60 protein-coding genes and 1 pseudogene are annotated in these 55043 nt (G+C 63.8%); 11 read left to right on the top strand and 50 right to left on the bottom strand.

What is annotated here, in order from left to right; genetic code table 11:
* The first annotated feature begins 145 nt into the window (after nucleotides 1-145).
* The 4 genes from JMY28_RS32015 (at nucleotide 146) to JMY28_RS32000 (ending at nucleotide 5668) form a co-directional block, all read left to right on the top strand.
* The gene (locus JMY28_RS32015; protein ID WP_201699901.1) at nucleotides 146-1903 is read left to right on the top strand and encodes an ABC transporter ATP-binding protein/permease; all 1758 of its coding nucleotides are present in this window, start codon (nucleotides 146-148) and stop codon (nucleotides 1901-1903) included.
* Nucleotides 1900-2667 (top strand): SDR family NAD(P)-dependent oxidoreductase, encoded by a 768-nt coding sequence (locus tag JMY28_RS32010; protein WP_201699900.1) that lies wholly within the window; start codon nucleotides 1900-1902, stop codon nucleotides 2665-2667. Before JMY28_RS32015 ends, JMY28_RS32010 begins: the two co-directional genes overlap by 4 nt.
* 291 nt (nucleotides 2668-2958) lie before the next feature.
* Nucleotides 2959-4254, top strand: a complete 1296-nt coding sequence (locus JMY28_RS32005) for an MFS transporter (RefSeq protein ID WP_201699899.1) — start codon at nucleotides 2959-2961, stop codon at nucleotides 4252-4254.
* A gap of 49 nt (nucleotides 4255-4303) precedes the next feature.
* Nucleotides 4304-5668 (top strand): D-amino acid dehydrogenase, encoded by a 1365-nt coding sequence (locus JMY28_RS32000; protein WP_201699898.1) that lies wholly within the window; start codon nucleotides 4304-4306, stop codon nucleotides 5666-5668.
* A 42-nt stretch (nucleotides 5669-5710) separates the two neighbouring features.
* Here the strand turns inward: JMY28_RS32000 and thpR are convergent, their stop codons facing one another.
* The 4 genes and pseudogenes from thpR to JMY28_RS31980 all read right to left on the bottom strand — a co-directional run.
* Complete coding sequence (gene thpR, locus JMY28_RS31995; RefSeq protein ID WP_201699897.1) at nucleotides 5711-6271, bottom strand: RNA 2',3'-cyclic phosphodiesterase; 561 nt, start codon at nucleotides 6269-6271, stop codon at nucleotides 5711-5713.
* 286 nt (nucleotides 6272-6557) lie between these two features.
* Nucleotides 6558-8024 carry a glutamate synthase subunit beta gene (locus tag JMY28_RS31990; RefSeq protein WP_201699896.1) on the bottom strand — a complete coding sequence of 489 codons (1467 nt, stop codon included), beginning with the start codon at nucleotides 8022-8024 and terminating at the stop codon, nucleotides 6558-6560.
* 106 nt (nucleotides 8025-8130) lie between these two features.
* Nucleotides 8131-12831, bottom strand: a complete 4701-nt coding sequence (locus tag JMY28_RS31985) for a glutamate synthase-related protein (RefSeq protein ID WP_201699895.1) — start codon at nucleotides 12829-12831, stop codon at nucleotides 8131-8133.
* A 645-nt stretch (nucleotides 12832-13476) separates the two neighbouring features.
* Nucleotides 13477-14166, bottom strand: a pseudogene (locus JMY28_RS31980) (transposase); the annotation flags it as partial.
* Nucleotides 14167-14354: 188 nt separating this feature from the next.
* Between JMY28_RS31980 and JMY28_RS31975 the strand changes: the two are divergent.
* Nucleotides 14355-15074 carry an OmpW/AlkL family protein gene (locus tag JMY28_RS31975; RefSeq protein ID WP_201699894.1) on the top strand — a complete coding sequence of 240 codons (720 nt, stop codon included), beginning with the start codon at nucleotides 14355-14357 and terminating at the stop codon, nucleotides 15072-15074.
* Nucleotides 15075-15449: 375 nt separating this feature from the next.
* On the top strand, nucleotides 15450-15827 hold the full coding sequence (locus JMY28_RS39395) for a DUF883 family protein (protein WP_201699893.1): 378 nt from the start codon (nucleotides 15450-15452) through the stop codon (nucleotides 15825-15827).
* A gap of 34 nt (nucleotides 15828-15861) precedes the next feature.
* Here the strand turns inward: JMY28_RS39395 and ugpQ are convergent, their stop codons facing one another.
* The 8 genes from ugpQ to pilM all read right to left on the bottom strand — a co-directional run bounded on the left by ugpQ (nucleotide 15862) and on the right by pilM (nucleotide 23962).
* Complete coding sequence (gene ugpQ / locus JMY28_RS31965; protein WP_201699970.1) at nucleotides 15862-16626, bottom strand: glycerophosphodiester phosphodiesterase; 765 nt, start codon at nucleotides 16624-16626, stop codon at nucleotides 15862-15864.
* A 52-nt stretch (nucleotides 16627-16678) separates the two neighbouring features.
* Complete coding sequence (locus JMY28_RS31960) at nucleotides 16679-17851, bottom strand: deoxyguanosinetriphosphate triphosphohydrolase (RefSeq protein ID WP_236597138.1); 1173 nt, start codon at nucleotides 17849-17851, stop codon at nucleotides 16679-16681.
* Nucleotides 17852-17942: 91 nt separating this feature from the next.
* Nucleotides 17943-19025: a 3-dehydroquinate synthase gene (gene aroB / locus JMY28_RS31955; RefSeq protein ID WP_201699891.1), complete on the bottom strand. Its 1083-nt coding sequence runs from the start codon at nucleotides 19023-19025 to the stop codon at nucleotides 17943-17945.
* Nucleotides 19026-19100: 75 nt separating this feature from the next.
* Entirely contained in the window at nucleotides 19101-19655 is a 555-nt protein-coding gene (gene aroK, locus JMY28_RS31950) for a shikimate kinase AroK (RefSeq protein WP_201699969.1), read from the bottom strand.
* 131 nt (nucleotides 19656-19786) lie between these two features.
* Complete coding sequence (pilQ, locus tag JMY28_RS31945; protein ID WP_201699890.1) at nucleotides 19787-21412, bottom strand: type IV pilus secretin PilQ; 1626 nt, start codon at nucleotides 21410-21412, stop codon at nucleotides 19787-19789.
* Complete coding sequence (locus tag JMY28_RS31940) at nucleotides 21409-22299, bottom strand: hypothetical protein (protein ID WP_201699889.1); 891 nt, start codon at nucleotides 22297-22299, stop codon at nucleotides 21409-21411. The genes pilQ and JMY28_RS31940 overlap by 4 nt, the downstream gene beginning before the upstream one ends.
* Entirely contained in the window at nucleotides 22296-22985 is a 690-nt protein-coding gene (locus JMY28_RS31935) for a PilN domain-containing protein (protein ID WP_201699888.1), read from the bottom strand. Before JMY28_RS31935 ends, JMY28_RS31940 begins: the two co-directional genes overlap by 4 nt.
* Nucleotides 22982-23962 carry a type IV pilus biogenesis protein PilM gene (gene pilM / locus JMY28_RS31930; protein WP_201699887.1) on the bottom strand — a complete coding sequence of 327 codons (981 nt, stop codon included), beginning with the start codon at nucleotides 23960-23962 and terminating at the stop codon, nucleotides 22982-22984. Before pilM ends, JMY28_RS31935 begins: the two co-directional genes overlap by 4 nt.
* Nucleotides 23963-24250: 288 nt before the next feature.
* Here pilM and JMY28_RS31925 point away from each other — a divergent pair, with 288 nt between their 5' ends.
* On the top strand, nucleotides 24251-26695 hold the full coding sequence (locus JMY28_RS31925) for a penicillin-binding protein 1A (protein WP_201699886.1): 2445 nt from the start codon (nucleotides 24251-24253) through the stop codon (nucleotides 26693-26695).
* 86 nt (nucleotides 26696-26781) lie between these two features.
* Here JMY28_RS31925 and cyaY read toward each other — a convergent pair whose 3' ends face one another.
* Complete coding sequence (cyaY, locus tag JMY28_RS31920; RefSeq protein WP_201699885.1) at nucleotides 26782-27099, bottom strand: iron donor protein CyaY; 318 nt, start codon at nucleotides 27097-27099, stop codon at nucleotides 26782-26784.
* A gap of 35 nt (nucleotides 27100-27134) precedes the next feature.
* Here cyaY and lptM point away from each other — a divergent pair, with 35 nt between their 5' ends.
* Both lptM and lysA read left to right on the top strand, forming a co-directional pair.
* Nucleotides 27135-27485 carry an LPS translocon maturation chaperone LptM gene (lptM, locus tag JMY28_RS31915; protein WP_201699884.1) on the top strand — a complete coding sequence of 117 codons (351 nt, stop codon included), beginning with the start codon at nucleotides 27135-27137 and terminating at the stop codon, nucleotides 27483-27485.
* A gap of 9 nt (nucleotides 27486-27494) precedes the next feature.
* Nucleotides 27495-28766: a diaminopimelate decarboxylase gene (gene lysA, locus JMY28_RS31910; protein WP_201699883.1), complete on the top strand. Its 1272-nt coding sequence runs from the start codon at nucleotides 27495-27497 to the stop codon at nucleotides 28764-28766.
* A 77-nt stretch (nucleotides 28767-28843) separates the two neighbouring features.
* Here lysA and msrQ read toward each other — a convergent pair whose 3' ends face one another.
* From msrQ to JMY28_RS31885, 5 genes are all read right to left on the bottom strand, one after another.
* Nucleotides 28844-29575 (bottom strand): protein-methionine-sulfoxide reductase heme-binding subunit MsrQ, encoded by a 732-nt coding sequence (msrQ, locus tag JMY28_RS31905; RefSeq protein WP_201699882.1) that lies wholly within the window; start codon nucleotides 29573-29575, stop codon nucleotides 28844-28846.
* Nucleotides 29576-29587: 12 nt separating this feature from the next.
* The gene (msrP, locus tag JMY28_RS31900; RefSeq protein ID WP_201699881.1) at nucleotides 29588-30589 is read right to left on the bottom strand and encodes a protein-methionine-sulfoxide reductase catalytic subunit MsrP; all 1002 of its coding nucleotides are present in this window, start codon (nucleotides 30587-30589) and stop codon (nucleotides 29588-29590) included.
* A 206-nt stretch (nucleotides 30590-30795) separates the two neighbouring features.
* The gene (gene ccsB / locus JMY28_RS31895; RefSeq protein WP_201699880.1) at nucleotides 30796-32040 is read right to left on the bottom strand and encodes a c-type cytochrome biogenesis protein CcsB; all 1245 of its coding nucleotides are present in this window, start codon (nucleotides 32038-32040) and stop codon (nucleotides 30796-30798) included.
* Nucleotides 32041-32086: 46 nt separating this feature from the next.
* Nucleotides 32087-34324, bottom strand: coding sequence for a cytochrome c biogenesis protein ResB (locus JMY28_RS31890; RefSeq protein WP_201699879.1), 2238 nt, complete (start codon nucleotides 34322-34324; stop codon nucleotides 32087-32089).
* A 152-nt stretch (nucleotides 34325-34476) separates the two neighbouring features.
* Nucleotides 34477-35151, bottom strand: coding sequence for a c-type cytochrome (locus tag JMY28_RS31885; protein ID WP_201699878.1), 675 nt, complete (start codon nucleotides 35149-35151; stop codon nucleotides 34477-34479).
* A 238-nt stretch (nucleotides 35152-35389) separates the two neighbouring features.
* Here JMY28_RS31885 and yihA point away from each other — a divergent pair, with 238 nt between their 5' ends.
* Together yihA and hemB are read left to right on the top strand one after the other, a co-directional pair.
* Nucleotides 35390-36049: a ribosome biogenesis GTP-binding protein YihA/YsxC gene (gene yihA / locus JMY28_RS31880; protein ID WP_201699877.1), complete on the top strand. Its 660-nt coding sequence runs from the start codon at nucleotides 35390-35392 to the stop codon at nucleotides 36047-36049.
* 395 nt (nucleotides 36050-36444) lie between these two features.
* Nucleotides 36445-37443, top strand: a complete 999-nt coding sequence (gene hemB, locus JMY28_RS31875) for a porphobilinogen synthase (protein WP_201699876.1) — start codon at nucleotides 36445-36447, stop codon at nucleotides 37441-37443.
* Nucleotides 37444-37545: 102 nt separating this feature from the next.
* Here hemB and dsbD read toward each other — a convergent pair whose 3' ends face one another.
* The 32 genes from dsbD to JMY28_RS31715 form a co-directional block, all read right to left on the bottom strand.
* Nucleotides 37546-39513 carry a protein-disulfide reductase DsbD gene (dsbD, locus tag JMY28_RS31870; RefSeq protein WP_201699875.1) on the bottom strand — a complete coding sequence of 656 codons (1968 nt, stop codon included), beginning with the start codon at nucleotides 39511-39513 and terminating at the stop codon, nucleotides 37546-37548.
* On the bottom strand, nucleotides 39506-39817 hold the full coding sequence (cutA, locus tag JMY28_RS31865) for a divalent-cation tolerance protein CutA (RefSeq protein WP_201699968.1): 312 nt from the start codon (nucleotides 39815-39817) through the stop codon (nucleotides 39506-39508). The genes dsbD and cutA overlap by 8 nt, the downstream gene beginning before the upstream one ends.
* Before the next feature lie 261 nt (nucleotides 39818-40078).
* The gene (gene rplQ / locus JMY28_RS31860) at nucleotides 40079-40471 is read right to left on the bottom strand and encodes a 50S ribosomal protein L17 (RefSeq protein ID WP_028206528.1); all 393 of its coding nucleotides are present in this window, start codon (nucleotides 40469-40471) and stop codon (nucleotides 40079-40081) included.
* Between the two features lie 139 nt (nucleotides 40472-40610).
* Nucleotides 40611-41588 (bottom strand): DNA-directed RNA polymerase subunit alpha, encoded by a 978-nt coding sequence (locus tag JMY28_RS31855; RefSeq protein WP_027819335.1) that lies wholly within the window; start codon nucleotides 41586-41588, stop codon nucleotides 40611-40613.
* A gap of 124 nt (nucleotides 41589-41712) precedes the next feature.
* Complete coding sequence (gene rpsD, locus JMY28_RS31850) at nucleotides 41713-42336, bottom strand: 30S ribosomal protein S4 (protein WP_201699874.1); 624 nt, start codon at nucleotides 42334-42336, stop codon at nucleotides 41713-41715.
* Between the two features lie 164 nt (nucleotides 42337-42500).
* On the bottom strand, nucleotides 42501-42905 hold the full coding sequence (gene rpsK / locus JMY28_RS31845) for a 30S ribosomal protein S11 (protein WP_006052224.1): 405 nt from the start codon (nucleotides 42903-42905) through the stop codon (nucleotides 42501-42503).
* A gap of 28 nt (nucleotides 42906-42933) precedes the next feature.
* Nucleotides 42934-43299 carry a 30S ribosomal protein S13 gene (rpsM, locus tag JMY28_RS31840; RefSeq protein WP_158951563.1) on the bottom strand — a complete coding sequence of 122 codons (366 nt, stop codon included), beginning with the start codon at nucleotides 43297-43299 and terminating at the stop codon, nucleotides 42934-42936.
* 35 nt (nucleotides 43300-43334) lie between these two features.
* Entirely contained in the window at nucleotides 43335-43451 is a 117-nt protein-coding gene (rpmJ, locus tag JMY28_RS31835) for a 50S ribosomal protein L36 (RefSeq protein WP_027819338.1), read from the bottom strand.
* 21 nt (nucleotides 43452-43472) lie between these two features.
* Nucleotides 43473-43691 carry a translation initiation factor IF-1 gene (infA, locus tag JMY28_RS31830; RefSeq protein WP_004521905.1) on the bottom strand — a complete coding sequence of 73 codons (219 nt, stop codon included), beginning with the start codon at nucleotides 43689-43691 and terminating at the stop codon, nucleotides 43473-43475.
* Nucleotides 43692-43699: 8 nt separating this feature from the next.
* The gene (gene secY / locus JMY28_RS31825; protein ID WP_028206524.1) at nucleotides 43700-45046 is read right to left on the bottom strand and encodes a preprotein translocase subunit SecY; all 1347 of its coding nucleotides are present in this window, start codon (nucleotides 45044-45046) and stop codon (nucleotides 43700-43702) included.
* A 59-nt stretch (nucleotides 45047-45105) separates the two neighbouring features.
* Nucleotides 45106-45540 (bottom strand): 50S ribosomal protein L15, encoded by a 435-nt coding sequence (gene rplO, locus JMY28_RS31820; RefSeq protein ID WP_028206523.1) that lies wholly within the window; start codon nucleotides 45538-45540, stop codon nucleotides 45106-45108.
* Nucleotides 45541-45570: 30 nt separating this feature from the next.
* Nucleotides 45571-45753: a 50S ribosomal protein L30 gene (gene rpmD / locus JMY28_RS31815; protein WP_010106952.1), complete on the bottom strand. Its 183-nt coding sequence runs from the start codon at nucleotides 45751-45753 to the stop codon at nucleotides 45571-45573.
* Between the two features lie 11 nt (nucleotides 45754-45764).
* Nucleotides 45765-46283 (bottom strand): 30S ribosomal protein S5, encoded by a 519-nt coding sequence (gene rpsE / locus JMY28_RS31810; RefSeq protein WP_028206522.1) that lies wholly within the window; start codon nucleotides 46281-46283, stop codon nucleotides 45765-45767.
* Nucleotides 46284-46297: 14 nt separating this feature from the next.
* On the bottom strand, nucleotides 46298-46663 hold the full coding sequence (rplR, locus tag JMY28_RS31805) for a 50S ribosomal protein L18 (RefSeq protein ID WP_027819343.1): 366 nt from the start codon (nucleotides 46661-46663) through the stop codon (nucleotides 46298-46300).
* A gap of 12 nt (nucleotides 46664-46675) precedes the next feature.
* On the bottom strand, nucleotides 46676-47206 hold the full coding sequence (gene rplF, locus JMY28_RS31800; protein WP_201699873.1) for a 50S ribosomal protein L6: 531 nt from the start codon (nucleotides 47204-47206) through the stop codon (nucleotides 46676-46678).
* An 18-nt stretch (nucleotides 47207-47224) separates the two neighbouring features.
* Entirely contained in the window at nucleotides 47225-47620 is a 396-nt protein-coding gene (gene rpsH / locus JMY28_RS31795; protein WP_027819345.1) for a 30S ribosomal protein S8, read from the bottom strand.
* Nucleotides 47621-47634: 14 nt separating this feature from the next.
* Nucleotides 47635-47940 (bottom strand): 30S ribosomal protein S14, encoded by a 306-nt coding sequence (rpsN, locus tag JMY28_RS31790; RefSeq protein WP_028206520.1) that lies wholly within the window; start codon nucleotides 47938-47940, stop codon nucleotides 47635-47637.
* 7 nt (nucleotides 47941-47947) lie between these two features.
* Nucleotides 47948-48487, bottom strand: a complete 540-nt coding sequence (gene rplE, locus JMY28_RS31785) for a 50S ribosomal protein L5 (RefSeq protein WP_028206519.1) — start codon at nucleotides 48485-48487, stop codon at nucleotides 47948-47950.
* 16 nt (nucleotides 48488-48503) lie between these two features.
* Entirely contained in the window at nucleotides 48504-48812 is a 309-nt protein-coding gene (rplX, locus tag JMY28_RS31780; RefSeq protein WP_201699872.1) for a 50S ribosomal protein L24, read from the bottom strand.
* Between the two features lie 9 nt (nucleotides 48813-48821).
* Entirely contained in the window at nucleotides 48822-49190 is a 369-nt protein-coding gene (rplN, locus tag JMY28_RS31775) for a 50S ribosomal protein L14 (protein WP_028206517.1), read from the bottom strand.
* 346 nt (nucleotides 49191-49536) lie between these two features.
* Nucleotides 49537-49809, bottom strand: a complete 273-nt coding sequence (rpsQ, locus tag JMY28_RS31770; protein WP_028206516.1) for a 30S ribosomal protein S17 — start codon at nucleotides 49807-49809, stop codon at nucleotides 49537-49539.
* Nucleotides 49806-50000 carry a 50S ribosomal protein L29 gene (gene rpmC, locus JMY28_RS31765; RefSeq protein ID WP_028206515.1) on the bottom strand — a complete coding sequence of 65 codons (195 nt, stop codon included), beginning with the start codon at nucleotides 49998-50000 and terminating at the stop codon, nucleotides 49806-49808. Before rpmC ends, rpsQ begins: the two co-directional genes overlap by 4 nt.
* Nucleotides 50001-50010: 10 nt before the next feature.
* Nucleotides 50011-50427, bottom strand: coding sequence for a 50S ribosomal protein L16 (gene rplP / locus JMY28_RS31760; RefSeq protein WP_027797288.1), 417 nt, complete (start codon nucleotides 50425-50427; stop codon nucleotides 50011-50013).
* Nucleotides 50428-50429: 2 nt separating this feature from the next.
* Nucleotides 50430-51221: a 30S ribosomal protein S3 gene (gene rpsC, locus JMY28_RS31755; protein ID WP_027797287.1), complete on the bottom strand. Its 792-nt coding sequence runs from the start codon at nucleotides 51219-51221 to the stop codon at nucleotides 50430-50432.
* Nucleotides 51222-51232: 11 nt separating this feature from the next.
* Entirely contained in the window at nucleotides 51233-51562 is a 330-nt protein-coding gene (gene rplV / locus JMY28_RS31750; RefSeq protein ID WP_004199272.1) for a 50S ribosomal protein L22, read from the bottom strand.
* Nucleotides 51563-51574: 12 nt separating this feature from the next.
* On the bottom strand, nucleotides 51575-51850 hold the full coding sequence (gene rpsS, locus JMY28_RS31745; protein ID WP_027797286.1) for a 30S ribosomal protein S19: 276 nt from the start codon (nucleotides 51848-51850) through the stop codon (nucleotides 51575-51577).
* 10 nt (nucleotides 51851-51860) lie between these two features.
* A complete protein-coding gene (gene rplB, locus JMY28_RS31740) occupies nucleotides 51861-52688 on the bottom strand; it encodes a 50S ribosomal protein L2 (RefSeq protein WP_201699871.1) in 828 nt (275 codons plus the stop codon).
* Between the two features lie 2 nt (nucleotides 52689-52690).
* Nucleotides 52691-53005, bottom strand: coding sequence for a 50S ribosomal protein L23 (gene rplW / locus JMY28_RS31735; protein WP_028206513.1), 315 nt, complete (start codon nucleotides 53003-53005; stop codon nucleotides 52691-52693).
* A complete protein-coding gene (gene rplD / locus JMY28_RS31730) occupies nucleotides 53002-53622 on the bottom strand; it encodes a 50S ribosomal protein L4 (RefSeq protein WP_028206512.1) in 621 nt (206 codons plus the stop codon). Before rplD ends, rplW begins: the two co-directional genes overlap by 4 nt.
* A complete protein-coding gene (gene rplC, locus JMY28_RS31725; protein ID WP_201699870.1) occupies nucleotides 53622-54281 on the bottom strand; it encodes a 50S ribosomal protein L3 in 660 nt (219 codons plus the stop codon). The genes rplD and rplC overlap by 1 nt, the downstream gene beginning before the upstream one ends.
* Before the next feature lie 201 nt (nucleotides 54282-54482).
* Nucleotides 54483-54794 (bottom strand): 30S ribosomal protein S10, encoded by a 312-nt coding sequence (gene rpsJ / locus JMY28_RS31720; RefSeq protein WP_017777154.1) that lies wholly within the window; start codon nucleotides 54792-54794, stop codon nucleotides 54483-54485.
* 138 nt (nucleotides 54795-54932) lie between these two features.
* The coding region (locus JMY28_RS31715; protein WP_080366219.1) for an EF-Tu C-terminal domain-related protein at nucleotides 54933-55043 on the bottom strand (111 nt) is incomplete at its 5' end.

Below are 55043 nucleotides of genomic sequence, written 5' to 3'. Positions count from 1 at the left end.
GGCGCGCGCTTTTGTCTCCGCTTTTTGACCATTAAGACTCACTTAAGCGCCCGGCGACAGAATCGCTGAAAAAATCGCTGCACCGCTGCCGCCATGCGGCGCGCAGCGCATGCCCCCAGCGGGCAGCCACATCTTCAGGACGCACATGACCAACCAACCTGCCCGCGCCACGCCCGATCAGAACGAGCATCAGAAGATCACCGCGTGGAGCCTGATCAAGCCCTACTGGGTCTCCGAGGAACGCTGGATCGCCTGGGGGCTGCTCGTCGCGATCATCGTGATGAACCTGCTCGTCGTGTGGATCAACGTGCGGCTCAACGGCTGGAGCGCGGAGTTCTATAACGCGTTGCAGGCGAAGGACGTCAAGCGCTTCCCGCCTCTGTTGATGACCTTCACCGAACTGGCGTTCGGCTTCATCATCCTCGCGGTGTATGGCCGCTATCTGCGCCAGATGCTCGGCTTTCGCTGGCGCCAGTGGCTCACCACCCGCTTCCTGAGCGAATGGCTTGGCAAGGGCGCGTTCTACCGCATCGAGCGCGACCGCCTCGCCGATAACCCCGACCAGCGGATCAGCGACGACCTCCAGTCGTTCGCCACGACCACGCTCTCGCTCACGCTCGACCTGCTCTCCACGGTCGTCACGCTCATCTCGTTCGTCACGATCCTGTGGACGCTCGCGGGCGCGCTCACGATCACGCTGGGCGGCACGCCGCTCGCGATTCCGGGCTACATGGTCTGGGCCGCCGCGCTCTACGCCGTGTTCGGCTCGCTCGTGATCCAGAAGGTCGGCCACCCGCTCGTGTCGATCAACTACCAGCAACAAAAGGTGGAGGCGGACTTCCGCTTCGGCCTCATTCGCCTGCGCGAAAACGCCGAGCAGATCGCCCTCTACGACGGCATGGACACCGAGCGTGGCAACGCGCAAGGCCTCTTCCAGCACATCCGCGAAAACTGGTGGCGCGTGATGAAGTACACGAAGCGCCTCACCTTCGTACTGAGCTTCTACGGCCAGATCGCCATCATCTTCCCGCTCGTGGTGGCCGCGCCGCGCTACTTCGCGGGCGCCTTCACATTCGGCGTGCTGATGCAGATTTCGCAGGCGTTCGGCACCGTGAGCGATTCGTTCTCGTGGTTCATCAACAGTTACTCCACGCTGGTCGAATGGCGCGCTACCGTGAATCGTCTGCGCGAATTCGTGCGGGTGGTGCACTCGCCGCGCCTGAAGGAATCGGTCTCGCCTGCGACCGAGCACGGTGGCATCAACCTGCACTTCATCGACAACAACGAGCTCGCCACCGAGCATCTCAAGCTCTCGCTGCCCAACGGCATGCCGCTCTCCGAAGTGCGCGACATCGCCATCAAGCCGGGTTCGCGCTGGCTTGTGCGCGGCCCCTCGGGCGCGGGCAAGAGCACGCTGATACGCGCACTCGCGGGCCTCTGGCCGTTCGGCGAAGGCTCGATCGACGCGCCTGTCGATGCGCGCATGATGTTCATCCCGCAGCAGAGCTATCTGCCCATCGGCACGCTCAAGGCGGCGCTCACCTACCCCTCGCCCGCCGACGACTATAGCGACGAAGACTGCCGCGAAGCACTGCGCGCCTGCCGCCTCGACGAATATGCGGATCGTCTCGGCGAATCGGCGCACTGGTCGCGCGTGCTCTCGCCGGGCGAGCAGCAACGCCTTGCGGGCGCGCGCGTGCTGCTGCACAAACCCGACTATCTGTTCCTCGACGAAGCGACGAGCGCGCTCGACTCCGACAACGAAAGCCGTCTCTATAAGCTCTTCATGGAGCGCCTGCCGAAGGCTGCGATCGTGAGCGTCGCGCACCGCGAGTCGCTTGAGGCCTATCACCACGAAACGCTCGAGATCGCGCGTATGCCGGAAGAGCGGGTTGCCGCGTGAGCGCAAGTTCGACGCGCGTCGTGCTGATTACGGGTGCGGGCTCGGGTATCGGTGCGGCGCTCGCGCGGCGCATCGCAGCGCCGGGTGTGGCGTTGATGCTGCACGCGCGCGGCGCGGATGAGGCGTCGCGTGCCCGGCTTATGACCGTCATGGCGGACTGTGAGCAACGGGGCGCAATCTGCGCCACAACGTACGGCGATCTCGCAGAGCCCGGCCGCGCTACCGCGCTCGTCGACACCACGCTTGCGCACTTCGGCGCGCTCGACCAACTCGTCGCCAATGCCGGGCATGCGCAACGCCAAACGCTCGCCGCGCTCGACGCCACGTCGCTCGAAGGCGCATTCGCGGCCATGCCCGCCGCGTTCGCTGCACTTGTGCAACGCGCGCAGCCGGCGCTGGAGCGCTCGGCGCGCGCCCGCGTGATCGCGCTGAGTTCGTTCGTCGCGCACCGCTACCGCGCCGGCGCGCCGTTCGCCGCGACCGCAGCAGCCAAGGCCGCGCTCGAGTCGCTGGCGAAAACCGCCGCCGCGGAGCTAGCGCCGCACGGTGTGACCGTCAACTGCGTCGCGCCAGGCTATACGCGCAAGGACAAAGGCCCCACGCCAGAAAACGCTTCGGTGTGGGAGCGTGCGGCGCAGGAAACGCCGCTCGGCCAAGTGGCGAATCCCGCCGATATCGCCGAACTCATCGCGTTCCTGCTTTCAGACGCCGCGCGCCACATCACAGGCCAGGTGATCCACGTCGATGGCGGGCTCACGCTTTAGTGCTGTGCGACCCCGCGCGCGCCATCGTTCGCTTGCTATCGAACTAAACATCGGAACTAAACATCGGAACGAGACGATAGCGGGCGCCCCAAATTGCCCCTCGCCTCAGTACGGTTTCGCACCGTAAAATACGCATCCAGCACACCGGAGACGGGCGGCGTTGCACCGCGCAGCCCGTCAGCGTCGAGCGCACACGCCACCCAGGGCGTTTGCGCCAGCCGGCTCGCTTGCGCAGCACGCGCCGTTCAGCCGGCTCGTTGCGCGTACAACAAATATGGGGGAAGACACGCGATGGGCTACTTTCAATGGTTCACCGAGTTGAACGCGCGCGAGCGGCGCACGCTCTACGCGGGTTTCGGCGGCTACGCCGTCGACGCGTTCGACTTCATGATCTACTCGTTCCTGATCCCGACGCTCATCGCGACCTGGGGCATGACCAAGGGCGAGGCCGGCATGATCGCGACCAGCTCGCTGATCTCCTCGGCAATCGGCGGCTGGCTCGCCGGCATCCTCGCCGACCGCTACGGCCGCGTGCGCGTGCTCCAGTGGACCATCGCCACCTTCGCGGTCTTCACCTGCCTCTCCGGCTTCACGCATTCGTTCTGGCAACTGCTCGCCACGCGCACGCTGCAGGGCATCGGCTTTGGCGGCGAATGGACGGTCGTCACGATGATGATGGCCGAAACGATCCGTTCGCCGCAGCATCGCGCCAAGGCCGTGGGCACGGTGCAGAGCAGCTGGTCGTTCGGCTGGGGCGCGGCCGCCATCCTCTACTGGGCCTTCTTCGCCCTGCTCCCCGAGGAATACGCATGGCGCGCGTGCTTCTGGATCGGCATCGTGCCGGCGCTGTGGATTTTCTATGTGCGCCGCAATGTGAGCGACCCCGACGTGTTCGTCGCCACGCGCCGCGCACGCGAAAGCGGTGCGACGCACAGCCACTTCATGCAGATCTTCGCGCCCGCGCATCTGGCCACCACCCTGCTCGGCAGTGCGCTGTGCACCGGCATGCTCGGCGGCTACTACGCGATCACCACCTGGCTGCCCACCTACCTCAAGACGGTGCGCCACCTCTCGGTGTTCAACACGAGCGGCTATCTGATCGTGCTGATCGTCGGTTCGTTCACGGGCTATATCGTCGGCGCGATCCTCTGCGACAAGATCGGCCGGCGCGCTTCATTCATCCTGTTCGCCATCGGCTCGTTTGCGCTCGGCATGGCCTACACGATGCTGCCCATCACCGACACCGCGATGCTCTTGCTCGGCTTTCCGCTCGGCATCGTCGTGCAAGGCATTTTCGCGGGCGTGGGCGCGTATCTCTCCGAGCTCTACCCGAACGCGATCCGCGGCTCGGGCCAGGGCTTCTGCTACAACCTCGGGCGTGGCCTCGGCTCGTTTTTCCCCATTCTCGTGGGCGTGTTCGCGCAAACCACCTCGCTCGTGAAAGCGATCGGCGCGGTGGCCGGCGCGGGCTATCTGCTCGTGATCGTCGCGGCGCTGTGCCTGCCGGAGACGAAGGGCAAAGTGCTGACCGAGGAAACGCCTGTTGCTGCGGACAAGCGTCCGTCTGCGGAGTCCACTGCACGATGAGCGCGAACATGCTGCAATACCGACCGTCCCTCCCTGTTGTGCGACCGGCATGAAAACGATCGTCCTCGGCGCCGGTGTAATCGGCGTCGCTACTGCGTATTATTTGAGCGAACGAGGCTGCGACGTCACCGTCGTCGAACGGGAACCGGGCGTCGCGCTCGGCACGAGCTTCGCCAACGCCGGTGTCATCGCGCCCGGCTATGTCACGCCGTGGGCTGCGCCGGGCATGCCCGCGAAGCTCATCAAATATCTGCTCAAGCCCACCTCGCCGCTTATCTTCCGGCCCACGCTCGACGCCGCGCAGTGGCGTTGGATCGCGCGCTGGCTGCGCGAATGCGATCTCGCGCGCTTTCGCGTGAACAAGCAGCGCATGCAGCGCATCGCCTACTACAGCCGCGAGTGCCTGCACGCGTTTCGCGCCACGCACGCGTTCGAGTACGGGCGCAGCCAGGGCTATCTCCAACTCTTTCGCAGCGAGTACGACCTTGAACTCGCGCAACCGGCGCTCGGCGTGCTGCGCGATGCAGGCATCGTCTATCGCGAGCTCGATTCCGCCGCCTGCGCGCAGGTCGAGCCGGGGCTCGCCTGGTCGCGCGTGAAACCGGTGGCGGGCGTCTATCTGCCCGAAGACGAGGCCGGCGACTGCGCACGCTTCACGCGCGAGCTGCGCTCCGTGTGCGAAGCGCGCGGCGTGACGTTTCTGTTCGATACCGAGGTGCTCGCGCTCGAAGCCGCGGGCGGCAAGGTGAACGGCGTGCGCGTGCGCGCGGTGCCCGGCCGCCGCAAGGCGAACAACCGCAAGGACCGGCGCGAGCAGCGCCGCGCGCCGGCGGAGGTGCTGCGCCCGGCCGAGCGCAGCGAGCCCGCCGACGACACGCCGTACACGCTCGCGGCCGACGCCGTGGTGGTCGCGCTGGGCGTGGAGAGCGCGGCGCTGGTCGCGCCGCTTGGCGTGCGCGTGCCGCTGTATCCGGTGAAAGGCTATTCGGCCACGCTGCCCGTGGTCGATGAACAAAAGGCCCCGCGCGCCGCGCTCATGGACGAGTCGCTCAAAACGGCGATCACGCGCTTCGGTCCGTACCTGCGCGTGGCGGGCACGGCGGAGCTGGGCGACCACCGCGCGACGCTGCGCGAGCAGGCACTGCAAACGCTCATGAAGGTGCTCGACGACTGGTTCCCGCATGCGGCGACGCCTTCGTCGGCGCAATTCTGGGTGGGGCGCCGGCCCATGGTGCCGGACGGCGCGCCGCTCCTGGGCACGTCGGGCGTCGATGGCCTGTGGCTGAACGTCGGGCATGGCTCAACGGGCTGGGCGATGTCGATGGGCTCGGGCCGCGTGCTCGCCGACCTCGTCACGCAGCGCTTGCCGGAAATCGATCTCGATGGTTTGACGCTCGCGCGGTATCGTCATTAAGGCCACTAAGCGGCGGCAGGCACTCCAACGCGCGGGGGCGCCTCACTCGAGCGCAACGCTTGCCAACGCCTCGTAACGCGCGCCCTGCCTCGCGAGCGTGCTCGAATACAGCACCAGCGACTCGAAACACAACGGCGGCAGCGCTTCGCCTCCACTTGCCGCCGGCGCACCCACGGCGTCGCGCGCGAAGCGCGCGAGCGTCACGTGCGGGCGGAACGCTCGCGCGTCGAGCGGCAATCCCACATCTCCCATTAGCGAGCGCACGCGCCAGTCGAGCGCGGTGAACGCATCCGACATCGCGAGCACGGCCACCATGAGGCGCGGATGCGCGCGACCCGGCCAGCATTCGATATGCGTGACTGGCGCGGGCGGGATGAGCGGCGCGTGCTCCGCGAGCCGCCGCTTGAGCACGTCCCCCTGGTCGAACGACATCGCGCCGATGAACGTCACCGTCAGATGGAGTTGCGCGTAGGGTACGCGCCGTGCGTTGGACGGCACGTCTAGCGCGGCGAGCGCATCGCGCGACGCCGCAGTCGGCGAAAGCGCGATGAAGCAGCGCCGCCATTGCTGCGTGTCACGATCGGTCTCGCGGGCTTCGGACATGATCGGCGGGCCTCGTTCGGTCGGGCAATCGCGTCATGGTAACCCTGTCTGTCAGCCTGAGTGGCACGCACGTAGAAAAGCCGGGTCACCCTCGCGGGTGCCCGGCTTCTGTCGTTGTGTCTCCTGCCGTCTCCCGTGTGTCCCGTCTATTGCGGGACACACCGGATTTAACGCGGCAGCTCCGAGCTGCCCATCAAATACGCATCGACGGAGCGCGCACACTGACGGCCCTCACGTGTCGACCCGAGTTAGCGCTTTAGCGCTTACTCGGGTCCCAGATCCGGCCTTAACGCGGCAGCTCCGAGCTGCCCATCAAATACGCGTCGACGGAACGTGCACACTGACGGCCCTCACGGATCGCCCACACCACGAGCGACTGGCCGCGGCGCATATCGCCGGCGGTGAAGACCTTGTCGACCGACGTGTAGTACGCCTTTTCGCCTTCGGTCGAGGCACGCACGTTGCCGCGCGCGTCCTTCTCGACGCCGAATGCTTCGAGCACCGGCGAAACCGGCTGCGTGAAGCCCATGGCGAGCAGCACGAGATCGGCCTTCATTTCGAATTCCGAACCCGGCACTTCGACCATCTTGCCGTCCTTCCACTCCACGCGCGCGGCGATCAGCTTCTCGATCTTGCCGTTCTTGCCTTCGAGGCGCTTGGTCGCGACCGCCCAGTCGCGCGAGCAGCCTTCGTCGTGCGACGACGACGTGCGCAGCTTGATCGGCCAGTACGGCCACACGAGCGGCTTGTTCTCTTCCTCGGGCGGCTGCGGCAGCAGTTCGAACTGCGTAACGCTCTTCGCGCCGTGGCGGTTCGAGGTGCCCACGCAATCGGAACCCGTATCGCCGCCGCCGATCACGACCACATGCTTGCCCTTGGCGAGCAGCTGGTTCGGCAGCTTGTCGCCGGCGTTGACCTTGTTCTGCTGTGGCAGGAAGTCCATGGCGTAGTAGATGCCTTCGAGTTCGCGGCCCGGCACCGGCAGATCACGCGGCGTTTCCGAACCGCCAGCGATCACCACGGCGTCGAACTGTTCCTTCAGTTCGTCCGGCGAGATGGTTTCTTTCGCCGTGTTGCCGATGTAGGCAGGCAGCTCGCCACGGCCGATGAACACGTTGGTGCGGAACGTCACGCCTTCGGCTTCCATCTGGCGCATGCGGCGGTCGATCAGCCACTTTTCCAGCTTGAAGTCGGGGATGCCGTAGCGCAGCAGGCCGCCGACGCGGTCGTTCTTCTCGAACACCGTCACGTCATGGCCGGCGCGCGCGAGTTGCTGCGCGGCGGCGAGGCCGGCGGGGCCCGAACCGACCACGGCAACCTTCTTGCCCGTCTTGTGCTTCGCGACGTGCGGCGCAACCCAGCCTTCGGACCATGCCTTGTCGATAATCGCGTGCTCGATCGACTTGATACCTACGGGATCGTCGTTGATGCCGAGCGTGCACGCCGCTTCGCAGGGCGCCGGGCAGATGCGGCCCGTGAACTCGGGGAAATTGTTCGTGGAATGCAGGACGTCGATCGCGCTCTTCCAGTCCTGGCGGAACACGAGGTCGTTGAAGTCCGGAATGATGTTGTTGACCGGGCAGCCGTTGTTGCAGAACGGGATGCCGCAGTCCATGCAGCGTGCGCCCTGGATCTTCGCGTCGGCGTCCGAGAGCGCCGCCACGAATTCCTTGTAATGCTTCACACGCGTGAGCGGTGCTTCGTACGCCTCATGCTGGCGCTCGAACTCGAGAAAACCGGTTGCCTTACCCATAGGGTTCTCGTCTATCTCTATCTATTCGGTGAGGGGACCGCGCCCGGCGCCGCGTATCTGTTCGCGCGGCGGGCGCTTCGTCTTCGTTCAGTCGTCGTCTTGCGGATCAGGCGGCCAGTACTTCCTGGCTCGCCTTCTTCGCGCCGAGTTCGCCCAGTGCGCGCTTGTATTCCGTCGGGAACACCTTCACGAACTGGCGGCGCGCCGCATCCCAGTTTTCGAGCAGCGCCTTCGCGCGCGTCGAGCCCGTGAACTGGAAGTGACGCTCGACGAGTCCCTTGAGCAGCGCTTCGTCGGTCTGGCCCATGTGCCACAGTGCGCGATCCACGGTGCGCTCCTGTTCGGCCTGTTGCAGGACCGGGTCGAGCGCGACCATCGACTTGTTGCACTTGCCGGCGAAGGTGCCATCCGGGTCGTACACGTAGGCGATACCGCCCGACATGCCCGCCGCGAAGTTACGACCGGTTTCGCCGAGTACGACCACCGTGCCGCCTGTCATGTATTCGCAGCCATGGTCGCCCGTGCCTTCGACAACGGCCGTCGCGCCTGAGTTACGCACCGCGAAACGCTCGCCCGCCACGCCGCGCAGGAAGGCTTCGCCTTCGAGCGCGCCGTACATCACCGTATTGCCGCAGATGATGTTTTCTTCGGACTTGCCGCGGAAGTCGTTGGTCGGACGGATGATGATGCGCCCGCCCGAGAGGCCCTTGCCGACGTAGTCATTGCCGTCGCCCACGAGGTCCAGCGTGATGCCGCTCGCGAGGAACGCGCCGAAGCTCTGACCCGCCGTCCCCTTCAACTGGATGTGGATCGTGTCTTCCGGCAGACCGTCGTGGCCGTACTTCTTCGCGACGACGCCCGAAAGCATCGCGCCGACCGTGCGGTTCACGTTGCGCACCGGCTGGATGAACGAGACGTGCTCGCCCGTTTCGATCGCGGCCTTTGCCTTCTCGATCAGCGTGTGATCGAGCGCGCGGTCCAGACCGTGGTCCTGCGACTCCACATGCATGCGCGCGACTTCGGCGCCCACTTGCGGCTGGTAGAACACGCGCGAGAAGTCGAGACCCTTCGCCTTCCAGTGCTCCACGCCACGGCGCGTGTCGAGCAGATCCGCGCGACCGACCAGATCGTCGAACTTGCGGATACCCAGTTGCGCCATGATTTCGCGCACTTCTTCAGCGATGAAGAAGAAGAAGTTGACGACGTGCTCGGGCTGGCCCGAGAACTTCGCGCGCAGCACCGGATCTTGCGTCGCGACGCCGACGGGGCAGGTGTTCAGGTGGCACTTGCGCATCATGATGCAGCCCTGAACGACGAGCGGCGCCGTCGCAAAACCGAATTCGTCTGCGCCGAGCAGCGCGCCGATCACCACGTCGCGGCCCGTCTTCATCTGACCGTCGGCTTGCACGCGGATACGGCCGCGCAGCTGGTTCAGCACCAGCGTTTGCTGCGTTTCCGCGAGACCCAGCTCCCACGGCGTGCCAGCGTGCTTGAGCGACGAGAGCGGCGACGCGCCCGTGCCGCCGTCGTGACCGGCGATCACGACGTGGTCGGCCTTGGCCTTCGCCACACCGGCTGCCACCGTACCCACGCCCACTTCCGAGACCAGCTTCACCGAGATCGACGAAACCGGGTTCACGTTCTTCAGATCGTGAATGAGCTGCGCGAGGTCTTCGATCGAGTAGATGTCGTGGTGCGGCGGCGGCGAGATGAGGCCCACGCCCGGCACCGAGTAACGCAGCTTGCCGATGTACTCCGAAACCTTGTGGCCCGGCAGTTGACCGCCTTCGCCCGGCTTCGCGCCCTGCGCCATCTTGATCTGGATCTGATCCGCCGACGACAGGTACTCCGCCGACACGCCGAAGCGGCCCGACGCGACCTGCTTGATCTTCGAGCGCAGCGAGTCGCCATCCTTCAGCGGGATGTCCTTGACGACTTCGTCGCCGATGATCGAACGCATCGTGTCGCCGTTCTTGATCGGAATGCCGCGCAGCTCGTTGCGATAACGCTTCTCGTCTTCGCCGCCTTCGCCCGTGTTCGACTTGCCGCCGATACGGTTCATCGCGACAGCCAGCGTGGCGTGCGCTTCGGTCGAAATCGAGCCGAGCGACATCGCGCCAGTCGCAAAGCGCTTGACGATTTCCTTGGCCGGCTCGACGTCGTCGATCGAGATCGCGCGCGCCGGGTCGAGGCGGAATTCGAACAGACCGCGGAAGGTCATGTGGCGCTTCGTCTGATCGTTGATCAGGTGCGCGTATTCCTTGTAGGTCTGATACGAGTTGCTGCGCGCCGAGTGCTGGAGCTTGGCGATCGCGTCCGGCGTCCACATGTGGTCTTCGCCGCGCACGCGGTACGCGTATTCGCCGCCAGCGTCGAGCATGTTGGCGAGAACCGGGTTGTCGCCGAATGCATCGCGGTGCAGAAGGATCGCTTCTTCCGCCACTTCGAACAGGCCGATGCCGCCCACCTTCGAAGCCGTGCCCTTGAAGTACTTGGCGATGAGGTCGTCAGCCAGACCAACCGCTTCGAAAATCTGCGCGCCCGTGTACGACATGTACGTGGAGATGCCCATCTTCGACATCACCTTGAGCAGGCCCTTGCCCACCGCCTTGGTGAAGTTGTAGACGGCCTTCTCGCCCGACAGATCGCCCTTCAGGCCCTGCGCCATTTGCGCGAGGGTTTCCATCGCGAGGTACGGGTGCACGGCTTCCGCGCCGAAACCGGCGAGCAGCGCGAAGTGGTGCGTTTCACGCGCCGAGCCCGTTTCCACGACGAGACCCGTGCTCGTGCGCAGACCGTGCTGCACGAGGTGCGAGTGGATCGCCGAGGTGGCGAGCAGCGCGGGAATCGCGACGTTATCGCGGTCCGCGCGGCGGTCCGACACGATCAGGATGTTGTAGCCCGACTTGACCGCATCGACGGCTTCCGCGCACAGCGACGCGAGACGCGCTTCGATGCCTTCCTTGCCCCAGGCCACCGGATAGCAGATGTTCAGCTCGTAGCTGCTGAACTTGCCGCCCGTGTACTGCTCGATCGCGCGGATCTTCGCGATGTCCTTGAAGTCGAGCACCGGCTGCGACACTTCGAGACGCATCGGCGGGTTGATGTTGTTGGTGTCGAGCAGGTTCGGCTTCGGGCCGATGAACGACACGAGCGACATCACCATGTTTTCGCGGATCGGGTCGATCGGCGGGTTCGTGACCTGCGCGAACAGCTGCTTGAAGTAGTTGTAGAGCGTCTTGTTCTTGTTGGACATGACCGCCAGCGGCGAGTCGTTGCCCATCGAACCGACGGCCTCTTCACCCGACATCGCCATCGGCGCCATCAGGAACTTGAGGTCTTCCTGCGTGTAGCCGAACGCCTGCTGACGGTCGAGCAGCGCGGCGGCTTCGGCGCGCGCGGTCGCGACATCTTCCGCCTTCGGCTCGATCTCGTCGAGCTTGATGCGCACGGCGTCGATCCAGCTCTTGTACGGCTTGGCGTTGGCCAGATTGTCCTTCAGTTCCTTGTCGTCGATGATGCGGCCGTGTTCCATGTCGATCAGGAACATCTTGCCCGGCTGCAGACGCCACTTCTTGACGATCTTCGATTCCGGAATCGGCAGCGTGCCGGCTTCCGACGCCATGATGACCAGGTCGTCGTCCGTGACGATGTAGCGCGCCGGACGCAGACCGTTACGGTCGAGCGTAGCGCCAATCTGGCGGCCATCGGTGAAGGCGATCGCGGCGGGGCCGTCCCACGGCTCCATCATCGCAGCGTGGTATTCGTAGAACGCCTTGCGGTTCTCGTCCATCAGCGTGTGCTGCTCCCAGGCTTCCGGGATCATCATCATCATCGCGTGGACGAGCGGGTAGCCTGCCATCACCAGCAGTTCGAGGCAGTTGTCGAACGAAGCGGTATCGGACTGGCCCGGATAGATCAGCGGCCAGAGCTTGGGCAGGTCGTCGCCGAGCACGTGCGAGGCGATCGCACCGGTACGGGCGTTCAGCCAGTTCACGTTGCCCTTCACGGTGTTGATTTCACCGTTGTGGGCGATCATGCGGTACGGGTGAGCCAGCTCCCACGCCGGGAACGTGTTCGTGGAGAAGCGCTGGTGCACAAGCGCCAGTGCCGAAACCACGCGCTCATCTTGCAGATCGCGGTAGTACACGCCGACCTGACCCGCCAGCAGCAGACCCTTGTAGACGACCGTGCGCGCCGAGCACGACGGCACGAAGTATTCCTTGCCGTGCTTGAGCTTGAGCGCCTGGATGCGGTGGCTCGCGGTCTTGCGGATGATGTACAGCTTGCGCTCGAGCGCGTCCGTGACCATCACGTCCTTGCCGCGTCCGATGAAGATCTGGCGGATCAGCGGCTCGCTCGCCTTCACCGTGGGCGAAATCGGCATGGCGTGGTCGACCGGCACGTCGCGCCAGCCCAGCACGACCTGGCCTTCGGCGCGCACCGTGCGCTCGAGTTCCTGCTCGCATGCGAGACGCGAGGCGTGTTCCTTCGGCAGGAAGATCATGCCGACACCGTACTCGCCGAACGGCGGCAGCGTCACGCCCTGCTTGGCCATCTCTTCGCGGTAGAACGCGTCCGGAATCTGGATCAGGATGCCCGCGCCGTCGCCCATCAGCGGATCGGCGCCCACGGCGCCCCGGTGGTCGAGGTTTTCGAGAATCTTCAGACCTTGCTGAATGATTTCATGGCTCTTCTTGCCCTTGATATGGGCGACGAAGCCGACGCCACAGGCGTCGTGCTCGTTTTGCGGGTCATAGAGACCTTGCGCGGCGGGCACCGCGGCGCGCTGCTGGTGATCGTTCATGGGGACACCGTCAGAGTGGGGCTGTTGCCAGCCGTTGTGTTCTTTGATTCCCGCCGCTTGCGTGACCGCTGTACGGCGTTGCGCGGGTATTACGTGCTTCCCGCGTTATGCGCCCAGGAGAGCCGAAAGGCGAATATACGCGACGAATCAAGGGGATGCAAATAAAACGTGATGTTCAAGCCCTATTTATCGAGTTGGTGCATTCGCACATTTTTTTAATGGTGCCATATCAAATTGGGGCAAAAGAAAACGGCATCCGAAGATGCCGCTTATCTCGTAAATATTTGATCCGAAAAGCAATCAGTGGGTGCCAGTGCCCGGCTTGCGCTCCTCGTGCTCCGAACTCGAACCCGACGAGCCACCGCCACCGGAGCCCTGCGAACCGCCGGAATGGCCGCTCGAGCCCCCCGTATTTTCGCCCGATGTGGTAGCTGAACCACTCCCGGCATGGCCCCCCCCATGCGTCGAGGTCGAACCCGCTGGATTGTCGCCAGAGTGCGGAGTTGAATAGGGGGCGGATTGACCGGCGCCATGGCCAGCTGACTGACCGCCACCACCACCTGATCCGGCCGCAGGCGTCGAAGCCGCGCTCGCTGTGGCCGCCGCCCCAATTGCGCCCGACGCCGCCGCCGGCGTGCCCGGCGCTTCGCGCACCTTGCGCGGGCGCCCCCGCGGCAGCGGTGAGACGCGCCGGTTCGCTGTACGCGATGCCCAATCGCGGTAAGTGTCGCTACCGAGCACCCAGCCCTTGAGCGTGGCCTGCATGAGCTGAGTCGTTTCGCGTTCGTCGAGCGCTTGCTCGCAGAGTTCGCGATATGCGCGCTGACGCTCGAACGGCGTATTGCCGAGCGCCCAGTACAGCGGATGGTCGGTGATAAGGCTGTCGACGGTCAGGCCGATGTGATGCCGGTAGCTCGACCATCGATAGTCTTCGGGCGCCGTCACGAGATGACTGCGCACCGGCGCGAGTTCGACGACGCGGCTCGCCAGCAGGAAGAAGCGCTCGCCCTCGATGACCGTTGCGCGGTAGCGCCCCTCCCAGAGCGTGCCGCGACGCGCATAGCGCCGGTTGAAATGCGCCACGTAGCGCCGGCCGACCGCCTGCATTGCCTTAGGCAGGCTGGATTCGTCGGAGGGCGTGACGAGCAGTTGCACCGCGCCGGGCATCAAGACCCACGCATGAACCGCCAGATGATGATCGCGCGCCGCGGCCTTCAGGCAGTCGATGAACAGTTCGTAATCCTGGTCATCGACGAACGCGGGCTGCTGATCGAGTCCGCGCAGGATCACATGCTGCGGCTGATCGGGAACATAAAGACGTGCAAGCCGTGCCATGCTCGATTTTCCTGGTTCCGTTGGTGAATACCCGCAGACCCGCCAGGCCCCACCAGCGCTAGTTCTCGCTGGCATGCGGCTTCGGCGGAAAGCTCGCGGCGCTTAGTAAAAAAGCTCTAACGGTCGCGTATGGTTTGTTGCAAACGTTGTGTTCATAATGGGCGGGCCTTTCATGGAGGAGCATTAATATGAAATTAAAACAGGCGCTGGCAGGGGTCGCCGCGCTCGCCAGTTTCTCGGCAGCACACGCACAATCCGCAAACACGTTCTACGTCACCACCGGCTGGTTCCGCTTCATGCCACAGGACACCAGCGACCCGCTCAAGATCCTCAGCGCAGGCGGCACGCCCGTTAACATGGCCGTCCCGAACACGGGCGCCAGTATCGGTTCGGCCGATACCCTGGGTGTCTCCCTCGGCTACTACATTACCGATCACTTCGCCACTGAAGCCGAACTGGGCATTCCGCCGAAGTTCGATATTTCCGGCGGTGGCAGCTTCAGCAGCTTCGGCAAGGTCGGCACGGCGAAACTGTGGAGCCCTGCGCTGTTGTTTAAGTACTACTTCAACAGCCCTGACGCAAAATTCCGTCCTTACCTCGGCGTTGGCGTCACCTACGCCTGGTTCACCGACGCGAAGATCACCAACGGCGCCTTCGAACAGGGCGTGCTTGGGGGTCCGACCAGTGTTTCGACGGATCGTTCCTGGGCCCCCGTGTTTAACCTGGGCTTCAACTACAACTTCACGAAGCACTGGTTCGCCGGTTTCTCGCTGTCGTACATTCCGATCAACGTGACCGCCACGTACACCACGACGCTGAACAACCAGTTCGGCACCCAGCGAGTCGCGGAATCGAAGATTCACCTGAACCCGCTCGTGACGTACCTGAAGGTCGGCTACAACTTCTAACGCGCTCCGGCGCCCCGCACTACCTCGCGCCGGCCCTTCGCCTTGCCCCTGCGGCACCTGGCGAAGGGCGGCGTTTTCCGCCCAGCCGTTCCCTTCCCGCCTTAGCGTCTCCATCGAATTTTCCCCGCCTTTGCATGGGCTTATCCTGATTCTATGCCTCTGCGAAAAAGCGTGCTGTCCCCGTAATCACCTGTTTTGTCACCAGAGAGCGAAGCCCCGCCTGGCGGGCGTTTGCGCCCAACTCGCTGCGCTCGTTCAAGTCTCGGGCACCGGAATTGCGCAATACTTGCACTCCGGTTCTCGCCCTCCCGCGCCCTTTTTTGTGCGCGCCGCGGCGAGCCTTTTACCTGTGACTTTTCAACGACGGAGCCATACATGAGCGCCTTTCCGAACACGCGAGAAGCCCTCGGAGATTCCTGGACGCGCACGGGCCGCCACGCGCGGCGCATCGCGCGCCGCGGCCGCAGTGCCGCCGCCGATATCACCGATGAGTTGCGTGATCTGCTAGCCGAGCTGGAGAACACGCTGGGCGAAGGAACCCAGGCCGATGCCGCCGCGCTGCGTGCCGACATCCGCAAACGTCTCGACGCCGCCCGCGAGCGGCTCGAAGTGGCGCGCGCTGTCGCGCGCGAACATACCGACGCGGCCATTGCCGGCGCGGACGACTACGTGCACCGCAACCCGTGGCAGGCCGTAGCGATCGTCGGCGGCGTGGCGCTGGTGGTGGGCGCGCTGCTCGCGCGCGCCCGCTGAACGAGGGTCCGGGCGTCGGCCGCCCGGCTGAACCTCAGGCGTCGAGCGCGCGCGGCCCGATCAGGTCGATGCGGTCTGTGCAGACCGTATCGACGCCCCAGCTCACGAGCTGGCGCGCGCGGTCGAGGTCGTTCACCGTATAGGCGAGGATGAAGAGCCCCGCCGACTTGATGCGCTCGACGAGCGCCTCGTCCAGATGGCGATGGCTCGCGTGAAGCGACACACAGTCGAGCGCCACGGTCTGCTCGCGCCAGTCTGCGGGCACACGCTCGAACAGCAGGCCGCGCGGCAGGTCCGGCGCGCTCAAGCGTGCCGCCTCGAGAGCCGCATAAGAGAACGACGAGAGCAAAGGCGGCATGCCCGCCTGCGCTTCTTTCCCCGCTTGCATCCATAGACGCGCCGTTTCGGCGCCGACGATGCGACCTGTCTCCACGTCGCGGCCCGCGCAGGGCTTGATTTCGACGTTTGCCGCGAGGCCCAGTTCACGACAACACGCGGCGACTTGCGCGAGCGTTGGCATCGGCTCGCCGGCAAAACGCGCGTCCCGCCAGCTGCCCGCGTCCAGTGCGGCAAGCTCCGCATAGTGCATGGAAGCCGCCGCGCCGTGACCGTTCGACGTGCGGTTGACCGTGTCGTCGTGTAGCAGGAAAGCGACATTGTCGGCAGACAGCTTGGCGTCGAACTCGACAAACTTATGGCCGAGGCTCGCGCCGGTGCGCAGACCCGCCAGCGTGTTCTCGGGCGCGAGCGTGCCGCCCCCTCGGTGCGCGGCAACGCGCGGATACGGCCAGGACTTGATCAAATGGGCTCCCGAAATCGGCAGGGGCAGTGAGTCAGGAGACGTCGCGCGCTCAAACGTCGTCGGCGACGACGAAGAGACGGCGGTACTCCTTCAGGGCATAGCGGTCAGTCATGCCCGCGATGTAATGCGCGATCAGCCGCGGTTGCACGGCAGCGTCCTGCGTCTGGTACGGGGGCGGCAACAGGCGCGAGTCTTCGCTGAATGCATCGAACAAGCCCCTCACCACGCGCCGCGCCTTGTTGGCCATGCGCATCACACGATAGTGGCGGTACAGGTTGCGGTAGAGGAAGCGCTTGAGCGCGGCCGCCTGCGCGGCCACGCGCTCGCTGTGCGCGACGAGCGGAGGTGCCGCGCGCACGTCGTCGAGCGACTGCGGCGCGCATTCGGCAAGATTGCGCCGCGTCTGCCCAATCAGATCGACGATCAGCGTGTTGATGATGCGCCGCACCGTCTCGTGAATCAGCCGGCGGCCCTCGATCTGCGGATATTCGGCGCGCGCGGCGTCGTAGTGCGTCTGCCAGAGTTCGACCTCGGCGAGTTGCTCGATGGTGAGCAGGCCCGAACGCAAGCCGTCGTCGACGTCGTGGTTGTTGTAGGCGATCTCGTCGGCGATGTTGGCGATCTGCGCTTCGATAGATGGCTGCCGGCCGAGCAGAAAACGCTCGCCCAGATCGCCAAGCCGACGCGCATGCTCGCGCGAGCAGTGCTTGAGAATCCCTTCGCGCGTCTCGAAGCACAGGTTCAGCCCGTCGAACGCGCCGTAGTGCTCTTCGAGCTCGTCCACGACCGCGAGGCTTTGCAGATTGTGTTCGAAGCCGCCGTGATCGCGCATGCACTCGTTGAGCGCGTCCTGGCCCGCATGGCCGAACGGCGTATGGCCAAGGTCGTGCGCGAGCGAAATCGCCTCGACCAGATCCTCGTTCACGCGCAGGTTGCGGGCGACCGAGCGTGCGATCTGCGCGACTTCCAGGCTGTGCGTGAGCCGCGTGCGAAAGAGATCGCCCTCGTGGTTCACGAAGACCTGAGTTTTGTATTCGAGGCGGCGAAACGCCGTGGAATGGACAATGCGATCGCGGTCGCGCTGGAATTCGCTGCGCGCGGCAGGTGGCGGCTCGGGATAACGTCGCCCGCGGGAGTGCGAGGCGTGCGCCGCGTAAGGCGCGAGGCCCGCCTCGAACGAGGCGACTAGCGCGGCACTGGCGTCGGCGGTCCGAGAAGGCAGATCACTACCAGGATCACTACGGGGATCACTACGGTTATCGCTGCGGGTGTCGCTCACCGTTCCTCCGCAAGGGGTTATCGCCGGCGGCGCGTCAGCTCTGCGTCGCGGCGGCGAGCGTGGCCTGCACGGCTTCGTCGGGCGCGCGGCCGATCTGGGTCTCGCCAAAGCGCTTGAGCAGGATGAACTTGATCGCCCCGCCCTCGGCCTTCTTGTCGACTTGCATCAGTTCGACGTAGCGGTGGGCGCCGAGCGCGGGCGCGCGTACCGGCAGCTTCGCGGCCTCGACCACGCGCACGAGGCGCGCGCGCGACACTTCGTCCAGCATGCCCATGCGCACCGAGAGATCCGCCGCCATCACCATGCCGCAGCCCACCGCCTCGCCATGCAGCCACTCGCCGTAGCCGAGCCCGGCCTCGATCGCATGGCCGAACGTGTGGCCGAAGTTGAGAATGGCGCGCAGGCCGCCTTCGCGCTCGTCGGCGGCCACGACGGAGGCCTTGATCTCGCACGAGCGCTTGACCGCGTGCGCGAGCGCTTGCGGCTCGCAGCGGTTGAGCGCCTCGACGTTGGCTTCGATCCAGTCGAAGAATTCGGCGTCGGCGATCGCGCCGGTCTTGATGACTTCGGCGATGCCCGCCGCCAGTTCGCGCTCCGGCAGGGTGGCAAGCGCGCCGATATCGGCGATGACGGCTTGCGGCTGGTAGAACGCGCCGATCATGTTCTTGCCGAGCGGATGATTGATGCCCGTTTTGCCGCCCACCGACGAGTCAACCTGCGAAAGCAACGTGGTCGGCACCTGGATGAACGGCACGCCGCGCATGTAGCAGGCGGCCGCGAAGCCCGTCATGTCACCTGTCACGCCGCCGCCCAGCGCGATGAGCGTGGTCTTGCGGTCGGCGCGCGAGGTGAGTAGCGCGTCGAAAATCTCGTTGAGCGTTTCCCAGTTCTTGTGCGCCTCGCCGTCGGGCAGCACCACCGTGTTGACGTCTTTGCCGAGCGGCGCGAGCGCGGCGCGCAGCGTCTCGCCGTACAGCGGGTCGACGACGGTGTTCGTCACGATCGTCACCGACTTGCCGGCGATATGGGGCGCGAAGAGCGCCGTCTGACCGATCAGTCCGGAGCCGATATGGATGGGGTAGGCGCGGTCGCCCAGTTCGACGTTGACGGTAATCATGCTCTGAATCTTGTGGGTTTCCGATGCGTTGCGTGGCCTACGAGATACTGCGCGACTCACTGCGCGCCCTGCGCCCTACTCGCGCGCCGTGGCCCGTGCGATGCCGGCCATGTCGAGCTGCATCAGCACCATGTTGACGAGTCCGTTGACGGAGGGCCGGCCGGTTTCGATCACGAAGTCCGCAACTTCGCGATAAAGCGGGTCGCGCACTTCGTAAAGCGCTTCGAGCCGCGCCTTTGGGTCTTCGGTTTGCAGGAGCGGGCGGTTCTTGTCGCGCCGCGTGCGCAGCCACAGATCGTGCGGATGCGCGCGCAAATACACGACGAAGCCACGCGCCTTGAGCGCCTCGCGATTCTCGGGCCGCAGCACTGCGCCGCCGCCCGTGGCGAGGACGATGTTTTCGCGGCCCGTGAGCTCTTCGATCATCTGGGCCTCGCGGTCGCGAAAGCCAGCTTCGCCTTCGAGCTCGAAGATCACCGGAATGCGCGCGCCCGTGCGCGCCTCGACCTCGTGATCGGAGTCGAAGAACGGACGCTCCAACCGGCGCGCGACCGCCCGGCCCACGGTCGTCTTACCGGCGCCCATGAGCCCTACGAAAAATACATTGGCGTTTGCGTCCCGCACTTGCAGCGTTTCCTACGAAAGGTTGGTGCCGCAGCTTACTGGCAAAGCGGCGGCGTTGTCGAGCCTGCGTCCCCGGCGTTCCGGCCCTGCAAGCGCTTGCCTGCGCAGTTGCGACTGGTTCGCCCGACGAATGAGGGTCAATTCGACTCCACGATACGCGGCGTGATGAACACCACCAGCTCACTGCGCTGATCCCGGTGCGCGCGATGCGAAAAAAGCGCGCCCAGAACCGGTATTTTGCCCAGGAGTGGCACCCGCGTCACATCATCGCGGTCATCCGTCGCGTCAATACCGCCGATCGAGACCGTGCCGCCGTCCTCGATTTCCACGCGTGTCTGCACGTGTTTGGTGTTGATCGCAGGCCCGGCGGCCGTTTGCTCGCCGACACTGTCCTTTGCCACGTCGAGGTCGAGAATCACGTGGCCATCGGGTGTGATCTGCGGCTCGACTTCAAGTTTCAGGCTTGCGCGCCGAAACTGCACACCCGATACGCCCTGCCCGACCTTGGCCTGATATGGCAGCTCCGTGCCCTGCTCGACGACGGCCTTCGTGCGGTCGGCGGTGACAACGCGCGGACTCGACACCACACGCCCGCGCCCTTCGGCTTCAAGAGCACTCAACTGGATGTCGAGCAGACGCGTGGCGTGCGCGGCCAGCAGTGTGAGGCCGAGGCCTGCGGCCTCGAAGCCGGACATCGGGCCTGCCGCGAGGTCGTAGACCGTGCCGTCCGCTCCCGTGGTCAGGCCGCGGGCCGTCGTGCCGTCCACACTCACCGCCGTCACGCCAAGACGCACGCCCAGCTCGCGTGAGAGCCCCTCGTCGCCCTCGACGATGCGCGCTTCGATCAACACCTGGCGCGCCGGCGCATCGAGCCGCCGCACCAACTCGCCGATCTGGTCGAGTCTCGCCGGCAGGTCGGTGACGAACAGGAGGTTCGTGCGCGCGTCCGCCACCGCCGTGCCGCGCTTCGACAGTGCGCGCTGTGTGCCCGAGCCCGTCAGGAACCGGCGCAAATCCTCGGCGCGCGCGTAATGCAACTCGAACGAGCGGCTTGCGAGCGGCTCCAGCTCCGCTGCCCGGGCGTGCGCCTCGTAACGCTGCCGCTCGCGGGCTGCCACCTCCGCGGCGGGCGCGACCCAGATCACGTCGCCGATGCGCGACATCGCAAGGCCGTTTGCCTCCAGCAGCAGGTCGAACGCGGTGCGCCACGACACACGGTCGAGACGCAGCGTCACCTGGCCTCGCACACGTTCGCTCGCGACGATATTGAGCTTCGTGAACTGGGCGAACGCGTGCAGAACGGCGGTGAGCTCGGCGCGCTGGAAATTGAGCGTGATCGGCCGGTCAGGCGGCAATCCGTCGTTTGCCGCCGCGGCGTCGCCAAGGCGCAGCGGCGCGCGCATGGGTACGGGCGGGCCCTCAAGCGGCGCGGCCGCTGGCGCGTCGTTAGCGGGTTCGCGCGAAGGTTGGGCGACAGACGGCGTCACGCCCGGGGCGCCGTCCGCGTTTGTTGGCGAGCCGTCTTCGGACGTGGCTTCGGGCGCAGGAGCATCAGCGCCTCCCGTGAACGGATTGGCGATCCACTGTGTTGCTGCGGGCTCGACCGCCCCGTCGGGTAGCGGCGGCGCTTCGTAGCGCGCGAGCGCCACCGGCGAACGCGCCCATACGGGTTGCGGCAACGGCACCGCGGCCCATGCAGCACACTCGGCAACGCTCACCATCAAGGCGCCGAGGACACGAACGCCCCACTTGAGCGCGCTCATTTCACTGCCTCCGCCCAGCCGAGCGCGCGCGTCGTCCCGCCTGCCGCGACGACGACCCGCGCCGGGCCGATTTCCAGAACGCGAGCGTCGCCGATCGCCTCGCCCGCCCGCGCAGTCACAACGCCTTCGGGTGTTTCCATGAGCGCGACGATGCGCTGCCGATCCTGGAGGATGCCGGCCAGGCGCCAGCCGTCTTCCGCCCTCCCAGCCGCCGCCCCGTGGGCGAAGGGATCGCGAGCCGCCGCTGCGGGTGACGCCGCTTCAGAAGACGCCACCGCCAGCGGCACAGCAGGAAGCGCATCGTACACACGCAACGTCGCCAAGACCGACAACCCAGTTCCCGTGCGCGCGATGGCCAGCTCGGATGGCGTCGTGAGTACCGGCTCGCGCGCCAGCCCTTCGAGCAGTCCGCGCAGTTGCGCGAAGCTGCCTTGTGCCACCAGCTTGATCGACCGGAACGCCTCGGTTTGCGCGCCGCCCGTGGCGCCTGGCTCGAGCGCATGCAGCACGAGGCCCGATTGAGCGGCGAGTTGCGAGATGTGGCGAATGTCGTCGGCGGAATTGCCAGCACTGGGAGCGGCCGAAGGTACCTGCGCTGCGGCTGCGCGCAGCGCAGGTAGGCCCGCCAGGACTTGCCGGGCGTCGCCGTACCGCTTTTGAGCATCTTCCAGCGCGGTGCGCGCTGCATGCATGCCTAGCGGATCCCCGACGATGCAAGCGCCGCTCGCCGTGGCGCAGGCGAGCACTGCAATCGCCAGCGCGACAGCCAGTCGGCGACGCGCGTTCCACGCATGAAGCGGCGACCATCCACGCAACGTGTTGCCCGCGCCCGCCTGAGCCGAAACACGCCCGTGCTCCTGTCCCCCGTGCACAGACATCGTGCTCATGTCGCCTCCTTCGCCGCGGCGCCGCTCGATGCTCGCGCCGCCTCGCGCGCTCGCGGAGCGCCGGCCCGCGCCACGGCGCTCGCGCCTTGCCAGACGAGATGCGCGGCCACGCGAATCGGCTCGCTGTCGGAAGCGGTGTCGCGTGCAGCACCAGCGGGCCTGCCGCGTTTGAGCTCGCGCACGCTCACGGCCTCTACACCGGGCAGCGAGCGTAGCCGGCTGAGCCATGCCGCCGCTGCAGATTCGTCCGCCGCGCTCGCCTGCAAATCGGTCTCATCGGCGGACTGCGCGAGCTGCTGCAAGCCGACGCCAGGCGGCACGTCGCTCGCCAACGCGTCTGCGAGGGCGAAAAAGCGCGTCGTAGCCCGCGCGTACTGCCGGGCGTGTTGATCGCCAACGCGCCGCGCTTCGCTTTCGCGCGCAAGGCGCTGGGCCTCGGCGAGCGGTGCGCGCCACTGCGCCAGCGGCCGTTCGAGCGCCTCGCGCCGAGCCTCGAGCGCGCGGCATTCGACGCGCTGCCAAAGCACGACGCCAAGCGCACACACGCACCCGCCAAGCGCCGCGACGCCCCATTCGAGCAGGCGCCGACGACGCAGCCTGCGGATGGCGCGCTGCCGCCACGGCAGCAGATTGAATCCGCCGATGGCTTGGCGCGGAGACACGCGCACGGCGCGCGCGAGCGTCATTCCGCCACCCCGCGCAACGCGAGTCCGAACGCCACCGCGCAAGCCGGGTCGTGCAACAGCGTTGCCGCGAGCGGCCACTCGATATCGGCTAGCGGTCCGCATTCGAAGGGCAGCACCGGCGCGCCCAGCGCGTCGCCAATGTCGGCCAGCGTGAAGTTCACGCCGCGCAACATGGCAAGCTCGCCCGAGACCTGCACGCAGCCGGCCTGCTCACCGTCGACGAGGTCGCGCAGCGCCTCGACGAGATCGGCGTGTTCGAGCGCGGGAAAGCGCATGTGCCGGATGACCGAGTCGTCGACGAGAAACCAGCCGTGCACGCCTTCCGGGCCGACCCAGATCGCCACCCAAGGTTCGTGCGGCGGCAACTCGTACGCCGCCGCGTGCCGCATGGCGCGTAATGCGGCGTGCGCCTCGTCGTCCACGGCGCACAGCGTGACGCCTGCCATCGCCGCGCATTCGATGCGCGCTTCGAGATGCTGGCGCGCCGTCGCCGCGATCATCACCTGCGCTTCGTGGCTGCGTGGCGTGGACGGCAGCACGCTCCAGTCGACCGCCAGCTCACCGCGCTCCATGCCCGCCACACGTTCCGCCTCCGCCAGCACGAGCGGCTCAAGCGCCGCGTGAATGCCGGACTCGTCCATCGCGCCCGCAGGTGCAAGACGCGCGAGCGGCACGGTCGCGATGAGCGTCGCGCTCGTGGGCATCGCCATGGCACAACACAGCGACGCCGCGGCGCTGGCGCGCGGCAACTCGCCAAACACGCTGCGAAGCGCCGCGACGATGGCCGCCCGGTCGACGATCTCCGCGCCCGCCATCGCGTCGCGCGCGAGCGGCGCGCTCGCCAACGATTCGATGCGCACCGGCCCCGCCCCGACGATGCGCTGGCTCAACACCACCAGCGTGACGCCTCGCGCGCCCAGATCCACGCCCGCGGCAAAGCGGCGCGCGCCCAACAACACCGGATTTCCGAAACCCATCGCATCCCTCCCGTACGTCCGCGCGCCGCAAACCGTTCGCAGCGCTTCGATGGAGAGATTGTGCGAATCGGGGCGACGCACGAATACTCGGCCGAACGGCCAACGGTCGACGTAAGCGCTATCCACGCGCGAGGGGCGCGTCTACAGTGCCAATATCAGCAACAGCGTCGGCAACAGCCTCGACAGAAACAACGGGTTGCGTGGTCGCTTGCGCCGTCGATGTAAGCATCTCGAAAGCCCGCGGGCGAGCGGCGGCTATAATCGCGGGACCGTTTTTCTGGTGTTCGTATGCAAGATCAGCTTCCTTCGTCCGTCCCGCCTTCCACGCCGCCCGAGCCGCCCCGGCGGCGCAAGCGCCCGTGGTGGGCCACGCTGCTGATCGCCTTTTGCGGCCTCATTTTCGCGGGCATCGTGTGCGCGGCGCTGGTGCTCGGCTACGCGCTCGTCGTCGCTACGCCCAACCTGCCGTCGCTCGAGGCGCTCACCGACTATCGTCCGAAGGTGCCGCTGCGCATCTACACGCGCGACCACGTATTGATCGGCGAATTCGGCGAGGAGCGGCGCGATGTCGTCCATTTCCAGGACGTGCCCGATAACCTGAAGAAGGCCATTCTGGCCATCGAAGACGCGCGCTTCTACGATCACGGCGGCGTCGATCTCGCCGGCATCGCGCGCGCGGGCTTCGTCGCGCTCACTAACGGCCACGCGACCCAGGGCGCCAGCACGATCACCATGCAGGTGGCGCGTAACTTCTTCCTTTCGAGCGAAAAGACCTACACGCGCAAGATTTACGAGATGCTGCTCGCCTACAAGATCGAGTCGAAGCTCTCAAAGGATCAGATTCTCGAGGTGTACATGAACCAGATCTATCTGGGACAGCGCGCGTATGGCTTCGCGAGCGCCGCGCGCGTGTACTTCGGAAAGGATCTGAAAGATCTCACGCTCGCCGAATGCGCGATGCTGGCAGGACTGCCCAAGGCGCCGTCGGCCTATAACCCCGTCGTCAATCCGAAGCGGGCGAAGGTACGCCAGGAGTACATCCTCCAGCGCATGCTCGAGCTGCACTACATCACCCAGCAGCAATACGACGAGGCAGCGGAGCAACCGCTCGTCGTCAAGGGCGCGGGCAAGGAATTCAGCGTCCACGCCGAGTACGTCGCGGAAATGGTGCGCCAGATGATGTACGCGCAGTACCACGAGGAGGCGTACACGCGCGGGCTGAACGTCGTCACGACCATCGACTCCGCCGACCAGGACGTCGCCTATCGCGCGCTGCGCAAAGGGCTGATGGACTACGAGCGGCGCCACGGCTATCGCGGGCCCGAGGCATTCATCGACTTGCCCACGGATGCCGACGAGCGCGAACAAGCCATCGACGACGCGCTCGTCGAGCACCCCGACAACGGCGAACTCGTTGCGGCAGTCGTGACGGCGGCAAGCCCGAAGGAAGTGCGGGCCACGTTCATGGACGGCAACACCACAAGCATTACTGGCGACGGGCTGCGCTTCGCGCAGTTCGCGCTGAGCGCGCGAGCCCAGCCGTCGCAGAAAATCCGGCCGGGCGCGATCATCCGCGCGGCGCGCAACAACGCAGGCGACTGGTCGATTACGCAGTTACCGCAAATCGAAGGCGCATTCATCTCGATCGTGCCGCAAGACGGCGCGATCCGCGCGCTCGTAGGCGGCTTCGACTTCAACAAGAACAAGTTCAACCACGTCACCCAGGCGTGGCGCCAACCGGGTTCGAGCTTCAAGCCGTTCATCTACTCGGCGTCGCTCGACAAGGGGCTCGGGCCGGCGACCGTCATCAACGACGCGCCGCTCTTCTTCAGCGCCGCCGAAACGGGCGGTCAGCCGTGGGAACCGAAGAATTACGGCGGCGGTTTCGACGGCCCCATGAGCATGCGCACGGCGCTCATGAAGTCGAAGAACCTCGTATCGATCCGCATCCTCAACCACATCGGCACGAAGTACGCACAGCAGTACATCACGCATTTCGGTTTCGACGCCGACCGGCATCCTGCCTACCTGCCGATGGCGCTCGGCGCGGGTCTCGTCACGCCCTTGCAGATGGCCGCCGGCTACTCGGTGTTCGCCAACGGCGGGTATCGCGTGAATCCGTATCTGATCGCCGAGGTCACCGACCAGCGCGGCATGGTGGTCGCCCAGGCGCAGCCGCTCGTGGCTGAGCAGAACGCGCCGCGCGCGATCGATCCGCGCAACGCGTACATCATGAACAGCCTCCTGCAGAGCGTGGCGCAGCGCGGCACGGGCGCGAAGTCGAACGTCCTCAAGCGCACCGACCTGGGCGGCAAGACCGGCACGACCAATGACTCGCGCGACGCGTGGTTCGCGGGCTTCCAGCACACGCTGGCCGCGATCGCGTGGATCGGCTACGACAACCCGCGAAGCCTCGGCGACAAGGAAACGGGCGGCGGCCTCGCGCTCCCGGTGTGGATCGACTATATGCAGAAGGCGCTCAACGGCGTGCCCGAGTACAAGATGGCGATGCCGGACGGCGTCATCACGCTCGGCGACGAGCTCTACTACGCCGACGCCACGCCGGGACACGGCTTCGTCTCGACGGTGGGCATCAGTCAGGCGGCGCTCGAGGCTTCGGCGAGCGGCGCATCGGGCGCGGGTGGCGCCGACTCCGAGGGTGCCGCGCCCACGCCCGAGCACGTGAACGCGAAGGAAAAGGAAGACATCATGAATCTGTTCCGCGGGCACTGAAGCTCGCGGCAACCGAGGCAATGAAAAACGGGCGCCAGCTTTTCAACTGGCGCCCGTCATTTTTTTACGTGCTCGTGCTTGCGCGTTTACGGCTCGAAACGCACCGGCTCGCCCGCCTGCTCCGTCGCGTAGGCCGTGAGCGCCGAGAAAAATTCGGTGCCTGTGCGCGAGTCGCGCCACTCGCCGTCGATGAAGCGATAGTGGAAACCGCCAGCCTTCGCCGCGATCCAGATCTCGCGCATTGGCGGCTGCAGATTCACGATGATCTTCGTACGATTCTCGAATTCGAGCGTCAGAACGTTGCCGCTGCGTTCGAGTTCGATGTCCGCTTCGGCCTCGTCTACGGCCCGCTCCACGGCCGCCAGCACGGCCTCCGCGCGGCTCAGGTAGTCATTGTCTGGCATGCTAAACTCCACCGGTTATTCATTCAGGGACAATTATGCGTGTCATTTCCTGGACGCGCGCAGCGGCCCCCAGCGCATGGACGCCCCGCGCGATTCTAGCGGCTTTTGCGATCAGCGCCGTCGCGCTCGCAGGTTGCGGCCAGCGCGGCGCGCTCTACATGCCCACCGTGCCGCCGCTTCCGCCCAAGCCCAATTTCGAAACCGCTCAGCCGGAAACCGGCACGGCGACGCCTGCCAGCGCGCCCGAATCTGCTTCGGCACCGGTCGGCACGATTCCGGACACCTCGGGCACGCCGCTCTCGTTGTCCCCGGACCCTGAACTCAGCACCACACCCGCGACCACCGGCAGCCCGCAACCGGCTTCCGACGCCACGCCAACCCAGTAAAACGCTCGCATGACCCAGTCCGCTTTTCACCGCGATAACGGCACGCTCTTCGTAGAAGGCGTCTCGGCCGCCGATCTCGCCGCACAGTACGGCACGCCGCTCTATGTGTACTCGCGCGCGGCGCTCACCGCTGCGTGGCACGCTTACGCCGACGCCTGCGCCGGCCGCCGCGCCAAGGTGCACGTCGCAGTCAAAGCGAACAGCAACCTCGCCGTGCTCAACGTGTTCGCGCGCGAAGGCGCGGGCTTCGACATCGTTTCGGCGGGCGAACTCGCCCGCGTGCTCGCTGCAGGCGGCAAAGCGCAGGACGTGGTCTTCTCGGGCGTCGGCAAGACCGCCGGCGAAATGCGTGAAGCGCTCGAAGCAGGCGTGAAGTGCTTCAACGTCGAATCGATTCCCGAACTCGACCGCCTGAACGACGTGGCGCGCAAGCTCGGCAGGAAAGCGCCGGTTTCGCTGCGCGTGAACCCGGACGTCGACCCGAAAACGCATCCGTACATTTCCACCGGCCTGAAGGCGAACAAGTTTGGCGTGGCATTCGAGGAAGCGCGCGCGACTTACCGCGCCGCCGCAGCCATGGCGCACCTGGACGTGGTCGGCATCGACTGCCACATCGGCTCGCAGATCACCGAGATCGCGCCGTATCTCGACGCCATCGACAAGCTGCTCGAACTCGTCGACCAGATCGAAGCCGACGGCGTGAGCATCCGCCACATCGACGTGGGCGGCGGCCTCGGCATCACCTACGACGACGAAACGCCGCCCGACATCGGCGAATTCGTGCGCACGGTGCTCGACCGGATCGAGGCGTATGGCGAGAAAACGGGCAAGACCCGCGAGGTGTACTTCGAGCCGGGCCGCTCGCTCGTGGGCAATGCGGGCATCCTGCTCACCACAGTCGAATTCCTGAAGCCGGGCTCGGAAAAGAACTTCGCGATCGTCGACGCCGCGATGAACGACCTCGCGCGCCCCGCCATGTATGACGCGTATCACGCGATGGAGCCAGTCGTTGCGCGCCAGTCGGCGCCGCAGACGTACGACGTGGTCGGCCCGGTGTGCGAAAGCGGCGACTGGCTGGGCCGCGCACGCTCGCTCTCGATCGAACCGGGCGACGTGCTCGCGATCCGCTCGGCGGGCGCATACGGCTTCGTGATGAGCTCGAACTACAACACGCGTGCGCGCGCGGCTGAAGTAATGGTCGACGGCACGCGCGTGCATCTCGCGCGCGAGCGCGAAAACGTGGCGCAGTTGTTCGCGAGTGAACGCGTGTTGCCGGACTGAGTTTTTCCTCCGCTCGCCCATGCAAAAAAGCGACGCCACAGCGTCGCTTTTTTGTTGTCTCCGAGCAAGAGTGTCGCCTACGCGGCGCCCGCACCCGCACCCGCGCGCGAGGCGCGCCATCGCGCAAGCAGCCACGCACCCACGCGCCAGCCCAGCAGCGCGAACATGATCGCGCCGTAAAGCTTGGGCAGCACGAGGTCGTGTTTGCCCGCCTTCATCCACCAGAAGTGCAGGATCGCCAGCACGCCGATTGCGTAGATGAGCCGATGCAGCGTCTGCCAGCGGCGCCCGAGCCGGCGCGCCATCGCGCGTGTGGAAGTCACAGCGAGCGGAATCAGCAGCACGAACGCCGCGAAACCCACCGTGATGAACGGCCGCTTGCCGACGTCCTTGAACATCGCGGCGACGTCGAACCACTTGTCGAACCAGATGTAGGTCGTGAAATGCAGCGTCGCGTAGAAAAACGCGAAGAGGCCCAGCATGCGTCGAAAGCGGACCAGCGTATTCCAGCGAGTGAGGCGGCGCAGCGGCGTGACAGCAAGGGTGATGCAGAGGAACACCAGCGTCCAGAGCCCCGTGGAACGCGTGATGAACTCAATCGGATTCGCACCGAGCCCATCCGTGAAGCCGAACAGCACGAGGCGTGCGAGCGGATACAACGCCGCGACGAACACGGCCGCCTTCGCCCAAGGCAGCCAGCGCGGTCCCGCCACGCTCGGCACCCCCGCCTTACGCGCAGGACGCGCCTGAACCGCCCCCGCGCGCGCAGTGGCCTGTGGTGTCGTCGTCGATTCCATCTCTCGCTCCATCAAGCTCGTTGCTCAGAAGTTCTTGCGCAGATCCATGCCCTGATACATCGACGCCACGAGGTCGCCGTAGCCGTTGTACATGAGCGTCTTGCGCTTGGGCTGGAAGAAGCCGTCCTCGCCGATGCGCCGCTCCGTGGCCTGGCTCCAGCGCGGGTGATCAACGTTCGGGTTCACGTTCGAATAAAAGCCGTATTCGCTCGGCGCGTACTTGTTCCAGCTCGTGGGCGGCTCGTTCGCGACGAAGCGGATCTTCACAAGCGACTTCGCGCTCTTGAAGCCGTACTTCCACGGCACGATCACACGGACCGGCGCGCCGTTCTGGTTCGGCAGCACCTGGCCGTAGAGGCCCACCGTGAGCAGCGTGAGCGGATTCATCGCCTCGTCCATGCGCAGGCCTTCGGAATACGGCCAGTCGAGGATCGGCTCGGCGAGACCCGGCATTTGCGAGGGGTCGGCGAGCGTGATGAACTGCACGTAACGCGCGTTGCCCGTGGGCTGCGCGCGGCGGATCAGTTCGGACAGCGAAACGCCGATCCACGGCACGACAATTGACCAGCCCTCCACACAGCGGTGACGGTACACGCGCTCTTCGAGCGGCGCGAGCTTGAGAATCTCGTCGATGTCATAGACCTTCGGGTTCTTTACCTCGCCCTCTACGCTCAGCTTCCACGGACGCGGCCGCAGCGTGTGCGCGTTTTGCGCCGGATCGCCCTTGTCCGTGCCGAACTCATAGAAGTTGTTATAGGTCGTGATGTCCTTGTAGGGCGTGATCTTGTCGAGTGCGACGAACTTCGTGTTCGTTTGCGCGGCGAGCTTTTGCGCCTTGGGGTCGCCGGGCGCGTATTCGGCCAGCGCCTGCGCCGCGCCGAACGGCCCCGCAATGCCGCCGAGCGCGAGCGCGCCCGCCGCCCTCAGTACGCGTCGACGCTGTTCGTACACCTTTTGCGGCGTGATCTCACTCGCGGGGATGTCGCCGCCGTTGAGCAAAATCCTGCTGCTCCGCTTGATCCACATATCGCTGCTCCTGCTTCTTGCGTGGCGTGCGCCGCCAGCACATTGATCGTATCTCGCCCCGTCCTGCCGTGCTGTGTACGAAATGGATGGACTGGATGGCCTCAAGCGGGCAAACGCGCAATTCGCAGAAAACTTCCCGGCGGACGAAAAAAAACCGTCGGAGCGCGAGGCATCCGACGGTTAGTTCGTCTTGCGGGCTGATTCGGTTACAGCTTGCCGTAACTGTGCAGGCCCGAAAGGAACATGTTGACGCCGAGGAACGCGAAGGTCGTGACGAGCAGGCCCGTGAGCGCCCACCAGGCCGCCACGCCGCCACGCAGGCCCTTCATGAGCCGCATATGCAGCCAGGCCGCGTAGTTCAGCCACACGATCAGCGCCCAGGTTTCCTTCGGGTCCCAGCTCCAGTAGCCGCCCCAAGCCTGTGCGGCCCACAGCGCCCCGAGAATGGTCGCGATGGTGAAGAACGCGAAACCCACGGCGATCGACTTGTACATGACGTCGTCGAGCACCTCGAGCGCGGGCAGGCGGTCCGCCAGCACGCCGCGCTCCTTCATGATGTACGCCACGCCCACCATGGCCGAAAGCGCGAAGCTGCCGTAGCCGATGAAGTTCGCCGGCACATGGATCTTCATCCACCAGCTTTGCAGTGCGGGCACCAGCGGCTGGATCTGCTGCGCGTCGCGCGAGATCGAGTACCACATCAGGAAGCCCACAGCTGCGCTGATCACGAGCAGCACGAACGCGCCGAGCGCGCGCGTGTTGTAGTGCTTTTCGTAATACAGATAGAAGAGCGCGGTGATGAGGCTGAACAGCACGAACACTTCGTAGAGGTTCGAGATGGGAATGTGGCCGACGTCCGCGCCGATAAGGTAGGACTCGTACCAGCGCACCATCAGGCCGACGAAGCCCATGAGTACCGCCGCCCACGTGAGCTTCGAGCCGATCGAGCCGCCCGAGGGCGAGCGCGAGAGCAAGCCGATCCAGTAGAACAGCGTGGCGAGCACGAACAGCGCGCTCATCCACAGAATGGCCGACTGGCTGGAGAGGAAATACTTGAGGAAGAAGGCAGCGTCGGCGCGCGCGAGGTCGCCCTGGTAGAGCTGGATCGCGAAAAGCGCGAGCACCGCGATGCCTGCCATGAGCAGCCGCGCCGGCTTCCAGCGCCAGCCCAGCACGACGAGCGCCGGCGTCGTGCCGCAGAGCACCAGCTTGTCGTAGTAGTTCATGTGCGCGTGATAGCGCGAGAGCGCGAAGCCCGCGCCCGCCACGAGCGCCAGCGCGAACAGCCAGTCCACCAACGTCAGGCGGCGCAGGAAGGGGCGTTCGTCGAACAGGACGTCGGCGAGAGGATCATGGGCGTTCGCGGCGCCGTGCGCCACGGCGGCATTTGCCACCAGCGCACGTTCGGCGCGGCGGGCCTTCGCGGAGGAGGAAACCTGAGACAAGTCCATGGGCTTACCGGTGTGGATCGTGAGTGGCTGCAATCACGTGCGTGGATCAGGGCGCACGGTCCGTGCCGCTGCCGTTCGTGTCGCCCGCGTCGTTCGCTGTGCCGGTTTGCGGCGCCGCGCCTAGCGCACGGCCGACCGCGTCGCGGGTACGGGCGAACTCCTTCTCGAAGTCGAGGGTACGGCGGGCGGTCGACATCGCCATGATGACGTCGACGCCGTGGTCCTGATCATCCTGGCCCTTCCGGTCCTTCAACCAGAACCACAGACGCCGCTCACGCACGTAGAACATCGAGAAGATGCCGAGCACGAGCAACAGGCTGCCAAGATACACGACTTTCTTGCCCGGCGCGCGCGTCAACTGAAATACCGAAGCTTGCACCTGCTTGAATGAATCGAGCTGTAGATAGACAGGAGATCCATACAGGAAGCTGTCGGATATCGCGTTGATCGAGTCTTGTACGAAGCGCGCGGCGTCGACGTCGGGCTTCAGGTCGGGTTCGCCGGCCTGCTCGCGCGCGAGCTGCCAGAGGTCCCACGTCGCACCCTCCAGCATGCGCAGCAGAAGGCTCGCCGCCTTTTCCTGCTGACCCTTGGGCACCGACTTGTCGATGAATGCGGCCACAGCCTGGAAGCCGCCAGCGGCGCCTGCAGCAGCCGTGGCGCCTGCCTGCGGTGTGTCCGCGCCCGCGAAGAGTGTCAAGACACGCTCGGCGCTGTCTTCGAGATGCTGTTGCAGTTCGCGGTTCGAAGCGGGGACCGAGCGTGCGGCGAAGCGCTTCGCCGCCTGCGCGCGCAAGGCGGGGTCTTCGAAGGCCGCGCGCAGCATCATCCACTCTTTCGGCGTGCCGCCGCTGTCGGCGGGAATGCGCAGGTAGCGGAATGGATCGTCGGGATTCTCGCGCATGCCGGCGAGGAACATGCGGTCACCGCCGCCCACGTCCACGGGCAGCATGTAGTTGTTGTACTCGCGCGCCTGGCCGTCCTTGTCGCGCACCTTGTACTGCACCGAAGGGCCGACGTTATGCAGGTCGAGCGGCTTCGAGCTCTTCGCACCGGACCCGAGACGCTCGTCGAACGCTTCCTTGAGCGATCGGTGCGCCACGCCGCGCGCGTCGTTCGCGCCACTGCCGTTCGAGATGTTTTCGACGTTGATCGCGCGGAAGTCCGCGAATTCGATGGTTTGCCCATCCACGCCCGGCACCGTCTGGCCCGCGGGCACCGCGAGCGGCGCCGAATTGCCGATCGTGCCGCCGAACGGGAAGCTCTTCGCGCCTGCGCCGGACATGGGCCACGCCGTCATCGACATCTGCGAGCCGCCGTCCTGGAAGCTCGACTGGTAGATCGACACGCCGTCGTACTCGAATGGCTCGTTCACCTCGATGCGCGCGGGAATGCGCTGACCCGTCTTGTGGTCGATCACGACGATGTCGCTCGCAAAGAGCTTGGGCATGCCGGTCGAGTAGTAATCGACGATGAACTTGTTGAGCTGGATGGAGAACGGCAGGTCCTGGATCAACGAGCCGTCGGGCTGGTTCAGGATGGCCGTGGAAACGAACTGGCCCTCCGGCACCCAGGCGTAGCCACGGAAGGTCGGGTTGGATTGCGAGAGCCGGTGCTCAGGCGGAATGTCGTTAATGACCGCGTTGCTGCGGATGGGCGTCTTGTCGAAGAGCCACATCTGGAATTTGATCGGCAGATTGCTGTCCAGCAGGCCGCCGAGGCAGATGATCACGATCGCGAGGTGCGCGAAGATGTAGCCGATCTTCGTGAGCGCCCCGCGCTTGGCCGCGATGAGCGTGGCGCCGTCGGACTCGCGCGTCACGAACCGATAGCCCAAGCGCCCCGCCAGCTTGCCGAGCGTGGCGGCCGTTTGCTCGCGCGTGCCGCCCTCCACCGCAAACTCGCCCTTGTGATGGAACGCGCGCAAGCTGCCTTCGCGGACCTTGTCCTTCCAGCTCTTCATGTCCGCGAGCATCTTCGGCGCGTTTCGGATCACGCACAGCGAGACCGACACGACGAGAAAGCCGAGGATCGTCATGAACCACCACGCGCTGTAGACCGTGTAGAGGCTCAGCGAGCGGAAGATGTCGGCCCAGAAGGGGCCAAACTGATTGACGTAGTTCGGGTACGGGTCGTCCTGCGTGAGCACTGTGCCGATGATGCTCGCAATGGCGAGCACGACGAGCAGCGCAATCGCGAAGCGCATCGAACTGATTAGTTCGACGGCGCTTTTCACCGCCTTCTGGCGAACATTCAACTGCAAACCCTGCGTGGTGACGCTCATTCAAACTCCGCTTCTTCGCTCTTGCTGGCTTCTTGCCGATCAGGCGCTACAGCAAAAAAGGGTGCAGGCGCGCCGTCAGCGTGACGACGTCCTCACCCTTTTCTTGTTTTCCGGCCGGCCGCTCGATCAAACACGCGGCAGGCCTGCTACGCTCAATGCAGGCCGGCGGCGTAATCGGCGACGGCCTTGATCTCGTCGTCCGAGAGCCGGTGCGCGATGGTGCGCATCGGATCGTTGTTGTTACGCGTGCCCTGCTGGAAAGCATTGAGCTGTGCAACGATATATTCCGACCACTGGCCCGAGAGGCGCGGATACTGGATCGGAATGCCCTGGCCCGTGGGTCCGTGGCACGCCGCACAGGCCGGCACGCCCTTGTCGGCGATACCGCCACGCCAGATCGACTGGCCGAACGGCACGGTCTTCGCGTCGCGCGCGTAGCCGGGTTTGGGTGTCTGAGAGGCGAACCAGGCTGCGACGTTGATCATATCCTGGTCTGACAGCGCGGCAGCAAAGCCCGCCATGATGGGGTTCGCGCGCGCCGCTGGCTTGCCACCGGGCTGCGGTTTGAAGTCCTTGAGTTGCTTGACGAGATAGTCGGCGTGCTGGCCGGCAAGCTTGGGATAGGCGCCGCCGGTGCTGTTGCCGTCGGCCGCGTGACAGGCCGCGCACACCTGTGCGGCAATGACTTGCCCCCGGGCGACGTCGGGCTTGGCCGGCGCTCCCTGATCCGCCGCGCTTGCCTGCCCCGCCATCATGAATAAACTTGCTATAAGACCTGACGCTATCGCACTCTCGAACACCTTCAAGCACTTGCCCAGTCGATTCATTCGCGCACCTTGTTTCGTCTTGTGGGAATCAGGTTCTGCAATGGACGACAGCGACCGATCTACCTCGAAAGGCCCGCGCTGGCCTCACTGGTATTCAGTAAACCATCGCATTGTACAATAGCGCGCAAGGCAGCACCGCGCCAGTCGGGCCTGCCCCCGATATCCCAGATTCCCTCCCGGGCGCTTCCGGGCCCGGCGGGCCACCCGCCGCGTTGTTTCATATTGTGGTCCCTTTCCGATGGCCTTCCTGCTGCACCAAGCCCGCTTCTTCACGACGGTGAACCATCTGCGCGACCTGCCCGCTACGGCGCGGCCGGAGGTCGCGTTCGCCGGCCGTTCGAACGCCGGCAAATCCACCGCCATCAACCTGCTGTGCAACCAGAAACGGCTCGCCTTCGCCTCGAAGACGCCGGGCCGCACTCAGCACATCAACTACTTTTCAGTCGGCCTCGCCGACGATCCCGCGGGCTATCTCGTCGACCTGCCCGGCTACGGCTATGCCGAAGTGCCGCTCGCAGCGAAGGCGCACTGGGAGCAGTTGCTCTCGCTCTATCTGCAAACGCGCGCCCAGCTCTCGGGCCTCATCCTGATGATGGACGCCCGCCGTCCGCTCACCGACCTCGACCGCCGGATGATCGAATGGTTTGCGCCAACGGGCAAGCCGATCCACGCACTCCTCACGAAGTGCGACAAATTGACGCGTCAGGAAAGCGTCCTCGCGCTGCGCACGACGAACAAGGCGTTCGACGAGTACAACAAGCAAGGCTATGAAGGGAAACTGAGCGCCCAGCTTTTTTCAGCGCTCAAGCGCGTGGGGCTCGACGAGGCGCACGCCGTTATCGAAAGCTGGATCGTGCCGCAGGAATCGGTCGGGGAGACCGACTCGCAAACGCAATAACGCCGCTGGCCAGTCGCTTCAGGCAGGCCCTCAGCCGTCCAAGAGCCCATACTGTCGGGCTTTTCACACGCTTTCATCAGATCTTTTCGCGAGGCAGGCGCGGCGTCCGCCGCGCTATGTGCGTTACCGCACACAGGCCATCGCGACGCCAAACGCAAGCACCCTTTTTGGTCTGCGCCGCGAGGCCTTGCTACGCCAATTCCGGCGCACATAAAAAAACCCGCCGTGATTTCCGGCGGGTTAAACAGCCTTATCGAAAAAACGACAGGCACCCGCTCAGGGAGGAGAAGCGGGGAGCTCGGCGCCAGGCGCCTCGCTCGATCGGTATGATATACCATTGTCCCGAAAAGTTTCCTGCGCTCCGGGACCCATCCCGTTTCAAGATATCCGCCGACATGAGCTTCTATCCGCATCATCGTCCGCGCCGCATGCGACGTGACGATTTCTCGCGCCGTCTGATGCGCGAAAACCTCCTCACCACGAACGATCTGATCTACCCCGTATTCGTCACTGCCGGCAACAACGTGCGCGAAGCCGTGCCGTCGATGCCCGGCGTCGAACGCGTGTCGATCGATCTGCTGATGGGCGTCGCCGAGCAGTGTGTCGAACTCGGCATTCCCGTGCTTTCGCTCTTCCCCGTTGTCGATCCCTCGCTCAAGACGCCCGATGGCATCGAGGCGACGAACCCCGACGGCGTGATCCCGCGCGCCGTGCGCGAGCTGAAGAAGCGCTTCCCCGACCTCGGCGTGCTTTGCGACGTCGCGCTCGATCCGTACACGAGCCACGGCCAGGACGGTGTGCTCGACGAGAACGGCTACGTCATCAACGACGAAACCATCGAGATCCTCGTCGCGCAGGCGCGCGCGCAAGCCGAAGCGGGCGTCGATATCGTCGCGCCTTCGGACATGATGGACGGCCGTATCGGCGCGATCCGCGAGATGCTCGAGAGCGAGAATCACATCCACACGCGCATCATGGCGTACTCGGCCAAGTACGCTTCGGCGTTCTACGGTCCGTTCCGCGACGCCGTGGGTTCGGCGTCGAATCTGGGCAAGGGCAACAAGATGACCTACCAGATGGACCCGTCCAACTCCGACGAAGCACTGCGTGAAGTGCGCCTCGACATCGAGGAAGGCGCCGACATGGTGATGGTGAAACCCGGCATGCCGTACCTCGACATCGTGCGCCGCGTGAAGGACGAATTCCGCTTTCCGACCTACGTGTACCAGGTGAGCGGCGAGTACGCCATGCTCAAGGCCGCCGCGCAGAACGGCTGGCTCGATCACGACAAGGTGATGATGGAATCGCTGCTCGCGTTCAAGCGCGCGGGCGCCGACGGCATCCTCACGTATTTCGCGCTCGACGCCGCACGTTTGCTGCGCGCACAGAAGTAAGCGCCGCGCACATCGTATGAAAAAAGGCACGTCTGCGGACGTGCCTTTTTGCTTTTGGACGGCTGGCGCGATCTCACGCGCGCGCAATATCGCCGAACGCGATCAGGCCGATGGCGCTGCCTGCGTCTGCGGCGCCGGTGCCATCACGCGATCGAGGCGCGCGAGGAAGCGGTCAGCGTTCTCGTAGCCGACCACGCGCAGCACCTCGTGCCCCTGCGTATCGAAGAAGATGATGCCAGGCGGTCCGAAGAGTCCAAAGCGCTTGAGCAGCGCCTGGTCGTCGGAATTGTTGGCCGTCACGTCGGCGCGCAACAGGCCTAGTTCAGCGAGGCGCGCCTGCACACGCGGGTCGCTGAACGTGAACTTCTCCATCTCCTTGCAGCTCACGCACCAGTCGGCGTAGAAGTCGAGCATCGACGGCTTGCCTGCCGTCTTGAGCGCCGCGTCGAGTTGCGCCGGTGAGCGCACGGATGCAAAGACCAATGCGTTCGCTTCGCCGGCGCCGGTGGACTGCGCCGCGCCCGCTGCGGCGACATTGCTCGCACCGCCCACGTGCGCGGCAAGCACCGCAAGCGGTCGCAGCGGATCCGTCGAACCCGCCGCGAGGCCCACGATCAGCGTCGCAGCCCAGATCGCGAATGCCGCGCCAAGACCACGCCCGAGGCGACGCCAGACGTTGGCCGCGCCCGCGTTCGGCGTGAAAAGCCCAAGCGTGGCTGCCGCGAGCAGCAGCCAGAGGGCGGCGAGCAGCATCTGCGCGGTGGCGACGAGCACCGGCCAGACGATCCACAGCGCGGCTGCCAGCAACACGACGCCGAAGAAAACCTTCACGCCATCCATCCATGCGCCCGCACGAGGCAGCAGCGAGCCCGCGCCGAGGCCGAGGATCATCAGCGGGACGCCAAGGCCCAAGCCCATCGCGAAGAGCGCTGCGCCACCCAGCACGGCATTGCCCGTGTGCGCGATGAACGCGAGCACCGCGAAAAGCGGCGCGGTCATGCAAGCGCCCACCACGAGCGCGGAAAGCGCGCCCATCACGGCGACTGCGGCATATTTGCCGCCGGAACGGCTGTGCGTGGCGCGCGAGGCGCCATCCTGCCAGCGCTGCGGCAGCGCGATGTCGTAGCCCGCGATCAACATGACGGCGAACGCGGTGAGGAGCACCGCGAACACGCCGAGCACCCACGGATTCTGCAGCCACGCGCCAAGGCTCTGGCCGACCAGCGCGGCGGCAATACCCAGCACCGTGTAGACGAGCGCCATGCCGAGCACGTAGACGAACGAGAGCGAGAAGCCGCGCGAGCGCGTGACGCGCTCGCCCTCACCGACGATGATCGCCGAGAGGATCGGGATCATCGGGTACGAGCAGGGCAAGAGGCTCAGCACCATGCCGGCCACGAAGTACAGACCGATCACGGCGAAAAAGCCGCCGCCTTGCAGCAAAGATTGCGCGTAGTCGGCGCTCGTGGCGCGCTCGTACCAAGGCTCCTCCGTGTCGGCAGCAGCGGGCGCCGCGTTTGATTGCGGCAGGGGCGTGGGGGCCGAGCTCACCGCGCCCGGTACGGCGCTCTGGCCGGCCGTAGCGGCCTGCAAGGCCGCGCCACTCACGTGATACACGTGCTCCGCAGGCGGATAGCAGATGCCGGCATCGGCGCAGCCCTGCGATGTCACCGCGAGATCGAACGGACCGCTCGCCTTCTGCACCGGCACGCGGATCGTCAGCTCGTCACGATAGGTTTCGACATTCTTCTGGAAGGTCGGATCAAACTTGACGTGGCCGGGCGGGATTTGCGCCGCGCCCAGTTGCGCCGTACCGTTGCGCGCGGCGAAAGCGAAGCGCTCGCGGTACATGTAGTAGCCGTTCGCGATCTTGAAATGCACGTCGACCATGCCCGGCGCTTCGCTCGCGCTGAAGGTGAAGGCCTGGTCGGGCGGCAGGAAGTCATCGTCGTCGGCGCGCGCGAGCGAAGTGCCAAACAGCAGAGGTAGCACGCAGCAGACGAGCAGGAGGAAGCCGGACAGCGAAGCGTACGGCGCGACGCGGGAGCGCCGATCGAAACGGTTAGACATGTAGGGTGAGCTGAGTCTCGGCATTGACCCATTGGCCGTAGGCGTCCGACGCCGTGGCTTGCCACGAGAGAATCTCGGGCGTTTCGTAGGGATGCCGGGTCTGGATGAACTTTTCGAGCGCGGCCGCGCGGGCGAGGCTCGTCTTGAAGAGCAGCTGAATCTCGTTGCCCGACTCGATGCTGCCCTGCCAGTGATACTGTGAGTGAACGGCGCCAAGGCGCGTCACGCACGCAGCGAGGCGCTGCGCGAGCGCCCCGGAGGCGAGCTTTTCGGCGGTGCCCTCGTCGGGCACCGTGGTCAGCATCAAGGTCACATTGAGGGTCACGACGAACTCCAGCGTAACGCCCGCGTGCGACCGCACAAGCAGGCTTTGAAGCAGAGCGTTATCGTACCATCGGCACTGATTGCCTTCTCTCGGGTGCCGTGTGGAAAAAAGGGGCTGCGATCGGTAAACACGATCAGGCTCACGTTAATCCGCGCCCCAAAACAAAAAAGCCAGGCTAGGCCTGGCTTTTTCGCGTGCCGCTCAATCCGCAATTGAAAATTGCGTCAAGCGACTGAAAGCTTATTCCGCTTCCTGGATGTTCTCTTCCGCGACTTCCGGACGATCGAGCAGTTCGACCAGTGCCATCGGTGCGTTGTCGCCAACACGGAAACCGAACTTCAGGATACGCAGGTAGCCGCCCGGACGGTTCGCGAAACGCGGACCGAGCACGTCGAACAGCTTCGTGACCGAGTCACGATCGCGCAGGCGGTTGAACGCCAGACGACGGTTTGCGAGCGACGGCTTCTTGCCCAGCGTGATGAGGGGCTCGACAACCTTACGGAGTTCCTTCGCCTTCGGCAGCGTCGTCTTGATGACTTCGTGCTCGATGAGCGAGTTGGACATGTTACGGAGCATTGCCAGACGGTGGCTGCTCGTGCGGTTCAGTTTCCGCAGACCATGACGGTGACGCATTTCAATTTCCTTGAAACAAAGTTTTGGTCCAGCTCTTCTATCGCCTTGTCGGGTTTAACACCTCGCCAAGGCACGGGCCGGTACATGAAAAAGGCAAGACGCGGATTCTAAAGGAAAATCCGCGTCCCTGCCACATTACTTACTTGTCGAGACCAGCCGGCGGCCAGTTTTCGAGCTTCATGCCGAGCGTGAGACCGCGCGAAGCGAGCACTTCCTTGATCTCGTTGAGCGACTTGCGACCCAGGTTCGGGGTCTTGAGCAGCTCGTTCTCGGTACGCTGGATCAGATCGCCGATGTAGTAGATGTTCTCGGCCTTCAAACAGTTCGCCGAGCGAACCGTGAGTTCGAGATCGTCCACCGGACGCAGCAGGATCGGGTCGATCTGCGGTGCGCGCGACGGCGCTTCCGCGGCCGTTTCCGTGCCTTCCAGAGCAGCGAACACCGACAGCTGATCCACGAGGATGCGCGCCGACTGGCGGATCGCTTCCTCAGGCGAGATCACGCCATTGGTTTCGATGTTCATCACGAGCTTGTCGAGGTCGGTACGCTGTTCGACACGCGCGCTTTCCACGGCGTAGCTCACGCGGCGAACCGGCGAGAACGACGCGTCCAGCACGATGCGGCCGATGATCTTGGCCGACTCGTCGCCATAGCGGCGCACATTGCCAGGCACGTAGCCACGGCCCTTCTCGATCTTGATCTGCACGTCGAGCTTGCCGCCCTTCGTCAGATGCGCAACCACGTGTTCCGGGTTGATCACTTCGCAGTCGTGCGAGAGTTCGATGTCGCCAGCGGTGACAACGCCTTCGCCTTCCTTGCGCAGCGTAACCGTCACTTCGTCACGGTTATGCAGCTTGAAAACGACACCCTTCAGGTTCAGCAGCAGGTTGACCACATCCTCTTGCACACCATCGAGCGTCGAGTATTCGTGCACGACGCCTGCGATCGTCACTTCGGTCGGCGCGTAGCCCACCATCGACGACAGCAGCACGCGCCGGAGCGCGTTACCCAAGGTGTGGCCATAACCGCGTTCGAACGGCTCCATGACCACTTTCGCGTGGTTGTCGCCGAGCGATTCCACAGCGATGATCTTGGGTTTCAACAAACTGGTTTGCATAGGTTTTCCTTTTCAATACCCTCGGCTCGTTACACCGATAAGGCTGAGATGGCAACAACCTGAAAAAAACGGCCGAGGCCGCCTCCTGCGCGAAGCACAGAGGTTACCCCGGCCGTCAATCCGATTACCGCGAATACAATTCGACGATCAGGCTTTCGTTGATGTCGCCAGCGATGTCGCTGCGCTCAGGCATGCCCTTGAACGTGCCTTCGAACTTCTTCGCGTCGACCGACACCCAACCTGCCAAACCGCCTTGCTCTGCGAGCGAGAGGGCTTCGACGATACGCGTCTGCTTCTTCGCCTTTTCGCGAATCGCGACGACGTCGCCTGCCTTCACTTGCATCGACGGGATGTTCGCGACGACGCCGTTCAGCGTGAGAGCCTTGTGGCTCACGAGCTGACGCGCTTCAGCGCGGGTCGATGCGAAGCCCATGCGGTACACGACGTTGTCGAGACGCGATTCGAGCAGTTGCAGCAGGTTTTCGCCGGTGTTGCCCTTGATACGGTCAGCTTCCGCGAAGTAGCGGCGGAACTGGCGCTCGAGCACGCCGTAGATGCGCTTCACTTTTTGCTTTTCGCGAAGCTGCGTGCCGTAGTCGGACGTACGGGCGCCCGAAGTGCGGCCGTGCTGACCCGGCTTGCTGTCGAGCTTGCACTTGTCGGCGAGCGAGCGGCGTGCGCTCTTCAGGAAGAGGTCGGTGCCTTCACGGCGGGACAGCTTGGCCTTCGGGCCGATATAACGTGCCACGTTGCTTTCCTTCGATGATTGATCACGCGAAACCTGAGTGGGAAAACCCGCGGTATCGCGCTAGTCCGGCCCTTTGGACCGAACGGTGGGCTTAGTCAATTCAATAACGCCGAGAGCCTGGGTCGCCGTTTCCGGCGGCTCAGGCGTTCGGCTAAAACGACGCCTTAGATACGGCGGCGCTTCGGCGGACGGCAGCCGTTGTGCGGAACCGGCGTCACGTCGGAGATCGCGGTGATCTTGATGCCAAGACCATGCAGCGCGCGCACCGCCGATTCGCGGCCAGGACCGGGGCCCTTGATCCGCACTTCGAGGTTCTTCACGCCGTATTCCATCGCCACGCGACCAGCCGACTCGGCTGCGACCTGAGCTGCGAAGGGGGTCGATTTGCGCGAACCCTTGAAGCCCTGACCGCCCGAGGTTGCCCAGGCAAGCGCGTTGCCTTGACGATCGGTGATCGTGATGATGGTGTTGTTGAACGACGCGTGAACGTGAACCACGCCCTCGGCGACGTTCTTCTTTACCTTCTTGCGAACGCGTTGCGCCGCGGAGTTGTTCGAAGCCTTAGCCATTACGTTTTCCTGTAACTTTCAGTTCCGCTTACTTCTTCAGCGACTGTGCTGCGCGGCGCGGACCCTTACGCGTACGAGCGTTGGTACGCGTACGCTGGCCACGCAGGGGCAGGCCCTTGCGATGGCGCACGCCGCGGTAGCAGCCGAGGTCCATCAGGCGCTTGATGTTCATCGTTACTTCACGGCGGAGATCGCCTTCGACGACAAACTTGCCCACTTCCTCACGCAGCTTTTCCAGATCCGCGTCGTCCAGGTCCTTGACCTTCTTGTTGAACGGCACACCGGCGGACACGCAGATGTTGCGCGAACGCGTGCGGCCAACACCGAAAATTGCCGTCAGGCCGATTTCAGTGTGCTGGTGGTTCGGGATGTTAACCCCTGCAATACGAGCCATTGTTTTTCCTCAAACAAAAAGCGCAAGCGCGCTAATCAGCCTTGGCGCTGCTTGTGGCGCGGGTCCGAGCTGCAGATCACGCGAACGACGCCGTTGCGCTTGATGATTTTGCAGTTGCGGCAAATGCGCTTTACCGATGCCATCACTTTCATGATATTACCCTTTTTCCTAAATCACTTCGCCCGGAACACGATCCGCGCACGCGACAGATCGTAAGGCGTCAACTCAACCGTCACCTTGTCGCCCGGGAGGATGCGGATGTAGTGCATCCGCATCTTTCCGGAAATATGTCCCAGAACGACATGGCCGTTTTCCAGCTTCACCCGGAAGGTTGCGTTGGGGAGGTTTTCGATCACCTCGCCTTGCATCTGGATTACATCGTCTTTGGCCATAGGTCCTTTTAACGCATCGGGACGCCGCCGCCCTTGAAGTTGGCCTTCTTGAGCAGCGATTCATATTGTTGCGACATCACGTACGACTGCACCTGCGCCATGAAGTCCATTGTGACGACGACAATGATCAGCAGCGACGTTCCACCAAAATAAAACGGCACGTTCCAGCGCAGCACCAGAAACTCAGGCAGCAGGCAAACGAACACGATATAGATCGCACCGGCCAGCGTCAGACGCGTGAGGATGCGGTCGATATAACGTGCCGTCTGATCGCCCGGGCGGATGCCTGGTACGAACGCGCCACTCTTTTTCAGGTTGTCGGCCGTTTCCCTGCTGTTGAACACCAGTGCGGTGTAGAAGAAGCAGAAGAACACGATCGCCAACGCGTACAGCAACACGTACACGGGCTGGCCAGGCTTGAGGGCTTCGGCCACATTGTGCAGCGTGTCCGCAAACCAGCCGGTCCGCGAACCCGAACTGAACCAGTTCAGGATAGTTGCCGGGAACAGGATGATCGACGACGCGAAGATCGGCGGAATCACACCCGACATGTTCAGCTTGAGCGGCAGGTGGGACGACTGCCCGCCGTAAATCTTGTTACCGACCTGACGCTTCGCATAATTCACGAGGATCTTGCGCTGGCCGCGCTCGATGAACACCACCAGGTACGTCACGGCTGCGATCAGAACGACCACGATGATCGCCGAGATGATGCTCATCGAGCCGGTGCGAACCAGTTCGAAAAGCCCACCGAGCGCATTCGGGAAGCCTGCCGCGATCCCGCCGAAGATGATGATCGAGATGCCGTTGCCAAGCCCGCGTTCCGTGATCTGCTCACCAAGCCACATCAGGAACATCGTGCCCGTTACGAGCGTCACGACCGTCGTCAAGCGGAACACCATGCCCGGATCGATCACGAGGCCAGGCTGGTTTTCCAGCGCGACCGCGATGCCGAACGCCTGAAACGTCGCCAGCACCACTGTGAAGATCCGCGTGTACTGCGTGATCTTGCGTTGTCCAGCCTGCCCTTCTTTCTTCAGCGCTTCCAGCTGCGGCGAAACAATCGCCATCAGCTGCAGGATGATCGACGCCGAGATATACGGCATCACACCCAGCGCGAAGATCGTGAACCGCGACAGTGCGCCACCCGAGAACATGTTGAACATGCCAAGGATGCCGCCCGACTGGCTCTGAAAGAGCTTCGCCAGTTGGTCCGGATCGATACCCGGAACCGGAATATGCGCGCCGATACGATAAACGACCAACGCCAGCAGCAGGAACACTGCCCGCCGGCGCAGGTCGCCGAACTTCGGAGCGCTGCGACCAGTTTTTGCGAGACTCGGGCTGTTAGCCAAGTAGCTTCTCCGATGCAGATGCTAGTGACGGCGGGCAAGCCCGCACGCACCACTCACAATCACTCGGCAAAAGAACCGCCTGCTGCTTCAATCGCAGCACGCGCATTCTTCGTCGCACCCAGACCCTTAACGACGACCTTACGCTTGATCTCGCCGGTAGCGATGATCTTCGCGCTGCGGGTCAGTTCGCCCACGAGGCCTGCCTGCTTGAGAGCCAGCAGATCGATTTCGTCGACCGGCAGCTTCTCAATGTCGGCGAGGCGCACTTCACCAACGAATTCCTTCGTCAGCGAGGTGAAGCCACGCTTCGGCAGACGACGCTGCAGCGGCATTTGACCGCCTTCGAAGCCAACCTTGTGGAAGCCGCCCGAACGCGATTTCTGACCCTTGTGACCACGGCCAGCGGTCTTGCCGAGGCCAGAGCCGATGCCGCGACCGACGCGACGCTTTGCGTGCTTCGCGCCTTCTGCCGGCTTCAGGTTATTCAATTCCATTTCAAACTCCTGGAGTCTTTGGTCGACCGCTTAGCCGATGACCTTAACGAGGTACGAGACCTTGTTGATCATGCCGCGCACAGCCGGCGTGTCCTGCAACTCGGAGACCGAGTTCAGGCGGCGCAGGCCGAGACCGCGCACGGTGGCACGGTGCGTTTCGCGGGTCCCAATCAGGCTCTTGACGAGCTGAACCTTGACAGTTTTTTCAGACATGGTGCCCACCCTTAGCCCAGAATGTCTTCGACGGACTTGCCGCGCTTCGCCGCGATGTCAGCCGGGGTCGACTGCTTGCGCAGACCGTCCAGCGTGGCACGAACGAGGTTGTACGGGTTCGTCGAACCGTGGCTCTTGGCCACGACGTTCTGCACGCCCATCACGTCGAACACTGCGCGCATCGGGCCGCCGGCGATCACGCCCGTACCTGCCTTCGCCGGAGCGAGGAGGACGACCGATGCGCCGTGCTTGCCGTGCACTTCGTGTTGCAGGGTGCCGTTCTTCAGGGGCACCTTGAACATGTTGCGGCGAGCTTGTTCCATCGCCTTCTGGACAGCAACGGGCACTTCCTTCGACTTGCCCTTGCCCATACCGACGCGGCCATCACCATCGCCAACCACGGTCAGTGCAGCGAAGCCGAGAATACGGCCACCCTTCACAACCTTGGTCACGCGATTGACCGAAATCATTTTTTCGCGAAGGCCGTCGTCGCGTTCGTCAGCCTGAACTTTCGCTTGCATCTTTGCCATGACGAATTCCTTCCTTAGAACTTGAGCCCGGCTTCGCGCGCAGCATCAGCCAGCGCCTTGACGCGGCCGTGATAGCGGAAACCCGAGCGGTCAAAGGCGACGGATTCGATGCCGGCGGCCTTAGCCTTTTCTGCAATACGCTTGCCGATCAGCGAGGCAGCGGCGACGTTGCCGCCCTTGCCCGACTGGTCAGCCAGTTGCGCACGCACTTCAGCTTCAAGCGTCGACGCGCTGGCCAGCACCTTGGTGCCGCAGGGCGAGAACACTTGCGCATAAATGTGCGTGTTCGTGCGATGCACGGCCAGACGCGCGACCTGCAGCTCAGCGATCTTGAGACGCGTCTGACGAGCGCGGCGCAGGCGAGATTGAGTCTTATCCATGATTGCGCACCCTTACTTCTTCTTCGTTTCTTTGAGGATCACGACCTCGTCGGCGTAACGCACACCCTTGCCCTTGTAGGGCTCCGGCGGGCGATAACCGCGCACTTCTGCAGCGGTTTGGCCGACTTTTTGCTTGTCGATCCCCTTGATCACGATTTCCGTTTGCGACGGGGTTTCAGCCTTGATACCTTCCGGCATCTGGTGCACCACGGGGTGCGAGAAACCCAGCGACAGGTTCAGCTTGTCGCCTTGCGCTTGAGCACGGTAACCGACGCCAACCAGCGTCAGCTTGCGCTCAAAACCCTTCGTCACGCCTTGCACCATGTTCGCGACAATCGCGCGCATCGTGCCCGACATTGCGTTGGCTTCGCGGCTGTCGTCGGTCGGCTCAAACTTGAGCGCGCCGTTGTCGTTCACGACCTTCACGAGGCGGTTCGCAGGTTGCGAAATCGTACCCAGCGCGCCCTTGACGGTAATCTTCTCGTCGCTGAGCGTCGCTTCTGCGCCTTGCAGCGCGACCGGGCTCTTACCTACTCGAGACATGTTTCTTCTCCTTAGGCCTTAAGCGACGTAGCAGATAACTTCGCCGCCGACGCCAGTAGCGCGCGCCTTGCGGTCCGTCATCACACCCTTGGGCGTCGAGACGATCGCAACACCGAGGCCATTCATGACCTGCGGGATGTCGTTGCGGCCGCGGTACACGCGCAGACCCGGCTTCGAGACGCGTTCGATGCGCTCGATAACGGGACGGCCAGCGTAGTACTTCAACGCGATGTTCAATTCCGACTTCGCACCTTCGGTTTTCACCGCGAAGTCGTCGATATAACCTTCGTCCTTCAGAACCTGCGCAATCGCAATCTTCACTTTCGACGAGGGCATAGCAACCGAAACCTTCTCGACCATCTGCGCATTGCGGATGCGAGTCAGCATATCGGCGATAGGATCACTCATGCTCATTTATGTTTCTCCTATTACCAGCTCGCCTTGGTGATGCCAGGGATCTCACCACGGAACGCGATTTCACGAATCTTGTTACGTGCGAGACCGAATTTGCGGAACGTGCCACGCGGACGACCCGTGATCGCGCAGCGATTACGCTTGCGAGTCGGGTTCGAGTTGCGGGGCAGTTGTTGCAGTTCGAGGCGAGCTGCGTAGCGCTCTTCTTCCGACTTGCTTTGGTCGTCGATGATCGCCTTCAGCGATGCGCGCTTCGGCGCAAATTTCGCTGCCAGACGAGCGCGCTTCTTTTCACGTTCGATCAGTGCCAGTTTAGCCACGGTAACCTCAGTTTCTGAACGGGAACTTGAAGCCGGCGAGCAGTGCCTTTGCTTCTTCGTCGGTCTTCGCGGTCGTCGTGATGCTGATGTTCAGCCCACGCAGCGCGTCGATCTTGTCGTAGTCGATTTCGGGGAAAATGATCTGCTCTTTCACACCGATGTTGTAGTTACCACGGCCGTCGAATGCCTTGCCCGACACGCCACGGAAGTCGCGCACACGGGGCAGCGCAACCGTCACGAAACGGTCCAGGAATTCGTACATGGCATTGCCACGCAGGGTAACCATCGTGCCGATCGGGTAGCTTTCGCGGATCTTGAAACCAGCGATTGCCTTACGCGACTTCGTGATGACGGGCTTCTGGCCGGCGATCTTCGTGAGGTCGCCAACGGCGTGCTCGAGGACCTTCTTGTCAGCGACGGCTTCACCAACACCCATGTTCAGGGTGATCTTGGTGAGGCGCGGCACTTCCATGACCGACTTGTAACCGAACTTCTCGATCAGGCCAGGAACGACCTTCTCTTTATAAAATTCTTGCAAACGTGCCATTTTTTACTCCGCAGCGTCAGGCGCTCAGAACAGCACCGGTCGTCTTCAGGAAACGAACCTTCTTGTCCCCTTCGACCTTGATGCCCACGCGCGACGGCTTACCGTTCGCGTCGACCAGTGCGACGTTCGAGATAGCCACCGGCATTGCCTTGGCTTCCACGCCACCCGTCGTACCCTTCATCGGGTTCGGCTTCACATGCTTTTTCGCGATGTTGATGCCTTCGACAGTGACGCGCTCTACGCCGATGGCCAGCACGACGCCGCGCTTGCCCTTGTCTTTGCCAGTGACGATGATGACTTCGTCACCCTTGCGAATCTTGTTCATCGCGACTCCTTACAGCACTTCCGGCGCCAGCGAAACGATCTTCATGAATCGTTCGCTACGCAGCTCACGCGTAACCGGCCCGAAAATGCGGGTGCCGATCGGCTCAAGCTTGGTATTCAAAAGCACGGCGGCGTTGCCATCGAACTTGATCAGCGAGCCGTCTTGACGGCGCACGCCCTTCGCAGTGCGAACCACAACAGCGTTGTAGATTTCGCCCTTTTTCACGCGCCCGCGCGGCGTTGCTTCCTTGACGCTCACCTTGATGATGTCGCCAATGCTCGCATAACGACGCTTCGAGCCGCCGAGCACCTTGATGCACAGGACTTCACGTGCACCCGTGTTGTCGGCTACTTCAAGCCGAGTTTCGGTCTGGATCATGGTTTATCTTTCCCAACTTAATCCGGTCGCGCCACCATGGCACATCCGGTCAGTCTTGGTCCCGTCAGCCGCGCCGCCACTAGAACGACCGCTCAGCTGCTTGGGTAAGAACAGCAGCGACGGCAAACGAAACCGGCCATCGCATTCCGGTGAATCTTGCTAACCCGGACTGGCGCCCGAATCTGCTCCCCCACCTACTTCCGCTTGCCGCTTTGCCAACAGCAAACCCATAAAGAGGGAAGACCAAGACTATAACTCGATAATCTTGGTCTAGCAAGCGAAATCTTCAGCGATTTCAATTACTTCTACATCCCGAGGAATTGCTCCCCGGGATGTCGCGTCATTTTTAGATGACGCGTGCTGCTTCGATCAGCTTCGACACGGTCCAGGCCTTCGTCTTCGAGAGAGGACGAGTTTCCTGGATTTCAACGAGGTCGCCCTCGTTGTACGTGTTCGCTTCGTCGTGAGCGTGGTACTTCTTCGACTGCACGACGTACTTGCCGTAGATCGGGTGCTTGACGCGGCGCTCGACCAGGACGGTGACCGTCTTGTCCATCTTGTTGCTGACGACTTTGCCGACCAGCGTCCGCTTAAGCGAGGTTTTCACGCTTTCGTTCATTTCTGGTTCGCCTTCTGAGTCAGGACGGTCCGCACACGTGCGATGTCGCGACGAACCTTCTTCAGCTGGCTCGTGTTCGTGAGCTGCTGGGTCGCGAGTTGCATGCGCAGGCCGAATTGCGCCTTCAAGAGGTCCGACAGCTCTTTGTCGAGCGCGGCCTTGTCTTTCTGAAGAAGTTCAGATGCCTTCATCAATCACTCCTTAGGCGCCGAGCTGGCGAACCATGAAGACCGTCTTCAGCGGCAGCTTGGCTGCAGCCAGACGGAAGGCTTCACGGGCCAGTTCTTCGGACACACCATCCATTTCATACAGCATCTTGCCCGGCTGAATCTCGGCGACGTAGTACTCAGGGTTACCCTTACCGTTACCCATACGCACTTCCGCCGGCTTTTGCGAGATCGGCTTGTCCGGGAAGATACGGATCCAGATGCGGCCGCCACGCTTGATGTGACGCGTCATTGCACGACGCGCTGCTTCAATCTGACGCGCGGTCAGGCGACCACGACCGATAGCCTTCAGACCGTATTCACCGAACGAAACTGCGTTGCCGCGCGTTGCGACGCCGGTGTTACGACCCTTCTGCTCTTTGCGATACTTCCTGCGTTTCGGTTGCAGCATCGTTATTCTCCACTCTTGCCGTCACCACCGGCGCCACGGCGCGGTGCGCCACGACGGGCACCCGGTGCGCCTTCGCCATCACGGCGCGGACGACGATCGCCCGGGCGCGCGTTGCGGCGCGGACGCTTTTCTTCGGCGACTTCTTCCACCACCGGTGCGTCGTTGCGGCCGAGCGTGTCGCCCTTGTAGACCCAAACCTTCACGCCGATGATGCCGTACGTCGTCTTCGCTTCCGAGGTTGCGTAGTCGATGTCAGCACGCAGCGTGTGAAGCGGCACTCGACCTTCGCGGTACCACTCGGTACGTGCGATTTCGATACCGTTCAGACGGCCGGCGCTCATGATCTTGATGCCTTGGGCACCCAGACGCATCGCGTTCTGCATCGCGCGCTTCATTGCGCGACGGAACATGATGCGGCGCTCCAGCTGCTGCGTGATCGAATCGGCGATCAGTTGAGCATCGGTTTCCGGCTTGCGGATTTCTTCGATGTTCACGTGAACCGGAACGCCCATGCGCTTCTGGAGTTCGGCCTTGAGGAGTTCGATGTCCTCGCCCTTCTTGCCGATCACCACACCCGGGCGCGAGCTATAAATCGTGATGCGAGCGTTCTTTGCCGGACGCTCGATCACAACACGGCCCACCGAAGCGTTTTTCAGCTTCTTCTTCAGGTATTCACGAACACCGATGTCTTCCTTCAACATCGCCGCGAAATTGTTGTTGTTCGCGTACCAACGCGAAGCCCAATTGCGGCTGACGGCCAAACGGAAGCCAGTCGGATGAATTTTCTGTCCCATCGTATGGCTCCTTAATTCCCGACCGTCACAGTGATGTGACAGGATTGCTTCTCGATGCGGTTGCCGCGGCCCTTGGCGCGCGCGGTGAAACGCTTCAGCGAAGCTGCCTTGTCGACGTAGATGCTCTTGATCTTGAGCTCGTCGATGTCAGCACCTTCGTTGTGTTCCGCGTTTGCGATCGCCGAGAGCACAACCTTTTTCACGATGCCAGCCGCTTTCTTCGGCGAGAACGTCAGAACGTTCAGCGCCTTGTCGACCGGCAGACCGCGGATCTGGTCAGCCACAAGGCGCGTTTTCTGCGCCGAGATGCGGGCACCGCGATGAATTGCCTTCACTTCCATCTTGATTGCCCCTTATTTCTTGGCCTTCTTGTCGGCCGCGTGACCCTTGAACGTACGGGTCAGTGCGAACTCGCCAAGCTTGTGGCCGACCATGTTTTCCGTGACATACACGGGAACGTGTTGACGGCCGTTGTGTACGGCGATCGTCAGGCCGATGAAGTCCGGCAGGATCGTCGAACGACGCGACCAGGTCTTGATCGGTTTCTTGTCGCGCGTTGCTGCAGCCGCCTCAACCTTCTTCAGCAAATGGGCGTCGCAGAACGGACCTTTCTTAATAGAACGTGCCATTGCCTACTCCTTAACGCTTGTGACGGCGCTGGACGATCATGCTCGTCGTGCGCTTGTTGCTGCGGGTGCGATAGCCCTTCGTCGGCGTGCCCCACGGGCTCACCGGGTCGCGACCAGCCGCAGTCTTGCCTTCGCCACCACCGTGCGGGTGGTCGACCGGGTTCATTGCAACGCCACGGACCGTCGGGCGGATACCGCGCCAGCGGTTCGCGCCAGCCTTACCGATTTGACGGAGGCTGTGCTCTTCGTTGCCGACTTCACCGATCGTTGCGCGGCATTCAACGTGCACGCGACGGATTTCGCCCGAACGCAGACGAACCTGCGCGTAGACGCCTTCACGTGCCAGCAGCATTGCCGACGTGCCAGCCGAACGCGCCATTTGCGCGCCCTTGCCCGGCAGCATTTCGATGCAGTGGATCGTCGTACCGACCGGAATGTTGCGGATCGGCAGCGTATTGCCTGCACGGATCGGCGCTTCCGAACCCGACATCAGCTGCGTGCCAACCGTCACACCCTTCGGCGCGATGATGTAGCGGCGCTCGCCGTCTGCGTAAAGAACCAGCGCAATGTTCGCGCTACGGTTCGGGTCATACTCGAGACGCTCCACCTTCGCGGGGATGCCATCCTTCGTACGACGGAAATCGATCAGACGGTAGTGCTGCTTGTGACCACCGCCCTGGTGACGCGTCGTGATGCGACCGTTGTTGTTACGGCCAGCCGTCGAGGACTTCTTTTCGAGCAGTGCCGCGAACGGCGCGCCCTTATGGAGGTCCTTGTTGACGATCTTGACCATCGCGCGGCGACCCGGCGAGGTCGGCTTAACTTTCACGATTGCCATGATTACTTGGCCTCCGCTTCAAAGTTGATTTCCTGGCCGGGCTTCAGGCAGACATACGCCTTCTTCACGTCCTTGCGCTTGCCGTTGAAGCGGCCAAAGCGCTTGGCTTTACCCTTCTGGACCAGCACATTGACGGACTCGACTTCCACCTTGAACAGCAGCTCGACAGCAGCCTTGACTTCCTGCTTGTTCGCGTCCGGCGCGACTTCGAAGACGACTTGTTCGTTCTTCTCCGCAACCAGCGTCGCCTTTTCGGAGATCACCGGTGCGAGCAGGACCTGCATCAAACGATGATCGTTCTTGCGAATCTCGCTCATGACAGCAACTCCTCGATCTGGGCGACCGCTGCCTTCGTGATCAGGATCTTCTTGAAGTAGATCAGCGAGAGCGGGTCGGCAAAACGCGGCTCAACGACTGCCACGTGGGGCAGGTTGCGCGACGCGAGATACAGGTTCTCGTCGACCGTGTCGGTGATGACCAGCACGGATTCGAGACCCATGGCCTTGAACTTTTCGGCCAGCAGCTTCGTCTTCGGCGCTTCGAGCGAGAGCTCTTCCACGACCGAGATGCGACCTTCGCGGGCCAGCTGCGAGAAGATCGAGCAGAGACCTGCGCGATGCATCTTCTTGTTGACCTTGTGCGAGAAGTTTTCTTCCGGCGAATTCGGGAAGATGCGACCACCGCCACGCCACAACGGGCTCGACGACATACCGGCACGAGCGCGGCCCGTACCCTTCTGACGCCACGGCTTCTTGGTGGTGTGCTTGACCTGTTCGCGGTCCTTCTGCGCGCGATTACCGCTACGCGCGTTCGCCTGGTAGGCGATAACGATCTGGTGGATCAGCGCTTCGTTATAGTCACGACCGAACACGACGTCCGATGCGTTGACCGCTGCGCCTTCCTGACCATTAGCGTTCAGGAGCTTCAGTTCCATTATTGCGCTCCTTTCTTGGCGCGCGCCTTGACGGCGGGCGTCACGAAAACCTTGCCGCCCTTTGCACCCGGCACGGCACCCTTGACCAACAGCAGCTTGCGCTCTGCGTCGATACGGGCGATTTCGAGGTTTTGCACCGTCACGGTTTCGTCACCCATGTGACCGGTCATGCGCTTACCCGGGAACACGCGACCCGGATCCTGCGCCATACCGATCGAGCCCGGCACATTGTGCGAGCGCGAGTTACCGTGCGAAGCGCGACCCGAAGCGAAGTTGTAACGCTTGATGGTACCGGCGTAGCCCTTACCGATCGAGGTGCCTTGCACGTCGATCTTCTGGCCTTCTTCGAAGAGTTCCACACCGATCACGGCGCCAGCGGACAGCTCGGCGGCCTTAGCGGCGTCGATCTGGAATTCCTTGAGGATTTCACCGGCTTGAACGCCAGCTTTGGCGAGATGACCTGCGATCGGCTTCGTCACGCGCGATGCGCGGCGAGTTCCGAAAGCAACCTGCACGGCCGTGTAGCCGTCGGTTTCAACAGTCTTGATCTGCGTCACGCGGTTGTCGGACACGTCCAGCACGGTCACGGGAATCGAATCCCCTTCGGCCGTGAAGATACGAGTCATGCCAACCTTGCGACCTACGAGTCCAAGGCTCATCGTTTTCTCCATTCCCGACTGCGATTGGTCGGGGCTAATTTACAAAGTACCGGCATGTTTCTCAGGGTAAAGGCCCGAAAGGGACACACCGATTTTTTGCGCGAATGCGCGAAAAGACGTCAAGTATAACGCCCTTCCTCGTTTTCCGCAAGCAATCAAAGACTTAGCGCTGTCAGATAATCTAGACAGCGCTGGAGGCTCTTACTGCAGCTTGATTTCGACGTCCACGCCAGCCGGGAGGTCCAGCTTCATCAGCGCGTCAACGGTCTTGTCCGTCGGGTCGACGATGTCCATCAGGCGCAGGTGGGTGCGGATTTCGAGCTGGTCGCGCGACGTCTTGTTGACGTGCGGCGAACGCAGGATGTCGAAACGCTGGATACGCGTCGGCAGCGGCACCGGACCGCGGACGATGGCGCCCGTGCGCTTCGCCGTATCGACGATTTCAGCAGCCGACTGGTCGATCAGACGGTAGTCGAAAGCCTTCAGACGGATACGGATTTTTTGGTTCTGCATGATGATTCCTTGAAAAGAGCGAGGCGGACTTGCGCCGCCAGACGGTATAAAGAGCGCAGGACCGCCCCGCGACAAGGTGTCGCGAGAGCGGTCCCAGGGTACATCAACTTCTACAGCAAGCCGAGCATTCTACTCGATTTACTCGATGATCTTTGCAACCACGCCGGCGCCGACGGTACGGCCACCTTCGCGGATTGCGAAGCGCAGACCTTCTTCCATCGCGATCGGAGCGATCAGCTTCACCGTGAT

Source organism: Paraburkholderia hiiakae (genome assembly GCF_904848665.1).
Taxonomy (GTDB): domain Bacteria; phylum Pseudomonadota; class Gammaproteobacteria; order Burkholderiales; family Burkholderiaceae; genus Paraburkholderia; species Paraburkholderia hiiakae.
The sequence above is the reverse complement of the archived record's forward strand: the minus strand, read 5'-3'. Positions and strand labels throughout refer to the sequence as shown.

Excerpts from the sequence above, each read along its gene's own strand:
- msrP (WP_201699881.1), bottom strand. The coding sequence starts at position 30,589 with ATGTGGATCAAGCGGAGCAGCAGGATTTTGCTCAACGGCGGCGACATC.
- rplX (WP_201699872.1), bottom strand. The coding sequence starts at position 48,812 with ATGAACAAGATTCGCAAGGGTGACGAAGTCATCATCGTCACTGGCAAA.
- lysA (WP_201699883.1), top strand. The coding sequence starts at position 27,495 with ATGACCCAGTCCGCTTTTCACCGCGATAACGGCACGCTCTTCGTAGAA.
- JMY28_RS31935 (WP_201699888.1), bottom strand. The coding sequence starts at position 22,985 with ATGACGCTCGCGCGCGCCGTGCGCGTGTCTCCGCGCCAAGCCATCGGC.
- rplN (WP_028206517.1), bottom strand. The coding sequence starts at position 49,190 with ATGATCCAGACCGAAACTCGGCTTGAAGTAGCCGACAACACGGGTGCA.
- yihA (WP_201699877.1), top strand. The coding sequence starts at position 35,390 with ATGGCCTTCCTGCTGCACCAAGCCCGCTTCTTCACGACGGTGAACCAT.
- cyaY (WP_201699885.1), bottom strand. The coding sequence starts at position 27,099 with ATGCCAGACAATGACTACCTGAGCCGCGCGGAGGCCGTGCTGGCGGCC.
- rplR (WP_027819343.1), bottom strand. The coding sequence starts at position 46,663 with ATGGATAAGACTCAATCTCGCCTGCGCCGCGCTCGTCAGACGCGTCTC.
- rplF (WP_201699873.1), bottom strand. The coding sequence starts at position 47,206 with ATGTCTCGAGTAGGTAAGAGCCCGGTCGCGCTGCAAGGCGCAGAAGCG.
- JMY28_RS31940 (WP_201699889.1), bottom strand. The coding sequence starts at position 22,299 with ATGAGCACGATGTCTGTGCACGGGGGACAGGAGCACGGGCGTGTTTCG.
- JMY28_RS31985 (WP_201699895.1), bottom strand. The coding sequence starts at position 12,831 with ATGAACGATCACCAGCAGCGCGCCGCGGTGCCCGCCGCGCAAGGTCTC.
- rplO (WP_028206523.1), bottom strand. The coding sequence starts at position 45,540 with ATGGAATTGAATAACCTGAAGCCGGCAGAAGGCGCGAAGCACGCAAAG.
- rplP (WP_027797288.1), bottom strand. The coding sequence starts at position 50,427 with ATGCTGCAACCGAAACGCAGGAAGTATCGCAAAGAGCAGAAGGGTCGT.
- pilQ (WP_201699890.1), bottom strand. The coding sequence starts at position 21,412 with ATGAGCGCGCTCAAGTGGGGCGTTCGTGTCCTCGGCGCCTTGATGGTG.
- rpsC (WP_027797287.1), bottom strand. The coding sequence starts at position 51,221 with ATGGGACAGAAAATTCATCCGACTGGCTTCCGTTTGGCCGTCAGCCGC.
- rplQ (WP_028206528.1), bottom strand. The coding sequence starts at position 40,471 with ATGCGTCACCGTCATGGTCTGCGGAAACTGAACCGCACGAGCAGCCAC.
- infA (WP_004521905.1), bottom strand. The coding sequence starts at position 43,691 with ATGGCCAAAGACGATGTAATCCAGATGCAAGGCGAGGTGATCGAAAAC.
- msrQ (WP_201699882.1), bottom strand. The coding sequence starts at position 29,575 with ATGGAGCGAGAGATGGAATCGACGACGACACCACAGGCCACTGCGCGC.
- rpmC (WP_028206515.1), bottom strand. The coding sequence starts at position 50,000 with ATGAAGGCATCTGAACTTCTTCAGAAAGACAAGGCCGCGCTCGACAAA.
- JMY28_RS31855 (WP_027819335.1), bottom strand. The coding sequence starts at position 41,588 with ATGCAAACCAGTTTGTTGAAACCCAAGATCATCGCTGTGGAATCGCTC.
- pilM (WP_201699887.1), bottom strand. The coding sequence starts at position 23,962 with ATGGGTTTCGGAAATCCGGTGTTGTTGGGCGCGCGCCGCTTTGCCGCG.
- JMY28_RS32015 (WP_201699901.1), top strand. The coding sequence starts at position 146 with ATGACCAACCAACCTGCCCGCGCCACGCCCGATCAGAACGAGCATCAG.
- aroB (WP_201699891.1), bottom strand. The coding sequence starts at position 19,025 with ATGATTACCGTCAACGTCGAACTGGGCGACCGCGCCTACCCCATCCAT.
- JMY28_RS39395 (WP_201699893.1), top strand. The coding sequence starts at position 15,450 with ATGAGCGCCTTTCCGAACACGCGAGAAGCCCTCGGAGATTCCTGGACG.
- thpR (WP_201699897.1), bottom strand. The coding sequence starts at position 6,271 with ATGTCCGAAGCCCGCGAGACCGATCGTGACACGCAGCAATGGCGGCGC.
- rplC (WP_201699870.1), bottom strand. The coding sequence starts at position 54,281 with ATGAGCCTTGGACTCGTAGGTCGCAAGGTTGGCATGACTCGTATCTTC.
- JMY28_RS32000 (WP_201699898.1), top strand. The coding sequence starts at position 4,304 with ATGAAAACGATCGTCCTCGGCGCCGGTGTAATCGGCGTCGCTACTGCG.
- rplD (WP_028206512.1), bottom strand. The coding sequence starts at position 53,622 with ATGGAACTGAAGCTCCTGAACGCTAATGGTCAGGAAGGCGCAGCGGTC.
- JMY28_RS31890 (WP_201699879.1), bottom strand. The coding sequence starts at position 34,324 with ATGAGCGTCACCACGCAGGGTTTGCAGTTGAATGTTCGCCAGAAGGCG.
- lptM (WP_201699884.1), top strand. The coding sequence starts at position 27,135 with ATGCGTGTCATTTCCTGGACGCGCGCAGCGGCCCCCAGCGCATGGACG.
- JMY28_RS31885 (WP_201699878.1), bottom strand. The coding sequence starts at position 35,151 with ATGAATCGACTGGGCAAGTGCTTGAAGGTGTTCGAGAGTGCGATAGCG.
- JMY28_RS31975 (WP_201699894.1), top strand. The coding sequence starts at position 14,355 with ATGAAATTAAAACAGGCGCTGGCAGGGGTCGCCGCGCTCGCCAGTTTC.
- rpmJ (WP_027819338.1), bottom strand. The coding sequence starts at position 43,451 with ATGAAAGTGATGGCATCGGTAAAGCGCATTTGCCGCAACTGCAAAATC.
- rplE (WP_028206519.1), bottom strand. The coding sequence starts at position 48,487 with ATGGCACGTTTGCAAGAATTTTATAAAGAGAAGGTCGTTCCTGGCCTG.
- rpsM (WP_158951563.1), bottom strand. The coding sequence starts at position 43,299 with ATGGCTCGTATTGCAGGGGTTAACATCCCGAACCACCAGCACACTGAA.
- dsbD (WP_201699875.1), bottom strand. The coding sequence starts at position 39,513 with ATGTCTAACCGTTTCGATCGGCGCTCCCGCGTCGCGCCGTACGCTTCG.
- rplV (WP_004199272.1), bottom strand. The coding sequence starts at position 51,562 with ATGGAAGTGAAGGCAATTCATCGCGGTGCCCGCATCTCGGCGCAGAAA.
- rplW (WP_028206513.1), bottom strand. The coding sequence starts at position 53,005 with ATGAGCGAGATTCGCAAGAACGATCATCGTTTGATGCAGGTCCTGCTC.
- ccsB (WP_201699880.1), bottom strand. The coding sequence starts at position 32,040 with ATGGACTTGTCTCAGGTTTCCTCCTCCGCGAAGGCCCGCCGCGCCGAA.
- JMY28_RS31925 (WP_201699886.1), top strand. The coding sequence starts at position 24,251 with ATGCAAGATCAGCTTCCTTCGTCCGTCCCGCCTTCCACGCCGCCCGAG.
- rpsJ (WP_017777154.1), bottom strand. The coding sequence starts at position 54,794 with ATGCAGAACCAAAAAATCCGTATCCGTCTGAAGGCTTTCGACTACCGT.
- JMY28_RS31990 (WP_201699896.1), bottom strand. The coding sequence starts at position 8,024 with ATGGGTAAGGCAACCGGTTTTCTCGAGTTCGAGCGCCAGCATGAGGCG.
- JMY28_RS32005 (WP_201699899.1), top strand. The coding sequence starts at position 2,959 with ATGGGCTACTTTCAATGGTTCACCGAGTTGAACGCGCGCGAGCGGCGC.
- rpsK (WP_006052224.1), bottom strand. The coding sequence starts at position 42,905 with ATGGCTAAGGCTTCGAACAACTCCGCGGCGCAACGCGTTCGCAAGAAG.
- rpmD (WP_010106952.1), bottom strand. The coding sequence starts at position 45,753 with ATGTCTGAAAAAACTGTCAAGGTTCAGCTCGTCAAGAGCCTGATTGGG.
- rpsS (WP_027797286.1), bottom strand. The coding sequence starts at position 51,850 with ATGGCACGTTCTATTAAGAAAGGTCCGTTCTGCGACGCCCATTTGCTG.
- cutA (WP_201699968.1), bottom strand. The coding sequence starts at position 39,817 with ATGCTGACCACGGTGCCCGACGAGGGCACCGCCGAAAAGCTCGCCTCC.
- rpsQ (WP_028206516.1), bottom strand. The coding sequence starts at position 49,809 with ATGAACGAAAGCGTGAAAACCTCGCTTAAGCGGACGCTGGTCGGCAAA.
- rplB (WP_201699871.1), bottom strand. The coding sequence starts at position 52,688 with ATGGCAATCGTGAAAGTTAAGCCGACCTCGCCGGGTCGCCGCGCGATG.
- rpsE (WP_028206522.1), bottom strand. The coding sequence starts at position 46,283 with ATGGCAAAGATGCAAGCGAAAGTTCAGGCTGACGAACGCGACGACGGC.
- rpsH (WP_027819345.1), bottom strand. The coding sequence starts at position 47,620 with ATGAGCATGAGTGATCCTATCGCCGATATGCTGACTCGCATCCGCAAT.
- hemB (WP_201699876.1), top strand. The coding sequence starts at position 36,445 with ATGAGCTTCTATCCGCATCATCGTCCGCGCCGCATGCGACGTGACGAT.